The sequence below is a fragment of the Affinirhizobium helianthi genome (genome assembly GCF_042680945.1).
In the GTDB taxonomy this organism is placed as follows: Bacteria; Pseudomonadota; Alphaproteobacteria; order Rhizobiales; family Rhizobiaceae; genus Neorhizobium; species Neorhizobium helianthi.
In genome coordinates this window covers 1-56,304 of sequence record NZ_JBHUEQ010000003.1, presented here as the reverse complement: position 1 = coordinate 56,304, position 56,304 = coordinate 1, and the positions used below count along the sequence as shown (strand labels likewise).

Here is a 56,304-nt window from a genome sequence, read left to right as displayed (position 1 = left end):
CCTCGCCTTCCGGCACGTGGAAGCCCTCAGTATAAAGCTTGAAGTGGTGGATCAGGGCTTCCATCGAGCGCTTCATCTCGCCACGCTTCGGCGGAACGACCTTACCATCCACAGAGGATACCGGTCCTGTCTTCGCATCACCGAGCAGGCGCTCAACGCACTGCTTCATGATCTTGCAGGACTGCTCCATCTCGAACATGCGGATCAGATAACGGTCATAACAGTCGCCGTTCTTGCCAATGGCGATGTCGAAGTCGAGGTCGGCATAGCACTCGTAAGGCTGCGACTTGCGCAAATCCCACTTGGCGCCAGAACCACGCACCATCACGCCCGAGAAACCCCAGGCCCAGGCATCTGCCAGCGACACGACGCCGATATCGACGTTACGCTGCTTGAAGATGCGGTTATCGGTGATCAGACCGTGAATGTCCTGCAATGCGCGAGGAAACTCGTCACACCACTTTCCGATGTCTTCCACCAGTTCAACCGGCAGATCCTGGTGGACGCCACCCGGACGGAAATAGGCCGCGTGCATACGTGCGCCAGAGGCGCGCTCGTAGAACACCATGAGCTTCTCGCGCTCTTCGAACCCCCAGAGCGGAGGTGTAAGCGCGCCAACATCCATGGCCTGCGTGGTCACGTTCAACAGGTGAGACAGGATGCGACCGATCTCAGAAAAGAGCACCCGGATCAACTGTCCACGGATAGGAACTTCTATGCCCAGCAGCTTCTCGACCGCGAGACAGTAGGCGTGCTCCTGGTTCATCGGAGCAACATAGTCCAAGCGATCGAAATAGGGCAGCGCCTGAAGATAGGTCTTTGCCTCGATCAGCTTTTCCGTTCCACGGTGCAGAAGGCCGATATGCGGATCCACGCGCTCGACGATTTCGCCGTCGAGCTCGAGAACAAGTCGCAAAACGCCGTGCGCCGCCGGATGCTGCGGTCCGAAATTGATGTTGAAATTGCGGACATTATGTTCAGTCATTGCTGCCTGCTCCATGCTGCGCTGCCATCACGGCGCCAGCGGGAAAAACTCGATTCGTCACGCGGCGCCCGCAGCGCCGCCTGCCTTCACGCCTTGGCCTTCTCGTCGCCCGGCAGCACGTAATCCGTGCCCTCCCAGGGGCTGAGAAAATCGAAACTACGGAATTCCTGACGCAGCTGCACCGGCTCGTAGACCACGCGCTTGGCACTGTCGTCGTAACGCACTTCCACGAAGCCCGTCAGCGGAAAATCCTTGCGTAGCGGGTGCCCTTCGAAACCATAGTCCGTGAGGATACGGCGCAGATCTGGATGCCCGGTAAACAGAATGCCATAAAGATCCCAGGCCTCACGCTCAAACCAGTCAGCGCCAGGATAAACGGAACAGGCCGATGGCACCGCCTCATCTTCAGCCGTCTGGACCTTCACGCGGATCCGCATGTTTTTCGTCGGCGAAAGCAGATGATACACAACGTCGAAACGACGCTCCCGCTGTGGCCAATCCACGCCGCAGATATCGATCATGTTGACAAAGCCCGACTGGGGATCGTCCCGCAGGAAAGTCAACAAGGCGATAACAGTCTCCGCAGTCGCATTCAGCGTCAGCTCGCCATAGGCGATGGCAGCCGACTGAAACAGGCCGGACTGCTTTTCGCCAAGATAGGCAACATATTCATTCAGGGCTTCACTCATAGCCAGTCCTCGCCCTTAGCGTTCGATCGTTCCGGTCCGGCGGATCTTTTTCTGCAGCAAAAGCACACCGTAAAGAAGTGCTTCCGCCGTGGGGGGACAGCCCGGAACATAGATATCGACTGGTACGACGCGATCGCAACCACGGACCACCGAATAGGAATAATGATAGTAGCCACCACCATTGGCACAGGAGCCCATGGAGATGACATAACGCGGCTCAGGCATCTGGTCATAGACCTTACGCAGAGCAGGCGCCATCTTGTTGGTCAGCGTGCCGGCAACGATCATCACATCAGACTGACGCGGGCTTGCGCGCGGCGCGAAACCAAAGCGCTCAACGTCATAACGCGGCATGGAAAGCTGCATCATTTCAACGGCGCAACAAGCCAGACCGAAGGTCATCCACATCAAGGATCCAGTACGGGCCCAGTTGATCAACTCATCGGTCGAGGTGACGAGAAAACCCTTATCGGCGAGCTCATTATTGATCTCGCCGAAGAATGCGTCATCACTGCCAACCGGCTTGCCGGTGCGCGGATCAATGATCCCCTTTGGCTGCGGCGCGATGAGGGTGCCGCTATTGTCGACTACTCCCATTCCAGCGCTCCTTTCTTCCACTCATAGATAAAGCCGATGGTCAGGACGCCGAGGAAGACCATCATCGACCAGAACCCGAACCAGCCGATCTCGCCGAACGAAACAGCCCAAGGGAACAGGAAGGCAACTTCCAGATCGAAGATGATAAAAAGGATCGACACGAGATAGAAGCGGATGTCGAACTTCATGCGAGCGTCATCGAAGGCATTAAATCCGCACTCATAGGCGGACAACTTCTCCGAGTCAGGCGCCTTATAGGCAACGGCGAACGGCGCAATAAGAAGCGCCAAGCCGATCACGAGGGCAATACCTATAAAGATCGCGATCGGGACATAGGAACTGAGAAGTTCAGTCATTGTATTCCATCCCTGCTTGCCAAGCAGTACCGGGCGGCACAAAAGCGAATGCGCGGCAAGCGAACGTGCATTGCAACAAGCCGTGACTAGCGCAGCCGGAACGCGGGCGCAAGACTTTTGAATGATCGATCCCGCACCAAAATATCTTTATGCCCAAAGCATACACAATCCGTGTAGTCCCTGGCTAGCTGGCGGGCATCCAATTGATGGCTTCTAGGTTAAGCCGTTAGCGTCAAGATGGGTGCAGATTGCAAGCAAAACAAGCCGCAACGGAAACAAGGCGAACAAAACTTGCAACTTCGTCTGCCCGCTGACAAAGCGGCGAAACAGATGAGGCGCCCTGAACGCGACTGCGACCAGATGTCGCAATCCTGCTCTATACTTAACCACATAGGAAGAGAGATAAATGGCGCGAGTGACGGGGCTCGAACCCGCGACCTCCGGCGTGACAGGCCGGCACTCTAACCGACTGAGCTACACCCGCGCATTGTTTCATTGGCCTGGAATGGCGCGAGTGACGGGGCTCGAACCCGCGACCTCCGGCGTGACAGGCCGGCACTCTAACCGACTGAGCTACACCCGCATTCTTCCAAACAGGGAGAAACTTCCCCTCACCGACCGGCAGCGCCATGTCGATGTGCGGCTCTCTAAGGGGTTCGTTTGGAGGTGTCAAGCAGCTTTCAAGACAAAAGCGTGACGAAGAAATCTTTCTTTTCCACAACCTCCCCAAAGCCGGGACCAGCCTGTGGATGGATAAAAAAATCTCAGCGCAAGAACCCCCGGTTTTGCGGGGGTTTCGAAGTTCCGACCACGCCCGGTGGAAAAAAATCGAAAAAAACTGCAAATTCGCTCTTGCGGATTTCGATCGATCCGAATAGATCACGGCCATCGACGCGGCGGCAACGAACCGCCAGCAAGTCGGGCGATTAGCTCAGTTGGTAGAGCGCCTCGTTTACACCGAGGATGTCGGGAGTTCGAGTCTCTCATCGCCCACCATTTCCCCCTTTCTCTTATGCTCTTACTTCGGCAGCTTGTTTCTGCTTCTATCTGTGCGCTTGTGCCCGATACTGGGCATGCTTTGTCGGCCCCACATATGAGGCCGATCGAAGCAGATTACGTCTGATCAAAGTGCCTCTCAGAGCTGAAGTTCGTCGCGGAACTCGAGATACCAATCAACAAAAGCTCTCACGCCCGTCTCCAGGTCGATTTCCGGCTTCTCGCCTGTCAACGCTTGCAGCAGGAGAGGACTTGCAAAAGTGCGTGGAACATCGCCTTGCTGCATCGGCAGCATTGCGCGCTTGGCTTGGCGCCCCATAACCGTCTCAATGGCTGCAATGAAGTCGAGAACCGTTACGGGTTGCCCCCCACCGATATTCACCACCCTGTAGGGTCCCTGGTGAGAAAGCGTGTCGCTCACACCAGGCGCGGTCACGCGATTCGATTCATTTGGTGCGATTCGAGAGAGATTGATGATGCAGCTGATAAGATCGTCTACATAGGTAAAATCTCGGCTCATGCGGCCTTCGCCATACACTTCGATCTCGCGATCTTCGAGAATCGCCTTCACAAATTTGAACAGCGCCATATCGGGCCGGCCCCAAGGGCCATAGACGGTGAAGAAGCGAAAAGCGGTTATCGGCAACTTGTGAAGATGCGCATAAGTATGCGCCATCAACTCCATACCCTTCTTCGTGGCAGCGTAGAAGCTGAGTGGCTCATCCGTCTTGTCGGCTTCCTTGAAGGGGGTAGAATCGTTGGCACCGTAAACCGACGATGTGGAGGCAAGCATCAAATGCTGAACGCCAGCTTGCCGGGCGAGCTCCAGCACGTTCCAGGATCCGACGAGATTCGAATCAAGATAGGCTTTCGGATTTTCCAGGCTGTAACGCACGCCAGCCTGCGCTGCGAGGTGCACGACAATATCCGGATTGCCGTGCTCGAGGGTGGTTTCCAGAGCACGCCGATCTTCAAGCATGCCGATAACGGGACGAAATCCTTGAAACTGTGAGAGCGCGGCGTGCCGTGCTTCCTTCAGGCGGAGATTATAATAAGGGGTCAGGCCATCAAAACCCGTGACCTGATGCCCCTCCTCCAGGAGCCGGCGGGCCAGATGAAAGCCGATAAAGCCTGCTGTGCCGGTGAGAAGGTAATGCATGCCGAACGCTCCTTGTGAATGCGCGCGGATAAAAGACCAAACAACACCGTCACGCAACCACACAGGCTTGATGGCGCATGATTTCGCTGATTCTCTTGCTATGCTCGCAGTTCGCGCCTTGCAGCTGAGCGAGCCTCACGCAGAAGAAGTGAGAGCGAAGCGGCGAGAATCAGCAATGCGCCAAGCAGCAGGGAGCCGCTGGGCGCAAAACCGAACACAACCCAACCCGCAAGCACATTCAGCGGCAATTTCAGATCGTCGAAGGGTTGGACATAGGCCGCATCCGCGGCTCTGTATGCAAGGCTGAGAAAATGCTGTCCGATGGCAGTCAGCAGGCCGGCCGCCAGTAGAAGCCATAGCTCCTGCCCTGCGGGCAATGCCAATCCGGCGCCAAGAGCAAGTGCTGCGTTGATGGGTGTGAGCAGTACCAGCAGCCAGACCGTGATGGCTTCAGGCGGCTCATGGTGTGCCAGGTTCTTCATAATGAGAGATGAGCCGCCCCACAGAAGGGCCGCGAGGACTGGCAATAATGCGGAGAGCGAGAACGCATCGTTCCAGGGCTGCAGGATGACCATCGCGCCAATGAAACCCGCCAGCGTTGCGAGCCATCGATGCATCCCCACTCGCTCACCCAGAAACAGTCTCGCACCAATGATGACAAAGAAGGGCGAGGTCATGACCAGGGCTATCGCTTGCCAGATCGGCACCGTCACCAGGCCATAGGCCCAGGCCTGCACGCCGAGCGCCGCCAGCGCAACCCGGATGACATGCCGCATCGGGTAGCGACTGCGCATCGCCTTGAAGCCCAGTCGGGCGAGCAGTGGCAGCGAGAAGATCGTTGCGAAGGCATATTGCCAGAAAGCCATGGAAGAGGCCGGGAAATGCATCACCATGGCCAACCATTGGGTTGCCACGTTGATTGCCGCGAAAACAACGCCAGCAAGCACCATGAACAGTGCGCCACGCACCGCCGGCGACCACATCACGCTCTGCCTGTCTGCCATCCTCTTCCCCGCCCTCTTGATGTCACTCTTGCGGAAGGAGAAGCCACGCCCAACTCCGCTTTCACCTTATGAAAAAAGCCCGACTGACGCCGGGCTTCGCAGCATTGGTATGTATTCACGCTTGTCAGCGTGCCAGACCTTAGCTGTTTACAGCGTCCTTCAGGCCCTTGCCGGCCGAGAACTTTGGAACGTTGCGAGCCGGAATATCGACTTCAGCGCCCGTGGAGGGGTTACGACCCTTCGAAGCTTCACGGCGGGAGACGGAGAAGCTGCCGAAGCCAGCGAGACGAACATCGCCACCGTTTTTCAATTCAGCCTGCACAGCTTCCAGAACTGCGTCGACAGCAGAAGCGGCGTCGGCCTTGGAAAGACCGGCCTTCTCAGCAACGGCGGATACCAATTCGTTCTTGTTCATGTTTCCACCCCTTTCAATGGTTTCACACAAATGGACCTGTCGGGGCGATCGATTCATGATGCCCTTCGCCCACCCAAAAGCTCCGGGATTGCCTGAAAAACAAGGGCCTCCAAGACATTTTCACAAAAAAGGCCGGCATATAGCCGGCCTTTTTCCACAGAGAGTGCGATTTTCGCACACAGGTTTGGCTTAGTGCGCCAAAGACGGGTTGGAATCCTCGCTTCCCTCAGCAGTCGCGATGACAGGTGTTTCCACCGTTCCGTCCCATTCGATCGGCTCCGGCTTGCGCAGCAGGGCGTGGTCAAGCACCTCACCCATGCGGGAAACCGGAATGATCTCCATGTTATTCTTCACGTTATCCGGAATATCAGCCAGATCCTTGGCGTTTTCTTCCGGAATGAGGACCTTCTTGATGCCGCCGCGAAGCGCCGCAAGAAGCTTTTCCTTCAGGCCACCAATCGGCAAGACACGTCCACGCAAGGTCACCTCGCCGGTCATGGCCACGTCCTTGGAGACCGGGATACCAGTCATGATCGACACAATGGCCGTTGCCATGGCGATACCTGCAGAGGGGCCATCCTTCGGAGTGGCGCCTTCCGGCACGTGGACGTGAATGTCCGACTTGTCGAAGCGCGGCGGTTCAATGCCGAAGTCAACGGCACGCGAACGAACGTAGGATGCGGCGGCCGAAATCGACTCCTTCATCACGTCCTTCAGGTTACCCGTAACGGTCATGCGGCCCTTGCCCGGCATCATGACACCTTCGATGGTCAGCAGTTCACCACCCACCTCAGTCCAGGCCAAGCCGGTAACAACACCGACCTGATCTTCGCGCTCTGCCTCACCATGACGGAAGCGCGGAACGCCCAGATAGTCCTGAACATTAGCGGCGGTCACTTCAACCGTCTTCGTCTTGCCCTTGATGATCTCCGTCACGGCCTTACGTGCCAGCTTCATCAGTTCGCGCTCGAAGTTACGAACACCAGCCTCACGCGTGTATTGCTGAATGATCGCCATCAGCGCATCGTCGCTGACGGAGAACTCCTCCGGCTTCAACGCATGTTCCTTGATGGCTTTCGGCAGCAGGTGCCGCTTGGCGATCTCGCGCTTCTCATCTTCGGTGTAGCCAGCGATCCGGATGATCTCCATGCGGTCCATCAAAGGCGCAGGGATGTTCAGCGTGTTCGCCGTCGTGATGAACATCACGTCAGACAGATCGTATTCCACCTCAAGATAGTGATCCATGAAGGTCGAATTCTGTGCCGGATCGAGAACTTCGAGCAGCGCAGAAGACGGATCGCCACGAAAATCCATGCCCATCTTGTCGATTTCATCGAGAAGGAAGAGCGGGTTGGACCGCTTCGCCTTCTTCATCGACTGAACGACCTTGCCCGGCATGGAGCCGATATAGGTGCGGCGGTGACCGCGAATTTCGGCCTCATCGCGCACGCCGCCAAGAGCCATGCGCACATATTCACGACCGGTTGCCTTCGCAATCGACTGAGCAAGCGAAGTCTTGCCGACGCCCGGAGGGCCAACGAGGCAAAGGATAGGACCCTTCATCTTCGTCGCACGCGCCTGCACGGCCAGATATTCGACAATACGCTCCTTGACCTTATCAAGGCCGAAGTGATCCTGATCCAGGATCTTCTCGGCATTGTTCAGATCGATCTTCACCTTGGACTTCTTGTTCCACGGAATGGACAGCAGCCAGTCCAGATAGTTGCGCACCACTGTCGCTTCCGCAGACATCGGGCTCATCTGGCGCAGCTTCTTCAGCTCCGCCTCGGCCTTTTCGCGCGCTTCCTTGGTCAGCTTGGTCTTGTTGATGCGATCCTCGATTTCGGCCATTTCGTCACGGCCGTCCTCACCATCGCCAAGCTCCTTCTGAATGGCCTTCATCTGCTCATTCAGATAGTATTCGCGCTGGGTCTTCTCCATCTGGCGCTTGACGCGCGAGCGGATGCGCTTCTCGACCTGGAGAACCGAAATCTCACCTTCCATGAAGCCAAGAGCCTTCTCCAGACGCAGCTTCACGCTCACCGTTTCCAGCATTTCCTGCTTTTCGGTGATCTTGATGGAGAGATGCGAAGCCACGGTATCGGCCAGCTTCGAGTAATCCTCGATCTGGCTTGCCGCGCCAACCACTTCCGGCGAGATCTTCTTGTTCAGCTTCACGTAGTTTTCGAACTCGGAAACAACGGAGCGGGCCAGCGCCTCAACCTCAACCGGATCTTCCTCCGGCTCGGAAAGCACGTTGGCATGGGCTTCGTAGAAGTCTTCGCGGTCAGTATATTCATCGATCTTCGCACGGGAGCGGCCTTCGACAAGAACCTTCACGGTCCCATCGGGCAGCTTCAGCAATTGAAGAACATTGGCAACCGTACCAACCTTGTGGATGGCGGAAGGCGCCGGATCGTCATCCCCGGCATTGATCTGGGTGACCAGCATGATCTGCTTGTCGGATCCCATGACCTCTTCCAGCGCGCGGATTGATTTCTCGCGCCCGACGAACAGAGGTACGATCATGTGGGGGAAAACCACGATGTCGCGCAAAGGCAGGACCGGATAGGTATTTCCGTCCTGTGTCGCAGACGCTGTATTCGTCATAATGATTCCTTTCACTCGCCCGTTTCCGGGGATCGTCCAGTTAAAGGCTGGACGCTTTCTTCCTCCCCAAAGTGGAGGTTCTGAACGCAGATTTCAAGCCTTGCACGGCTGTTCACCGGGCATATGCGGAGGTCATGCAAGGTTATGACGGGATACTTACGCGGAACTGATTTCCGTCAACCGAAAAGGGGACGAACAGAGCGCCTGCAACAATAGCGGCAGGCCGTTTCCGTCCCGAATCACGCGGCACAATGCCGGTGAGCCTGTCAGTCGCAAGCGAATCGCCTGCGCCTGAGGTGGAAAAGGGGCCGAACGGCCCCTCCCCTGAACGCTTCATCAGGCGGATACATTCGCCTTTTCATCCTGACGATCGGCATAGATGTAAAGCGGGCGGGCCGTACCGCGCACAACCTCTTCCGAGATGACAACTTCACGCACACCTTCAAGCGCCGGAAGTTCGAACATCGTGTCCAGAAGGATCTTTTCCATGATCGAGCGCAAGCCACGAGCGCCTGTCTTGCGAACGATTGCCTTACGAGCAATCTCACGCAGGGCATCTTCGTGGAAGGTCAGCTCCACATCTTCCATTTCGAACAAGCGCTGGTACTGCTTGACCAGAGCATTCTTCGGCTCGGACAGGATCTGGATCAAAGCGTCTTCGTCCAGGTCTTCCAGCGTTGCCAAAACAGGCAAACGACCGATGAATTCCGGGATCAGGCCGAACTTGACCAGATCTTCCGGCTCCAGTTCGCGAAGAACTTCACCGACGCGACGATCATCCGGTGCCTTGACGGTGGCGCTGAAGCCGATGGAGGTCTTCTCGCCACGGGCGGAGATGATCTTGTCGAGGCCAGCAAACGCACCACCGCAGATGAACAGGATGTTGGTGGTATCGACCTGCAGGAATTCCTGCTGTGGATGCTTGCGGCCACCCTGCGGCGGAACCGAAGCAACGGTACCTTCCATGATCTTCAGCAGGGCCTGCTGCACGCCTTCGCCAGAAACGTCGCGGGTGATCGACGGATTGTCAGACTTGCGGGAAATCTTGTCCACTTCGTCGATGTAGACGATGCCGCGCTGCGCACGCTCGACATTGTAATCGGCGGCCTGAAGCAGCTTGAGAATGATGTTCTCGACATCCTCACCCACATAGCCGGCTTCCGTCAAAGTGGTCGCATCGGCCATTGTGAAGGGTACGTCGATGATGCGGGCGAGCGTCTGCGCAAGATAGGTCTTGCCGCAACCGGTCGGGCCAACAAGCATGATGTTCGACTTGGCCAGCTCCACATCGCCGTTCTTGGAGGCATGGGCGAGGCGCTTGTAGTGGTTGTGCACCGCCACAGACAGGATCTTTTTCGCCTGCTGCTGACCGATGACATATTCATCCAGAACCTTGATGATATCCTGCGGCGTGGGAACGCCGTCACGGGACTTCACCATGGAACTCTTGTTCTCTTCGCGGATGATATCCATGCACAGTTCGACGCATTCATCGCAGATGAACACGGTGGGCCCCGCAATCAGTTTGCGGACCTCGTGCTGGCTCTTGCCGCAGAAGGAACAATACAACGTATTCTTGGAGTCGCCGCCGTTGCTGCCGCTGACTTTGCTCATATCACTTCCCTTCCAGCACACCGATCGCCTGTCATCCAGGCCCGGAGAGTTCCTATGCCGGTGGGGCAGCTTTCCTTCAGAATGCTGCACCCGACCCGTTCGCGGGGCACTCTACCGAACTGGGAACCGGGGTTCCCGGTCCGGTGGCAACGCAACCCCTTCCAGACCGCATGCTATGTCATAAAAAATCAACACAGCATTAATAAGCATTATTAGCGCGTTCCTCGGCAGTGGAAACCCCGTATTCGGTCATTTCGGGGCAATACTTACCGAAGCATTTCCTCAGCCTCAATCGGCTGAGCCGCCTTCCAGTTCCTGGCGCGAGGTCAGGATCTTGTCGACGACACCCCAGGCAAGCGCTTCCTCACCATCCATGAAATGGTCACGATCGAGAGTTTTTTCAACTTCCTCGTAGGTGCGGCCCGTATGCTTCACATAGACATCGTTCAGACGCTTTTTCATCTTCAATATGTCACGAGCATGGCGTTCGATATCGGAAGCCTGGCCCTGGAAGCCGCCGGAAGGCTGGTGAACCATGATGCGCGAGTTCGGCATGGCAAAGCGCATGCCCTTCTCACCGGCCGCCAGAAGCAGCGAACCCATGGATGCCGCCTGCCCGATGCAGAGCGTGGAAACCGCAGGCTTGATGAACTGCATGGTATCGTAGATCGACATGCCCGCGGTCACGACGCCACCCGGCGAATTGATGTAGAGCGCGATTTCCTTCTTCGGATTTTCCGCTTCCAGGAAGAGCAGCTGCGCGCAGACCAGGGAGGCCATGTGGTCCTCTACCGGACCCGTCAAAAAGATGATCCGCTCCTTCAGCAGCCGCGAGTAGATGTCGTAGGAGCGCTCCCCGCGGTTGGTCTGCTCGACAACCATCGGCACCAGGGCCATAGCGGTATCAACGGGATTTCTCATGGTGTTCCTTTGTCTCATCGGGCGCCCGATGGCGTTTCCGCCCCAGGAATCGTCTTGATTTTGTCTCATCCCTACATAGAGGGTGGATGCCGGGTACTTCAAGACGCCGCACCCGATATCCTTAACCGCATGTAGTTTTCATCATCTCAAACGTTAAATCGTTAGCAAATACCTTCCGTCGGCAACAACCTTTTAAACTCTCCGCCCCATAAACTGCCGTTCACAATCTCGGGCGGGACGTCGATCGTGGACACAAAAACGGCGCTGGTACTTTGGGCTACGGAAGCCATGACACTTGCGGCGCTCCTGGTGGCGTCCTGGCTTCATGATAGAAAACAGGTAGTTACAGGCCTATGGGGCTTGGGCTTTGCCTGCCATGGCGCGGGAATCGTTCTGGTAGGGCTGCGTAACACCATTCCGGATTTCGTCTCGATCGTGTTGAGCAATCTCATCATCCTGCTGGGGATTGGCCTGTGGGGCGCCGGAGTACTGCGCCATGACGGCAGGCGCGTGACGCCCGTGCTGCTGCTACCAAGTCTTCTCTGGATAACGCTGCTTTTGATTCCCTCAGTGTATGAGCAGTTCTGGGCGCGCGTGGTCCTCGTGCAAACCTGCTCCTCGCTGGCCTATCTCCTGCTCGCCTACTGCCTGATTACGGGCCAGAAACCCGCTTCGCGATCCCGGCGGCTGTTCGCGCTGGTCAGCGTTATCCAGGCCGGCTTCATGCTCAATATGGCAGTCCAGTCCGCCGTCCTTCGTCCAACCACCTTCATGGAAATGCCGAACGTGCTGATCTATTCGGTTGGCAATATCTTCTGCCTGGTCGCCGCCATAATGCTTGGCGCACGCATGCTGATGGCGCGTTCAGAGGAGCGGTTGCGCCACATTGCCCTGACCGACCCTCTGACTGGCGTATTGAACCGCCGCGGACTTCTCGATCAGTTCGACCGGGTGCGCCGGGAATCGAGCGGTCAACGCGGTCTTCTGGCCATCATCATCTTCGACCTCGACCACTTCAAGCAGATCAATGATCAATATGGGCATAGAGGCGGAGACGATGTCCTGACCCATTTCTGCCGCGTGGCCCAGTCATGCCTGATGCAGCGCGGCGTCTTCGGCAGGCTTGGCGGCGAGGAATTTGCCTGCCTTCTGGCTGTCAGCAGTGATGCAGAAGCGATCGGGACGACCGAAGCCATCCGCCTGACCCTCTTTTCCCAGCCCATAACGTCAGAGGATAACCGGCTCATCCGGGCATCGGTCAGCGCAGGTATCGCGGTTGCGCCGCGGCTTGAGGCAGATCTCGATTCCATGCTCTCACGGGCAGATCGCGCACTGTATGCGGCAAAGGCAGCAGGACGCAATCGCAGTGCCATCAACGATTCGAATTCCATTGTCATTGTGCCGGGCAGCGAGAAGTTCGAGACATCGACCGCACAGGTTCCACCGCCAGCGACCCTCAGATACTCTGCCTGAGCAGCGGCGGGCTTCCTTTTTCAGCCGAGATAATTTTGCACAGTTCCTGCAAAGCTGCGTCAGCGGCATTGTGTCCGGACTTCGTCAAAACAAGGAGATAGAGCATATCAGGTGTTTCCGTTTTAACCGGGAATGCTCTAGTCAGAAGTCATGACTGACTTTCTCCGCATTGACCCCTCGCATCGCCGTGTTTCCCTTGATGGACGCGACCCGGCTTTTTACAGTGACCCCAACCGTGCCTATGCTGCCCTGCATGCCACCTGTCCGACCTTCTATTGGGAAGAGCAGAAGCAATGGTTCTTCACAGGCTATGACCATGTGAACAGCCTGCTGCGCGATCGGCGCTTCGGGCGCCAGATCCTTCATATCGCAAGCCGTGAGGAGCTTGGCCTGCCGGAACCGGCAGCCCACACTGCCCATTTCGATCTCGCAGAGCGCTATTCGCTGCTGGAGATCGAGCCGCCACAACACACGCGCCTGCGCACTTTGGTGAACCGGGCCTTCGTTTCCCGTCACGTGGAAAAGATGAGCGGCGAGATTGAAGCCCTCGCGAACGCACTCATCGACCGTTTCGAGAAAGACGGCCAGACAGAACTTCTCTCCACATTTGCCGATATCATTCCCGTAACCATGATTGCGCGGATGATCGGCATTCCCGAAGAGATGGGCCCGCAGCTTCTCAAGTGGAGCCATGACTATGTCGGTATGTACATGTTCAAACGCTCCCGGGCGGATGAAGATGCGGCGGACCGTTCAGCACGGGAGTTCGCCGATTATGTACGAACAGTCATTGCAGAGCGGCGCGCCAATCCACGTGACGATCTTCTCAGCCACATGATCCATACCGAACACAAGGGACAGTTCCTGACCGAGGACGAACTGATCTCCACCACTATTGTGCTCCTGAATGCGGGGCATGAAGCAACCGTGCATCAGATCGGCAATTCGGTGCGGGTGATTCTGGAAAGCGGCCTCGATCCGAGTGTGATGTTCCGGGACGACACAGCGACAGAGCGAACAGTGGAGGAAACGCTGCGCATCTGTGCGCCGGTGCATATCTTCCAGCGTTGGGCGCTGGAGGAGGTTGAGATTGATGGCGTGCAGTTGAAGCGAGGCGACAAAGTGAGCCTCATCCTTGCGGCGGCCAATCTCGACCCGAAAAAATTCTCGGATCCGCTGGCGTTCAAGCCGGACCGGAACGAAGGTGCCAACCTCTCCTTCGGGGCCGGCATCCATTTCTGCATTGGCGCACCGCTGGCACGGCTGGAACTGAACATCGTCTTGCCGCTGCTTTTCAAGCGGCTACCGGGCCTAAAGATTGCCGAGACGCCGCGCGTGAAGGATGTCTACCACTTCCACGGTCTCGAACGTCTCGATCTCGCGTGGTGAGTGAGTGATCCGGAAAATCAAAGCCGGATCACATAGTCCTTGCGAGTCGTTTCAATCACTTCCCAGGTTCCCTTAAAGCCGGGTGTCAGGATCAACCTGTCGCCCGGTTTCAGATGAATGGCCGCACCACCCTCTTCAGTGACGATGGAGTATCCCTCCAGGATGGAAAAATACTCCCACTCGTCATAGACAATCTGCCACTTGCCGGGCGTTGCCTCCCAGATGCCCGCATAGAGGCCGCCCTCCCTTTCATCCAGATTCCATGTCCGAAATCTCGGATTTCCCGAGATAATCCGGTCGGGCGCGGGCGCGCCCTCCTCCGCTTCAATGGTGGTCAGATCGAAAGGGATGGCGAAGCTCATCAATGCACCTCAGATTCGAGCGAGTGACTGTTCGAGATCGGCGATGATGTCTTTTGCGTCCTCAATGCCAACGGAGAGGCGCACCACATCCGGGCCTGCGCCGGCGGCAGTCTGCTGCTCGGGCGTCAGCTGGCGGTGGGTGGTCGACGCCGGGTGGATGACCAGTGATCGCGTATCACCGATATTGGCGAGATGTGAGAAGAGCTTCAGTCCTTCCACGAAACCCTTGCCTGCCTCGTATCCTCCCTTCAGGCCGAAGGTGAAAACGGCACCCGCTCCATTGGGCGAATATTGCTGCTGAAGGGCATGGTTGGGGTCATCCTCAAGTCCGGCATAGGAAACCCATGACACCTTGTCATGAGACTTCAGCCATCGCGCCACTTCCAGAGCGTTATCGCAATGGCGCTGCATGCGCAGCGGCAGTGTCTCGATGCCGGTCAGAATCATGAAGGCATTGAATGGAGAAATCGCGGGGCCGAGGTCTCGAAGACCCAGAACGCGGGCTGCAATGGCGAAGGCAAAGTTGCCGAAAGTCTGGTGCAGCACGAGGCCGGCATATTCCGGGCGAGGTTCAGACAGCATGGGATAACGGCCGGATGCGGACCAATCGAAGGTTCCGCCATCCACCAGAATGCCGCCCATGGAGTTGCCATGGCCGCCAAGGAACTTGGTCAGGGAATGGATGACGATATCGGCGCCGTGTTCGAGCGGGCGAACGAGGTAAGGGCTGGCCATCGTGTTATCGACGATGAGCGGCAGACCGTGGCGCTGTGCCACTTCGGAAATGGCAGCGATATCGACAAAGGTTCCGCCTGGATTGGCAAGGCTTTCAATGAAGATTGCCTGCGTATTGTCATCGACCTGCGCGGAGAAGCTTTCCGGATCGGCGGGATCTGCCCAACGCACTTCCCAGCCAAAATTCTTGAAGGCATGGCCGAACTGGTTGATCGACCCGCCATAGAGGCGCTTTGCCGCCACGAAGTTTGCGCCCGGCTTCATGATGGTATGGAAAACCAGCATCTGCGCTGCGTGGCCTGAGGCAACGGCGAGAGCTGCCGTGCCGCCCTCCAATGCTGCCACTTTCTCTTCCAGAACCGCCTGGGTGGGGTTCATGATGCGGGTGTAGATATTCCCGAACTGCTGAAGACCGAAAAGCGCCGCCGCGTGGTCAGCATCGTTAAAGACGAAGGACGTCGTTTGGTAGATGGGTGTGGCACGCGCACCCGTGGCGGGATCGGGTTTCGACCCGGCATGGATGGCAAGTGTCGAGAAACCCGGATTATCGGCGGTCATGAAGTCCTCCCCTACGATTCACTGATGTCCACATGGATTACCATTGCGGAACTGGCGAGACTATATCGCCATGCACGCCGATCAAACAAACCGAGAATTTGGGCAATCCGCTTGCGGCAAAGGAATAGTTTTGCCGTGAAAGGACGCGATCTGAAAAGTGCGACCTCTGCGGGCAAAGTTGATCCTGATCAACGTCTTCCTGCCGCAGCGACCCTAATTTCCTATTGCCCGATATCAGGAGATAGGAACATGGCATCACAGGTATCGCATGGCAGCCTCGCTGCACGTCTCTCACATCTCTACGGCAACATTCGCAATTGCTTCAGCCAGCAGGACGAGCTGAGGCAACTCGACCCCGAAATGCAGGCGCGTATTGCCTCCGATCTCGCGCTGTCTCCATCCCGCCTCCTGCATCTCAGCGACACGGCGGCAGACGCCGCTACGGAAATGGAAGCGCTGATGCGGGCACTTCGCATCGATCCGCCGGAGGTAAGGCTTGCCTCACCCGGCCAGTTTCGCGACATGCAGGTGAATTGCGCCCTGTGCGAAAACAAGGATGCCTGTCGTCGGGACCTCGCCAGCGGGGCGATTACCGAGCACTACGTCGACTATTGCTCCAATAGCGAAGAACTCAGCGCATTGCGCGCGCAGCCACGTTTTCTTGCGGACTAGTGGAATGAATGTGACATTTGATACCCATTTGCGGCGATCATCGATGATCAAATGTCACAATCAAACCGCTTGGGCGGCGACCAAGCGTCAATGATGCCCGAGAAGCCGCGGGTATTCGATGGCAGGACAGCGGTCCTGAACAACCTTGATACCCGCCTCCTCTGCCCTGGCAGCAGCGGCATCGTCGCGCACGCCGAGCTGTGTCCAGATCACGTCTGGCCGTTGAGCCATACGCAAAGCCTCCTCCACAACCTCGCCCAGAAATTCCGAGGCGCGGAAAACATCGACCATGTCGACCTTTTCCTCGATGTCGGTGAGGTGACCATAGACTTTTTGCCCATGAATCGACTTGCCAGCCTGCCCCGGATTGACCGGTATGACGTGATAGCCTTTCGACAGGAGAAAGCCCATGACGCCATTGCTGGGCCGGACGGGATTGGGAGAGGCACCCACCAGGGCAATTGTTTTGACACCTTTGAGAATGTCCGCAACATAAGCGTCAGGATAATGCGAGTGATCCATGACGTCGTACTCCTTCAAACTTTAGGTGCAGCCGAAGAACCTCTTGGACTGAAAACAGTTTACGCTATCTAGGTTCCTGTAGCTTTAAAGGAAATCCTCAAATGCGTATTCAACCTGGATTGCTTGCCGCAGCTGCCCTGTTCTCACTGGCTATAACCGGCCCGGCAATGGCCATTTCACGCTACAATTCCACCGCCATGACCTGCGAGGCTGTGCAAAGAACCATTGCTCGCGAGGGCGCTGTCATCTTTCGCTACAAGGGTCGTACCGGAGCAACCCTCTATGACCGCTACGTGGCAGATGAACGCTTCTGCGCGGGCGGCGAGTTTGCCAAATCTGGCACGATACCCACACGCGACATCGGCAATTGCCCGGTTCGTCATTGTGAGATGCGCCCTTCGCCGGAAGATTGCAGCGGCATCACAGACGAAGGCTGTTTCGGCTGGCGGTAAGCTTTCACAATACCACCTGTCCATCAAAGATGATATTTTTTGTGTGGTATCAGAAAACCACATAATTAGGATATTGATTTCATTTGCGTATTTTTCCAGAGGTTAAATCCGAGCAGCTTGACCCATTTACCCTCCCCACGTATAAGCCGCCGCAAGATACACGCACACTTCGTGCGCGTTTCTTTTTGGTTCGAAAACGGGCCAAACCAAGCAACAAGAAACGCCCGAGATGAGGCTTGCCTCGCTACGGGATCACCAAGAAGAGAGCACATATGTCTACCTTCGTACAGAAGCCCGCTGAGGTGGAGAAGAAGTGGGTGCTGATCGACGCCGAAGGTCTCGTCGTCGGCCGTCTCGCTACCATCATCGCAACCCGCCTTCGCGGCAAGCATAAGGCAACCTACACGCCTCACGTTGACGACGGCGACAACGTCATCGTTATCAACGCTGACAAGGTTGTTTTCACCGGCAAGAAGTACACCGACAAGAAGTACTACTGGCACACCGGCTACCCAGGTGGCATCAAGGAGCGTACCGCACGCGCCATCATCGAAGGCCGCTTCCCGGAGCGCGTTCTCGAGAAGGCTGTCGAGCGCATGATCCCGCGCGGCCCGCTTGGCCGTCGCCAGATGAAGAACCTGCGCGTATACGCTGGCTCCAACCATCCGCACGAAGCACAGCAGCCCGTCACTCTCGACGTGGCCGCGCTTAGCAACAAGAACACAAGGAGCGCCTAAGTATGGCTGACCTTTCTTCCCTGAAGGACCTCGGCACCGCTGCTCAGGCTTCCGCTCCTGTTCACGAGCGCAAGGTTGATGCCCAAGGCCGTTCCTACGCAACCGGCAAGCGCAAGAACGCGGTCGCCCGCGTTTGGGTCAAGGCTGGTTCCGGCAAGATCATCGTCAATGGCAAGGACTATTCGGCATACTTCGCCCGTCCGGTCCTCCAGATGATCCTGCAGCAGCCGATCGTCGCAGCTGCCCGTAACGGCCAGTTCGACATCGTTGCAACTGTTGCTGGCGGTGGTCTTTCCGGTCAGGCCGGTGCCGTTCGTCACGGCATCTCCAAGGCCCTCACCTACTTCGAACCGGGCCTGCGCTCCGTTCTGAAGAAGGGCGGCTTCCTGACTCGCGATAGCCGCGTTGTCGAGCGTAAGAAGTACGGCAAGGCCAAGGCCCGCCGTTCGTTCCAGTTCTCCAAGCGTTAATCGCTGGATACCGGAAACGGAATTGGAAAAGGCGGTACTTCGGTGCCGCCTTTTTTCTTGTCCACGCTTTGGATTTTCTGTCATGGTCGGCTCAATGAGCACCTTACCAGCACCGCCCTATTACGTTGTTTGCTTCTCATCCCGGCGCAAATCCGGAGATGATGGTTATAGTGCGATGGCTAATGCGATGGTCGAGCTGGCACAAAAGCAACCTGGCTTTCTAGGCATTGAAAGCGTGCGGGGCGATGACGGCTTTGGTATCACCAACTCTTTCTGGACAGATGAAGCGAGCATCAAGGCGTGGAAAGCGGTCGTTTCGCATCAAGCGGCACAGCGACTTGGCCGTGAGCGGTGGTACGAAGATTATCGCGTGATCGTCGCAAAAGTGGAACGCGCCTATGGCATTGACAGGGCAGATTGAGGGAAAGCGACATGGCCTCCAAATCTATTGATAACGCCTTCACCGCAAGCTCCAACCGGGGCGCAGCAACCGACCCGACCTATGCTGGCGCGCTTTCCTTCATGCGCCGCAGATACTCCAAGACCCTCAAGGGTGCGGATGCCGTGGTGCTGGGCATTCCCTTCGATGCAGCCGTCTCCAACAGGCCAGGCGCCCGGTTTGGGCCGCAAGCCATTCGGCGCGCCTCGGCTATTTTCGATAACGATCCGCAATATCCTTTCGCCCGCGATCTGTTCGAGCAAATGGCAGTGATCGATTATGGCGACGTGCTGCTCGACTACGGAAACCACCAGAAGACGCCTGCCCTGATCGAGAAGGAAGCCTCGAAAATCATCGCTTCCGGCGCTTATCTTATGGGTCTGGGCGGCGATCACTTCATCACCTGGCCGCTTCTCAAAGCCCACGCTGCCAAGCATGGGCCACTTGCGCTCGTCCACTTCGATGCGCATCAGGACACATGGGATGACGATGGCAAGCGGATCGATCACGGTTCATTCGTATGTCGCGCGGTCCGCGAGGGCATTATAGATGCCTCAAGCTCGATTCAGATCGGCATTCGCACGCAGGCACCACAGGATTTCGGCATCCGCATCCTTCACGGCTATGAGGTGGAGGACATGAATGCGCAATCCATCGCCGATACGATCCTCTCCCATGTCGGCAGCAAGGCCTGCTACCTCACCTTCGACATTGATTGCCTCGACCCGGCATTTGCACCAGGCACGGGTACGCCGGTTGCGGGCGGCCCCTCCTCCGCCAAGATGCTTTCCGTCCTGCGCAAACTCGGCAAGCTGGATATACGCGGCTCGGATGTGGTCGAGGTAGCGCCCGCCTATGACCATGCCGATATCACCGCCATTGCCGGTGCGACAGTCGCCATGTATATGCTGGGACTGCGGGCAGAGCGACTGGCAAACGCCCGTTAAGAAATTGAATCAGGAAGCGGGTAAACTGATTCCGCTTTCTCTCCTAAACCCCTGAATTCGGGAATAAAGATATGAGCGCGAAAATCTTCATCGATGGCGAACACGGAACCACGGGCCTGCAAATCCGCACCCGAATGGCCGGCCGCCGCGATGTGGAGCTTCTGTCTATTCCCGAAGCGGAACGCCGTAATGCAGCGATGCGCGAAGACCTGCTGAATAGCGCGGATATCGCCATCCTTTGCCTGCCGGATGATGCCTCGCGTGAGGCTGTCTCCATGGTCTCCGGCAACAACAAGGTACGCATTATCGACACCTCCACGGCCTTCCGTGTTGCGGATGATTGGGCCTACGGATTTGCCGAGATGGACAAGGCGCAGTCGGACAAGATCCGCTCTGCACGCATGGTCGCCAATCCGGGCTGCTATCCGACCGGTGCCATTGCTCTTATTCGTCCCTTGCGCGCGGCGGGTCTCCTGCCGAATGGCTATCCCGTGAGTGTCAACGCGGTGTCCGGTTATACGGGTGGCGGCAAGCAGATGATCGCCCAAATGGAAGACCAGTCACGCGAAGACGCCATTAGCGCCAATAACTTTCTCTATGGGCTCACGCTTAAGCACAAGCATGTGCCGGAGATGAAGGCACACGGCCTGCTGGATCGCTCACCGCTGTTCTCCCCCTCCGTCGGTCGCTTCCCGCAGGGCATGATCGTTCAGGTGCCCCTCTTCCTTGAGGACATGGCATCCGGCACGACGCTGGAAAGCATTCATGCCGCCCTCGTCTCGCACTATGCCGGTCAGGAAATCGTAACGGTGGTGCCGCTGGAAGAAAGCAGCAAGCTCGGTCGCATCGATGCCGAAGAGCTTACGGGCAAGGATACGATGAAGCTTTTCGTGTTCGGAACACCGGGCGGTGCTCACGTCAATCTGGTGGCCTTGCTCGACAATCTCGGCAAGGGCGCATCAGGTGCCGCCGTCCAGAACATGGATTTGATGCTGTCAGCATAAGGATAGGCGGGAATGCTCGATCACATTGGATTGTCTGTTGCAGACCTGAAGCGTTCCCGCCACTTCTACGATTCTGTCATGCCCGCCATCGGCGCATCCTGCGTGATGGTCGTCACGCTGGAAGAGAGTAACGGCACCTATGAGGGTGCCGGCTATGGCCGCAACGGCAAGCCTTCATTCTGGATTGGTTCCGGCGGGCAAACCAAGGGTTCGCTGCACATCGCCTTCGCCGTCCACTCGCGTGCCGAAGTGGATGCATTTTACGCTGCGGCGCTTGCCGCTGGCGGTCGGGACAATGGCGCGCCGGGGCTGCGTCCACATTACCATCCCGACTATTACGCCGCCTTCATTCTCGATCCAGACGGCCACAATATTGAAGCCGTCTGCCACGAAGCGGAATGATCAAGCCGCTTCTGCGGCCTGATCTCGTTTGAATTCCCCGTAAAATCCGCGCCAGTGTGCGATGGCGTAAGCCAGCACCACCAGACCGCCTGCCTGATGCAAAAGCCCCATTTCGATAGGCACATGCAGCAAAAGGGTGACGATTCCGATTGCAGCCTGCAGGCACACGACACCAAACAGGATCATCGCCCCCTTTGCGTGCGTTGTGCCAGGCGCCAGCCGCACGGATTTCACCATATGGATCAGGGTGAGCAGCAACAAAAGATAGGCACCGCAGCGATGAACGAACTGCACTGTCTTCGGATTCTCGAAGAGGTTTATCCACCAAGGCTGCTGAATGAAGAGATCGCCGGGGATGAGGGCTCCATCCATCAAGGGCCAGGTATTGTAGGTAAAACCTGCATCGAGGCCCGCCACCAGAGCGCCAAGATAGATCTGGAACAAAGCCAGGAATGCCAGCCCCGCAGACGCAAGGTGAGAATGCGCCGTCGGTGGACTGTCGACCCTTTGCGGTGTCAGCCCGCGCATGATCCACACGCAGGCGGCAAAGATCATACAGGCAATCGTCAGATGTGTTGCGAGGCGATATTGCGACACATCCACACGCACAGAGAGGCCGGATGACACCATCCACCAGCCGACAAAGCCCTGCAAACCGCCAAGCGCCAGCAGGCCGACCAAAGGCAGGCGCAGGCGCTTCTCCACCCGGCCGCTCAACCAGAAGAACAGCAGCGGCAGACCGAAGACGAGACCAATGGCACGGGCAAGCAGCCGATGCGCCCACTCCCACCAAAAGATCGTCTTGAACTCATCCAGCGTCATGCCATGATTGAGCTGCGTATATTGCGGTATGCGCTGGTAGAGCTGAAATTCCTCTTCCCATTCCGCAACCGAAAGCGGGGGTATGACGCCATGAATTGGCTTCCACTCCGTAATGGAAAGCCCGGAATTGGTCAGCCTCGTGGCTCCTCCGACAAGCACGAGACAGAAAAGAACGCCAATCACGATCTTCAACCACCAGCGCAAGGCGGTGCGGTTGGTTTCCAGTCGGCGTGTCGTATCCGTGGATGCCAAGGGGATTGCCGGTGACGTCGCCATATCTTCTCCTGACATTCGTCAACATTGCCTTTTGTCGTTGATTTGCCCCACTCGCCGGTGCAAAACAAGTCCTACACCTTTGCGGCATGCCGTCGCGCCTGAAGCGCATCAACAAAGCGAGATTGGAATACGATGCCTGTTCGATTGAAGAAGTTCATCGGCACGATCCTGATCATCATCCTCGTTTCCGTCTATGCGGTCTTGGCCACCACGATTGCAACGCTGACGCTTTCGCAATCTGCCTGGTATGTGCATCTGCTCTATTTCCTGCTGACCGGCGTCCTCTGGGTTCTTCCGGCCATGCTCATCATCCGCTGGATGGCCGGGCCCAAAAAGATCTCTTAACCATGCTTTTCGAAGCTTTGGCGTGTTTTGCTTCGGCTAACTGCTTCTTTGCAATGTGAGTCCAAACTTGGCACACCATGAAGCAAACAGTGGCAGCCATGAACCAGCAACCGTCACAAGCGGCTCGCGGAAGCGAGCATACCCTTTTGCAAATCGAAATCCATGAGGATCCATCCAGCCTTCTGCAGCGCTGGAATGAGCTTGCGCAGCTTCCCGGAAACTCGTTGCATCAAAGCTCGGCCTGGTGTTTGGCCTGGTACCGGAGCCTCGGTGAAAAGCCGCTGATCGTGCATGGCCGGGATAGTAATCGCACCTGCTTTATCCTACCTCTCATCGTTTCGCACCTCGGACCGGTTCGCATTGCCCGTTTTCCTGCAGGCCACTTCAACAATTTCAATAGCGGAATGATGGCCGAGGGCTTCCAGCCGAGTTCAGAAGAAACCGCGGCGCTGCTGGAAAGCCTTAAAAAGGCAATGGGCAGCCATGCCGATGTGTTGATCCTCGATGCCGTATCGCTGGAATGGCAGCACAAGCGCCATCCCTTCCACGCCTTCCCATCCATCGTCCATACGAACACCTCCTTCCAGCTGCCGCTTTTCAGGAGTTTCGAGCAGACGCTGGCGCAGGTGAATGCCAAGCGCAGACGCAAAAAATTCCGCGTTCAGGTTCGCCGGATTGAGGAAGCGGGTGGATACGAGGTTCATACACCCTCGTCGATTACCGAGCAGCACGCCTTGCTCGATCTGTTTTTCAAGCAGAAACACGAGCGCTTTCAGGCCGCAGGACTTCCCGATGTCTTCCAGTCGTCCGCCGTGCGCAACTTCTTTCACGCCTTGATCGATTCACCCCAAACCGAGACTGAATACGCGCTCAGGCTCAGTGCGCTCAAGCTGAAGGCCGGGGGCGATGGCGAGGTTGCCGCCATTTGCGGGCTATCACGCGCTCAAGGCCATGTGATCTGCCAGTTCGGTTCGATCGATGAGCGACGGGTGCCGGATGCAAGCCCCGGAGAACTGCTATTCTGGCATATGATTGAAGATGCATGTGCCAGCGGCGCCGAGATTTTCGATTTCGGCATGGGCGATCAGGCCTATAAGCGCAGCTGGTGTCCTGTCGAAACCACGCATCACGATCTTATCGTGCCGCTCACTGCCAAGGGCCGACTGGCATCCCTGGCGCATCGCGGTTTCATTCGGCTAAAAACCGGCATCAAGCAAAACAAGGGCCTGTACAGGCTGGTGCAGAAGCTTCGCGCCAAAAGCACCACACCCGATCAGGCGGCGTGACGGCCGGTATCTCGCGGTTTGCCGGATAGATCCGTCGTCATGGCGATAACATTCGGGTATCCCGCTGCCCGGTAGATCGCCAGCTGTTCGGCAACCGTCTCTTCCTGCGCATCGCCGAGCGAGATCAGGATCTGCGCATCATTTTGCTGGCTAAGACGTGCAAGGCTGCGAGGATCGGCCTGTCCGCATTCGACCAGTACGATATCATAGGCACTTGCAAGAGCATCGAAGATCATCGTCAGGCGGTCAGCGCTGCGCATGGCCTTCACAGCATCTGCTGCACCTTGGGGAATGATATGGGCATCAGACAGGCGATCCGGATGAATCGATTCGCCGAAAGCCGTTGTTCCACATAGAAGATCCGTGATGCCCGGCAGCTGCGCATTGCCGCACATAAGGCGCGACGGACAAGCAGAACCTGTCATGTCGATGACCGCCACGCTTCGTCCAAGCTCAGCCATTTCGCGGGCAAGCAGCACGGTAGCCGTGGACCCTTCATCGCCCGTAGGCGACACCGTGATCGCGAGGGGAACGCCGCTGCGCGCGAAGAGATCACGAACCATCTCCAGGCTAAGCCCACCAAGCTGCTCCGGCTCAACGTGGACATCGGAGGAAGACGCCTCCTCATTCGCGGAAGCACTCGCCAAGGCCTGTTCAGCCTTGGCCGCCTTCTCGGCTACATCGCTCTCCTGGCTCTCAGCGGGCCGAACAGTCTCCGGCTCGTCTGCCTCGGCATTCACCGCCTCAGGCGCTGATGTAGCGGCATCGACAGGCTTTGCATGGGCCATGCCGAAAGGTCCTCGCTGACTGACCAGCGGAAGATCGTCCTGCTCTGCCGTCTCAGAGGTGAGAGGTTTGACCGGTGTGTTTTCCTCGCTCTTCGGCAATCTCAGCTTTGCCAGGCGATCTCGAATATCGGCGCCCGTGATGGCGATGCGAGAGCCGCCCTCGTCGTCCCGCTTGTCCTTCAGAAGAGACAAGCGTGTTCTGTTCTTTGACTGCACGAGCGGTTGCGTACCCGCCTCCTCCTGATCGGCTAGCACCGACCGGGATTCGGGCATGGTTGAAGCAGCGGACGATCTGACCGGAATCGTCTGCGGCTGCTCGTAGCCAAGAACGCCGGACGGCCGTAGACCACGACCGCTAAACAAGGCAACAATGATGATGCCAAGCGTTTGCAGAACGAGTACGGCCAGCGACACCACGATGGTGATTGGCAAAACCTTGGGGAAATAGGGCTCAGAGGGCTCCATCGCGGTTGAGACGATGCGGGCATCTGCAGGAGTTGAAACGCGATCCGCACGCGATGCCGCCTCGCGGTAACGCGCGAGATAGCTTTCCAGCAATTGGCGCTGTGCCGCCGCCTCTCTCTCCAGCGCCCGAAGGCCGACTTCCTCTTCGCCGGCCCGGGCAGAGTCGGCTTTCATCTTGTTCATTTGCGCATTCAACTGATCTTCGCGAAGGCGGGCGACCTGCGCTTCGCTTTCGGCTGCAGCCAGGATCTTGCGCGTCTCCGTCTGGATCTGTTGACGAATTCCGGCCAGTTGCGCGCGGAGCCCCTTCAGGCGCGGATGCGCCTCCATAAGGGAAATCTGAAGGTCGGCAATCTGCGCCTGCAGGTTGGCTTCCGTCTCCTTCAATCGCTGGATCATGGGCGAAGCCATGACATCCGCCAGCGTATCGTAGCCGGATCCGGCGTTCAGGGCGCGGCGGACATTTTCCGCGCGCGCTTCCGCCGTGGCACGTTCCGTGCGCACGCGGGCAAGTTCGGTCGATACATCGTTCAGCTGACGTTCGGAAAAGCTTGTATTGTCCGAGGAACGAAAGAGACCGGCAGAACTGCGATAGTCGGCAACTTTCTTTTCTGCTTCCTGCACCTTCACGCGCAGGCTCTCGATTTCAGGTTCCAGCCACCGCGTCGTTTCGGTGTGGTTATCCAGCTTGGCACCGCTCTGCATGGTCAGATAGACATCAGCCATCTTGTTTGGCACAGCTGCCGCAAGGGCCGGGTCGTGCGACGAGAACTCAATCGCGATGACGCGAGACCCCTCAACCGGATAGACCTGCAATTTTTCCTTGAAGGATTTCAGAACCCGCTCTTCCGAAGCCAGATCCATGGGGTTGGACTTCATGCCCAGTGCGACAAGCGGGTTCGGCAGAAGGGAATGCGCGTCAGGATCGAACTCCTTCAGTTCATTCAGCTTCATATCCTGAATGACCTGCTTGATAAGGTCGGCTGACTGAATGATCTGCGCCTGGCTGACGATATTGTATTGATCGAGAAGCGGATCGGCACCATTCTGGGTTTCGCGCCCCGCCACAGAGTTTTCGCGCGTTTCAATCAGGAGCCTGGTTTCCGCCTTGTAATCCGGCTTCATCGAACCGGCGATCACGAAGGCAATACCTCCGGCGAGAATGGTTGTTGCCAAAATCCGCAGACGGCGCTCCCAAACGGCGCTCATCAACTGGCCAAGATCAATATCCGCATCCTGATTACCGGTGACGCCAGACATACGCGTACTCCAAACATACTGTGCGCGGGAGCGTAAAGGATCATAGTAAGCGGGCCGTTAACGCAAAACAGCGCAATTGCGCTTTTGTCCCGCAATGAAAATGAGACAGCGCGACGCTTTCTTTACCCGCCATTAACCCTACCGCACGATAAAGAAACAATCACATTCAAAGGCGGAGTTCGGCGCGGATGTCGCTCGCACGATACAAACCTGTCACGGCTTTGGCGCTGGCCCTCTCGGCGCTTGTCGGCCTGTCCGGGTGTACATCCTATGCGCCTGCGCCCAAGGCATTCCATGAGGCAACCATCCAGCCCTATCGTCTGGATAGCGGTGATCGCCTGCGCGTCACCGTTTTCGAGCAGCCCAGCCTTTCGAACACCTATACCGTCGATCAGGCCGGTTACATCTCCTTCCCGCTGATCGGTCAGGTTACGGCACGCGGGCAGACATTGACTGGTCTGTCCGGAGCCATCGCCAGCGAGCTGCGGCAGGGCTATCTGCGCGATCCTGACGTATCCATCGAGATCGATCGCTATCGTCCCGTCTTTGTCATGGGTGAAGTCGGTCGTCCGGGCCAATATTCCTATGTGCCCGGCATGACGGCACAGAACGCAATTGCAATTGCCGGCGGCTTTACGGCCCGAGGCAATCAGCAGAATGTAGATGTGACACGCAAGATCAATGGGCAGGTGTTTACGGGCAGAACCACGATTTCCGCGCCGGTTCTGGCGGGCGATACGATCTATGTCCGCGAACGGCTGTTCTGACCGTCCATGGCACCAGCGCGCCCGCTCCGCATCATTCACTGCTTTCGCTCGCCTGTTGGCGGAATATTCCGCCATGTGCGCGACCTCGTCGAGGAGCATTCGGCCCAGGGCCATGAGGTGGGAATTCTTTGCGACAGCTCGACCGGCGGGGCCTATGAGGACGCTCTTTTCGAGGCGCTGCGCCCCAATCTAGCTCTCGGCCTCATGCGTTTGCCCATTCGCAGAGCCATAACGCCTGGAGATTTCATCGCTCTCTATCAGAGCTACAAACATATCAAAAGTTTGCAACCGGATGTCCTGCACGGTCACGGCGCGAAAGGCGGCGTGATGGCAAGATTCATCGGTTCAACCTTGCGGGTGAACAGGTATTGCGTAGCCCGCCTCTATTCGCCGCATGGCGGCAGCCTGCATTACAATCGCTCCAGCCTCACAGGCCAGGCAGTATTAAGACTGGAGCGATTCCTGGAGCGGTTCTGCGATCAGCTGGTCTTCGTGTGCGACTATGAACGCCGGACCTACGAAGATCGCGTCGGCCTTCCGCAGGTTGCCAGCCGTGTGATCTACAACGGCATTCGCGATAGCGAGTTCGAAGCGATCCAATCGGTGCAGAACGCTGCCGACTTTCTCTACATCGGCATGATGCGGGACTTGAAGGGTCCGGATGTCTTCATCGATGCCTTTGAGAAGGCGGAGCAGCTTGCTGGCAGACCTTTGAGCGCCCTGATGGTTGGCGACGGCCCGGACAAGGAGCGCTATCGCACGATGCTGAAATCCCGGCGTCTCAGCGACCGGATTACCATGCACGACGCAATGCCTGCCCCCCGCGCCTTCGCACTTGCCGACATCGTCGTCGTGCCGTCACGCGCGGAAGCAATGCCCTATATCGTGCTGGAAGCCCTGGCAGCGGAAAAGCCGCTGATTGCCACCAAAGTGGGCGGCATTCCCGAGGTGCTGGGGCCAGAAAATGCCGCTCTCGCGAGGCCCGGAGATGCAGAAGACCTCGCACGCCTGATGGCCGATGCACGCACACAGGCGGACTGGAGCGAGCGTCATATGCCGAGGCCCGCATCATTTCAGCGGCGATTCTCCGCATCCAGCATGGCAACAGCCATGATCGAACTTTACGATGAGCTTACATGCTCCGGGAACTCAAAACTTTCTTAGCAACTTCCTGCTAAAGCTTCGCGATACGCAGAATGAGACAGCGCGACGCCCGCGCGTCTGCGATCAATGGGGTCCGTGTGCGATGAGCGAGCCGGCACATAGCCAAGAACTGGATATTGAAGCCCTTCGTCGCAAAGTCTCGGAAATCGAGAACAGGAAACCTGCGCCTTCGGAAGAGCCACAGGTTGGCCTGAACCCCTTCGCCCGGCAGATTGCAGAGCAATTCCGGGAAACCAGCACCACGCCCGCGCTGCTGATTGGCCAATACCGGTTGATGGAGGGGGTGCTTTTCCTGCTCGCCGCCTTCTGTGCGTCTCTCGTCGGTGAATGGGATCCTTCGTTTTCATTTGTGCATTACGGTCTCATCTGCCTCTCTGCAGCACTGCTGACCATTCTTTTTCTCCAGATCGCAGATACCTACCAGATCCCGTCTCTGCGCTCTCCCCGCCGCATGATCTGGCGCGTGCTCATCTGCTGGGGCATCGGCACCCTTTTTCTGACGGCCCTCTCGTGGATCGAAGGTTTCAGCATGCCGCTGGACGCTCTGCTGACGGATCTTGTCGGCGGAACATCTGCCCTGCTTGCCCTGCGCTATCTGATGTCGGTCGCCATCCGTCACTGGGCGCGCAACGGCATCATGGAACGACGCGCCGTCATTGTTGGCGGCGGACAGCCAGCCAAAGATCTTGTTCGCGCTCTGGAAGCGCAACCGGAAAACGACATTCGCATCTGCGGGATTTTCGATGATCGCGGCGGCGCTCGCTCTCCCGATGTCGTCGCCGGCTATCCCAAGCTTGGCACCTTTGCGGAACTGGTGGAGTTTGCCCGCCTGGCTCGTATCGACATGCTGATCATCGCGCTGCCTGCTTCGGCTGAACAGCGCATTCTCCAGCTGCTGCGCAAACTCTGGGTCTTGCCAGTCGATATCCGGCTGGCCGCCCATGCTCAGCAATTGCGTTTCCGCCCGCGTGCCTACAGTCACGTCGGCACCGTTCCCATGCTCGATATATTCGACAAGCCGCTGCGCGACTGGGATTCCGTTTCGAAACGCGCCTTCGATATCTTCTTCTCGCTGGTCGCTCTTGCACTGGCCTGGCCCATCATGATCGCCTGCGCCATTGCGGTGAAGGCAACCTCAAAAGGCCCGGTCCTCTTTGTGCAGAAGCGCCACGGGTTCAACAACGAAGTCATTAATGTCCTGAAGTTTCGCTCCATGTATACGGAACTCAGCGACCCGACCGCAAAGAAGGCCGTCACCAAGAACGATCCGCGCGTCACGCCGGTGGGACGGTTTCTGCGCAAATCCTCGCTCGACGAATTGCCGCAGCTCTTCAATGTGCTGCGCGGCGAACTCTCTCTGGTCGGCCCACGCCCCCACGCGGTTCATGCGCAAACGGGCGACCGAAAATATGTGGATGTGGTGGAAAGCTATTTTGCACGTCATCGCGTCAAACCCGGTGTTACCGGCTGGGCACAGATAAACGGATTGCGTGGGGAGCTGGATAGCGACGAGAAGATCAGGGCGCGCACGGCCCATGACCTTCACTACATCGAGAACTGGTCTCTGCTGCTGGATCTGAAAATCCTGTTCCTCACGCCAATACGCCTTCTCAACACGGAGAACGCCTATTGAGCGCGGTTACCCCCGATAGCGCGTCACGCCCCTTCAACGCGCAAGCGGCGGCGTTGCGCCTCTTTGGCTCGGCCATGGTCGCTTTCGGCGTCTTCCTCTCCGGCTTCGTGATGAGAGAACCTGCGCCTTACGAGGTGTTCATGGCAGGACAGATTGCCATCTGGTTCCTGCTTGGGCTAAAAATATCTCGCTCGGTTGCCCCGCTGCTCATTCTCTTTCTGCTCTACAACATTGGCGGCATCCTCTCGATCACCGTGATGAAGGACACGACCGGCGCACCTCTTTACATTGCCGTCTCTACCTTTCTTGCGCTGAGTTCCGTCTTTTATGCAGCTATCATTGAAGACGGGCATCAGCGATTGAAGTTAATTTTCCGCGCCTGGGTCGGCGCGGCGGTCCTGACCTCAATGCTCGGCATCCTTGGATATTTTCACGCCTTTCCCGGCTCGGAAATCTTCACACGCTATGACCGCGCCATGGGAGCGTTTCAGGATCCCAACGTCTTTGGACCTTATCTCGTCGCCCCGACACTTTATCTGATCTACAGGCTGTTGAGCACGCGCCTCTCCCGCGCCGTATTGTACGTGCCCGGAATCCTGATACTCGCGCTTGGGATTTTCCTGTCCTTTTCCCGCGCCGCCTGGGGATTATTTGCCTTCGCCACCCTGTCTCTCATCGTGGTCATGCTGTTGAAGGAGCGCACGACCGCGTTCCGCATGAAAATCTTCACGCTGGGCATCGCCGCCATTCTTCTTTTGATGGTCGCTGTGGCAGGCGCGATGCAATCGAAGAAAGTGTCCGATCTCTTCATGAACCGCGCCAAGCTGGTGCAGGATTATGATGGCGCGCGGCTCGGTCGCTTCGAACGGCACAAAATCGGTTTCCTCTTGTCGATGGAGCATCCGCTCGGCCTTGGCCCCATGGTTCTTGGAAAGATGTTTGGCGAGGATGAGCACAATATCTGGCTGAAGTCCCTGACGACCTATGGCTGGCTCGGTTTCGCCAGCTACCTCATACTCATGTGGTCCACGCTTTTGATCGGATTTCGTTACGTATTGCGAGAGCGACCATGGCAACCGTTTCTGATGATAGCCTGGCTGACGCTGGCAGGCCACGCGCTGATCGGCAATGTCATCGATCTGGACCACTGGCGCCACGTTTACATGCTGTTCGGTATCATCTGGGGATGCTTTGCGCTCGAACAGCGGTGGATACGCGAAACGCGAAGCGCCACGAACTGAGGCTCTTGATTTCAGCGCCACCAGCGCCAGTTCATGTCCATGTTGACCGCAGAACACATCCGCGCGGCCCGGGCCGCTTTGAACCTTTCCGTCCAACAGCTCGCAGATGCCTCAGGACTGACGCCCGAGGAGATAGATGCCGCTGAAACAGGCGCCTTGAACGGTGATCTGGCTGTTATGGAACGACTGAGGGCCGCCTTCGCCGGTTTGGGCATTGTTCTGCTCAAACACGGGGAAGATGATCCTGGTGCGGGGCCGGGTTTGAGATGGCGCGATCGCCGCCATGACGAAGGAATACGACCGGAAAATCTGAGCTCCGCGAACGACGGCTGATTCGCAGAGAATTTTTGATCTGACTCTGGAACATGTTGCAAAGTTCGGCGTTTTCCGCCGCCTTACAACAGAACGGAGTTCTCATGGCTCGATCAAATAGCCTCTATTTCATCATTGGTGCGCTTGTCGTCGTCGTCGCAGGCCTGGGTGCCTACGTGATCCACGAGCAGACGAAGCCAAAAGGCGTGGAGATGAGCATCACCAGCGATGGCCTGAAAGTTGAGGAAAACTAAATCGTGCCCCACGCACATTCCGCCGAGATAACCGCGGAACAAAACTGACTGGTTGTCGTTTACGATGGAAATTCCGGGGAAAGCGATGACCACCCATTTCGACCAGAACGCCGCACCATCCAAGCCCTTGAAGAAAGTGTGGAATGTCAGCGAGTTTGCGAGGCGCTATCGCCTCGATCCGCGTGAGGAAAACCGCCTCATCAAACTGCTCGGACCTTTTGCATCGGAGCAGGAATTGCTGATGAACGCGACACGCCAGCCTCTCTTCCGGTGAAGAGATATAAAAAACTCCATCAAGCACTTGCGCCCGCTGCGGCAAGTCAGTATGGAGGTCTTGGCTTCGAAAGAAGCAGGTCGGGGCGTAGCGCAGCCCGGTAGCGCACTTGACTGGGGGTCAAGGGGTCGCTGGTTCAAGTCCAGTCGCCCCGACCATTTATCCCCTTGAAATCTCAGTCAGATCCAGTTTCAGCAGCTTTGCTCTCACCGTGCTACGCACGGCACTCAGCTTCGAGCCGAAGTGCTCAGGCACCTCCAGCAAACCCATCCCGACACCGCACCACCAACAGCGCAGGCAGCCAGAAACAAGGCAACCTCTGAAATTCTGGCGTTGGGTGCCAGATTGACTTGAATTAGCACACAAGAGATGAGGCAAAGGCCTGCCCCTACCCCCATGCTCGGCAGTCGGGACAGCGCGCGTCGCTGGAACAGGAAAATCAAGGTCGTCGCGGTGCAAAATAGAATTTGAGGCGGCACCAAAAATACAGCCAAGGCCACCAGATAGATGTCCAGCTCGGAAAGCCGCAACAAAGCAAACCACCGCCCCGCACTGTTCAAGGCCAGCCCCGCAGTCACGACAGCGCCCGCTGCAAAAAGTCCCAGAATCGGCGTCGCCAGGAAGGCAACCAAGGCTGATCTGAATGCGGCTGTTCCGAGAGGTGGGCTAAAAACAATCATTGCCAACTTTTAAAAATTTAGAGCTTCGTTTTCTGAAAAGATGGGATAAACTTTAACCTCACAGGGGGGGCTGTCGTTTTATGGCGATACCGGGACAGATATTCGTTTTCGGCCTTGTTATTTTCACCATCTGCGTGCCGCTAGCGGCCAAGAAGGCTGAGGCATTGACCCGCCATCAACAGATGCAGACCCTCAACAAAATCCGGGCATAACAACCACTTTATTGTGCAAACAGCAAAGTGAGGGACGTGTCAGCGCACCTGATCCAGCAGGCGCTTGCACTCCAGGAGGTCAAACAGCGCCTCCTGCAACAAGGCGCGGTCTTCCTTTCCAATGGAACTCTTGCCAATTGAGACTTCCAGATCGTCATCGCTGGAACTGCCAAAGCCAAAGAACCTCCCGCTTGGCTTTGTTTTTGGCCGACCGAGTACCTGATCCTCTTCGGCTACGCTACCAACCTTCGGCTCCGCGCCGCGATCGCTATTGGCGGCCATAATGGCTTCCATCGTTGCCATATCTCCGGCGGCAATGGCTGTGACGAATTTATTGCCGTTGGATTTGAGCAGCTTCTGCACGCCCTTGATCGTATAGCCATGATCGTAGAGCAGGTGACGAATGCCCTTCAGCAGATCGACATCTTCCGGGCGATAGTAGCGTCGCCCGCCGCCACGCTTCATCGGCTTGATTTGAGGAAAGCGTGTCTCCCAGAATCGGAGAACGTGCTGCGGCAGGTCCAGATCATCGGCGACCTCACTGATGGTGCGGAATGCATCAGGGCTCTTATCCACGTCGCCAACTCCCTTGTCCATTAAGACACAATCGACCTTGCCTATTGGCAAGGCAAAAGCGATCCAGCTTCACCCGGCCCCCACGGGCCACGGCTGAATCAGTGCTTCTGCTCACATGATACACATGTATTCAACGCCTTGTGACGGAGAATTCAAGCTGCAAGTCTGCACATGAACAGACTTTGACGGAAAGCCCGCTTTCCGACCGGCCCATAGGCCTAGAGCAAAACGGCCCGCTTCCGGGCCGCTCTTGCACGGCTTTGAAAAACCGATGCTGAAATATCAACTCGCCGGATTTGCGGGCTTTTGCTTCGCTTTTCGCGCGAGATGAGACTTCAAAATGCGCTGCTTCAGCACATTCGAAGCCTTGAAAGTCATGACACGTCGAGGTGAAATGGGCACCTCTTCACCGGTCTTGGGATTACGACCTATACGCTCATTTTTCGAGCGAACCTGAAACGTTGCGAAGGAGGACAGCTTGACCGTTTCGCCGCGGACAATCGCGTTGCAGATCTCATCGATAACCGTTTCCACCAATTCAGCAGATTCAGTTCTCGAAAGACCGACCTTGCGAAACACCGACTCTGCCAAATCTGCCCGTGTTACTGTTTTACCGGCCATGACCCTCGCCCATTTCGGTGATGTATTGATCAATTTTTTCAAACACTATGTTTGTTAAAGCGCAGGGTCAAGCGCTTGTAAACATGAGATTACCAGCGGAGCATGACAGCGCCCCAGGTGAAGCCTCCACCCATCGCTTCCAACATCACCAGATCACCGTTTTTGATGCGTCCATCGCCAGCCGCGACAGCAAGCGCGAGCGGGATCGAAGCCGCTGATGTATTGCCATGCAGATCGACCGTCACCACAACCTTTTCGAGTGGAATTCCAAGCTTCTTTGCAGAACCATCGATAATGCGTCGATTCGCCTGGTGCGGCACCAGCCAGTTCAGATCGTCCGCCGTGGTGCCGGTTGCCTCGAATGCAGCCTCGATCACATCCGTGATCATGCCCACTGCGTGTTTGAAGACCTCCCGGCCTTCCATGCGAAGATGACCCACCGTCCCGGTGCTGGAGGGGCCGCCATCGACGTAGAGCTTGTCCTTGTGGGAGCCGTCCGAACGCAGGTGCGCTGTCAGTACACCTCTGTCCGAGATGGTACCTTCACCTTCCTGCGCTTCCAACACCAATGCACCAGCGCCGTCGCCGAAAAGCACGCAGGTGGTCCGGTCGTTCCAGTCCAGAATGCGGGAAAAGGTTTCAGCCCCGATGACGAGAGCCCGTTTTGCCAGGCCGGCGCGCAAGTGGGCATCAGCCGTGGCCATGGCATAAACAAAGCCGGTGCAAACGGCCTGCACATCGAAGGCATAACCCTTGGTCATGCCGAGGCGGTTCTGGATATTGACCGCAGTGGCCGGAAAGGTGTTATCCGGCGTCGAGGTTGCCACGATTACCAGATCGATATCGTCGGGCGTCAGCCCGGCGCGGTCCAGCGCGGCGCGCGCCGCAGCTTCACCCAGAGAGGCCGTGGTTTCTCCCTCTCCCGCAATATAGCGTTGACGTATGCCGGTGCGCTGGACGATCCATTCGTCCGAAGTTTCAACCAGGCTCTCAAGTTCCTTGTTCGGCACAACGCGCTTTGGCAGCGCCGACCCGAAACCGCGTACGACAGAACGAATCATGCGAATCGATATCCTTTGTTCACGCCGCTTCTTCCGGTCCTGCGGGCGGCAGGCGGCGGGCGTGATATGTTTTCAAATCCTGCGCAATCTTCTCGTTGAGAGCGTTGCGTACCATGTCATAGCCAACGTCGATCGCCGCAGCGTAACCTTCGGCATCTGTCCCGCCATGGCTCTTGATAACAATGCCATTCAACCCGAGGAAGACGCCGCCGTTCACTTTACGCGGATCCATCTTGTCCCGCAGCATATCAAAGGCACCCTTTGCCAGCAGATAGCCAAGTTTCGAAAGCAGCGTGCGTGACATTGCAGAGCGCAGCAGTTGGGCCATCTGTTTGGCCGTGCCTTCCGCCGTTTTCAAGGCAATATTGCCGGTAAAACCTTCGGTGACCACAACATCGACCACGCCGCGGCCAATATCGTCACCTTCCACATAGCCATGATAGGAGACGGTGGAAAGATTGGCCTCCCGCAGCATGCGCCCGGCTTCCCTCACCTCTTCCTGCCCCTTCACCTCTTCCACGCCCACATTCAGCAGGCCGACGGTGGGACGCTCGATTTCAAAAAGCGAACGCGCCATGGCACCGCCCATAAGGGCGAAATCCAGAAGTTGCTGTGCATCCGCGCCAATCGTTGCGCCAACATCGAGCACAATGCTTTCGCCGCGCAGGGTCGGCCATATACCGGCAATGGCAGGACGCTCGATGTTTTCCATCGTGCGCAGACAGAATTTTGCCATGGCCATCAATGCCCCTGTGTTCCCGGCAGAAACGGCGGCATCCGCCTCGCCCGTCTTGACGGCTTCGATAGCGCGCCACATGCTGGAGACATAACGGCCACGCCGCAATGCGGCGCTGGGCTTTTCATCCATTGTCACGGCCACCTCGCAGTGGTGGAAAACGGACTTTTCCTTGAGCTTCGGATGCTTCGCCAAAATCGGCGCGCATTCCTGCTCCTGCCCGAAGATCACGAAGGTGATATCCGGGTGACGCTCGAGAGCCTTGGCCGCGCCTGGAATGACGACGGCGGGACCGAAATCGCCGCCCATGGCATCGAGAGAAATTCTGATCACGCGTTTCTGGTCCTTCTATCGCCAGCCGGGCGTTGTCGCGGCCAAAAAATCCGCTTCCTTCGCCCCATACAACTCATTAGCAAGCGAATGCAAACCCTATTCCTTGTTTTTCCAGTCCTTCAGCACCGCGAAGGGATTGGGTTTGCCGTCCCCGGCGGAGGCATCGGACTCAATATGATCCTGAAACTCCACATCGCTTTTGCGTGGATAAGGATCGATTGCGAGAGCCACCATTTCCGCAACCGTCGCGCCGGCATCGATGGTATCGCCTTCGAATGTCTCGGGAATATCCGGACCGTCGGGATCCAGAACCAGCTCCGCATTTTCGCCGGTCATGAAGCGCGCGAGCTTGGATCCCTCGGGCACAAAGATTTGCTCGAAATCCTCGGAGATCACGCTGGCAACAGGCTCAAGCGTAACCACACAGGCCTGCTGCAGCCGTGCCGTGACATGGCCTTTCAGGCGCACGCCATCCTTTTTCCAGCGCGCAATCTGAAGTTCTGCGGAAAGCTCATCAACGGCAAGCACCTGCCAAAGTTCGGCCAGAGCCTCACGCTCCCGCTCATCTGCCGATAGGCGCACGGTGACTGCATTGGCCGAGATATGGCCGACCTTCACCGGATAGGAGAACGGAGCTTTCGTTTCTGCTTCACCTCTGGTTTTCACTGTAGATCCTCATTGGTCGGCGCCGGCAGCATCAGCGTGCCATGCGCAATTTCATCTTCCGTCACGGCGGACAAGTCGCCTTCAGTCCGCAAGGCCCACCGGGCCAGGCCCAGCATGGCTGGCGCCGCTTCCTCGCCGGGATGGATGTTGCGGCGAAGCGCCTCTGCCAGTGCGACGAGATCGGCGCTGCCGAGTGCGTCGCCATAGGACTGCACGCGACCGTAGAACATGCCCGCGAGCTTTTTCATGCGCTTGGGAACCGACTGGTCGCCAATACCGAGTTCACGAATGGAGTGATCGATATCCTGAAAGAAAGCGTCGATGATCTCCTGCGCCAGCTCCTGTCCGCTAACCCCGGATTTTCCGGTGCGGCGAAAGAACAGAATCATGACGAGGCACAGCATCTCGAACCGGCCCATCACCGTGTCCGGCACGTCCATATCCGAATAAAAGAAAGGAATGCGCGCCGTCGATGTCAAGGTCTCGTACTGACGATCGACAATGGCGCGATTGCTCTTATTCTTCCGAAAGAAGTTGAAGATCATCAGATGAAACACTCGCTCATGTTGGGCGCGATCATGCGGTCTTTACTGTCCAAAGGCGCGACTGAATGCGCCAGCCTTGTTGCAAGCAAACAAAAGGTGGTTTACCGAAGCAGGCACGAATTGCAATGCCGATCCGCCTTGCCCTGAATTTGCGTTAATAAATGCAGGAAGTCGTCGATTGCCGTTGCAGGCTTCGCGGAATAGCCACAATGCTATCGCAGCAGGGATGCTGTCGCTCGACCGGCAAGAAGACATGAGGACAAGGTGTTGAAGAAGCGCGTATTTGGGTCAAACCTGAATTTGAAAAGCACAGTGGCCGTGGTGACCGTCGCAGTCGCGCTTGGCGTTTCCGGCTGCACCAGCATGGATATCGGTCAAACGATCTATAATGGCTATGTTCTGGACAAGGACTCCCTGGATCTGATCCCGGAAGGCTCGAGCCGTGAGCAGGTTCTGCTCAGCATGGGCACGCCTTCCACCACAGCCACGTTCGACGGCGAAGTCTTTTACTATATTTCTCAGAAGCGTCACCGCGCAGCAGCCTTCATGAAGCCCAAGCTCGTGGAGCAGACGGTGGTTGCCATTTACTTCAACAAGGAAGGCACTGTGGCCCGCCGTGCGATCTACACGCTGAAGGATGGCAAGGTGTTTGACAATATCAGCCGTACCACCCCCACAGGCGGCCGCGACCTCACCTTCCTGCAGCAGCTTCTCAGCGGCGGCGCAGGCGCAGCCAGCAGCGGAGCCAACACCTTCAAGAACATGCTGAGCCGCTAACCGCTCGTATCAGTCATTTGAAAAACCCGCGAAGCCTCAAGGCTCGCGGGTTTTTTCGTGTCGTTTTGTCCGTCTATCAGGCAGCCAGAATGGCCAGCAGCAGGAGAGCCACGATATTGGTGATCTTGATCGCCGGGTTTACGGCAGGGCCAGCTGTATCCTTATAGGGATCTCCCACGGTATCGCCCGTAACGGATGCCTTGTGCGCATCCGAGCCCTTCATGTGGCGTGTACCGTCCTTGTCCACGAAGCCGTCTTCAAAGCTCTTCTTGGCATTGTCCCAGGCGCCGCCGCCGGATGTCATGGAAATGGCAACGAAGAGGCCATTGATGATGACGCCGAGGAGAGAAGCACCCAGTGCCGCAAATGCGGATGCCTTGGACCCGGAAATCAGAAGGACACCGAAATAGACGACCACCGGCGCAAGCACCGGCAGAAGCGATGGCAGGATCATTTCGCGAATTGCCGCCCGCGTCAGCATGTCAACTGCGCGCCCGTAATCCGGCTTATCAAGCCCCTGCATGATGCCCGGCTTCTCACGGAACTGCCGACGGACCTCCTCGACAACCGCACTGCCTGCCTTGCCAACGGCGGTCATGGCCATCCCCCCGAACAGGTAAGGAATGAGACCGCCAAAAATCAATCCCGCCACAACGTAAGGGTTGGCAAGACTGAAGGATATTTCGCCCACATCGGCAAAGTAAGGATATTGCTGCCCGTTGGCGGCAAAGTAGCTCAGGTCATTGGCATAGGCTGCAAAGAGAACCAGCGCGCCGAGACCTGCCGAACCGATTGCATAGCCCTTGGTGATAGCCTTGGTGGTGTTTCCAACGGCGTCCAGCGCGTCTGTGGATTTGCGCACCTCCGGCGGCAGCCCCGCCATTTCAGCAATGCCGCCAGCATTATCCGTTACGGGACCGAAGGCATCGAGCGCGACGATCATGCCTGCAAGGCCGAGCATGGCGGTGACAGCGATACCCGTGCCGAACAGGCCGGCCAACTGATAGGTGGTGATGATGCCGCCGACGATGACAATGGCCGGAAGCGCCGTCGATTCCAGTGAGACTGCCAGCCCCTGGATGACGTTGGTGCCATGCCCGGTCACCGAGGCCTGAGCAATGGAGTTGACCGGACGCTTGTTGGTGCCGGTGTAGTATTCCGTAATCACCACGATCAGCGCCGTGACGACCAGACCGAGAATGCCGCAAAAGAAGAGGTTTGCGCCGGTGATCTCCTGGCCCGCCACGGTGCCGATCGTTCCCCAGCCGACGGTCATCATGGTGGCAATGGCAAGCCCGACGATGGAGAGCGCGCCCGTTGCGATCAGCCCCTTGTAAAGCGCGCCCATGATGGACCCGTTCGCGCCGAGCTTGACGAAGAATGTGCCGATGATCGAGGTGATGATGCAGACCGCGCAGATGGCAAGGGGATAGGTCATGACGGAGCCAAGCACTGGCGCGCCGGCAAAGAAGATGGCACCGAGAACCATGGTGGCCACAACCGAAACCGCGTAGGTCTCAAACAGGTCTGCGGCCATACCTGCGCAATCGCCGACATTGTCGCCCACATTGTCAGCAATAGTGGCCGGGTTGCGCGGATCGTCTTCCGGAATACCCGCCTCAACCTTGCCGACGAGATCGCCGCCGACATCTGCGCCTTTTGTAAAGATGCCGCCGCCAAGACGGGCGAAAATGGAAATAAGAGAGGCACCGAAGCCAAGCGCCACGAGAGCATCGATCACTTCGCGAGAGCCAACCGCATGGCCCAGAACGGAAACCAGCAGCCAGAAGTAGATCGAGACACCGAGCAAAGCCAGGCCAGCCACCAGCATGCCGGTGATTGCGCCGGACTTGAAGGCAATATCGAGACCCGCTGCCAGGCTATGGGACGAGGCTTGCGCTGTGCGGACATTGGCGCGCACCGAAACATGCATGCCGATAAAGCCCGCCGCGCCGGACAGAACCGCACCGATAATGAAGCCGATTGCCGCGAGCCCGGACAGGAGCGCCCATGTTCCGACGGCGACAACAGCGCCAACAATGGCAATGGTCATATATTGGCGCGTCAGATAGGCTTGCGCACCTTCACGAATATAGCCTGCGATTTCCTGCATGCGGGCATTGCCCTGATCTGCTGCCAGAACCGATCTGGTTGCCCAAATGGCGTAGGCTACCGATAAGAACCCGCAGACGATCACTCCCAGTATCACTGTCATACGAATTTCCTCTCCCAAAACGCCGGCTGCAACATCGCACCGGCTGGATCGGCAGACCGTCCCCTCTCCCCAAGAACAGTACAGGCCGATCGCTTGCGAGATTGCGGGCGTTAACGAATGTCGTCAAGGAAATATGCGCACACGGCAAAGAACCGGGGCATCCGCTCCATTTTCATACAGCGGCGTCTGTTTTCCGGCGCAGCATGAGCATGATGATGAGCACGAGGCAAAGGATCGCAACCGGCCAGATGAACAGGTTCATGAAGCTCCAGCCGTAGGAGGTGAAGACCTTGCCGGAAGAGAAGGAGGAAAGCGCGACAATGCCGAACAGGAAAATGTCGTGGAAGCCCTGCACCTTGTCTGCCTCCTGCGGGCGATAGGTGGAAGCCACAATGGCCGTTGAGCCAATGAAGCCGAAGTTCCAGCCAATACCCAGCAGAACCAGAGCTCCCCAGAAGTTCCACAGCTCAATACCCATATGCGCTACGACGGCGCAGGCCATCAAGGTGACAAGCCCGAGCGCCACCACGCGCTCTGCCCCGATTCGGCTGATGATCATCCCCGTGAAGAAGCTGGGGCCGAACATGGCAATGACGTGCCATTGTATGCCAAGCGTCGCAAGTTCGGTGGGAAAGCCGCAGCCGATCACCATGGCGAGGGGCGCACCTGTCATGACGAAGGTCATCAGGGCATAGCTGCCGATACCGCAGATCATGCCGGTTGCGAAGCGCTGATTGGCAATGATTTCGCGTAGCGGGCGTGCAGGCGCATTTGTCTCGTTCGCCTTCACCGGCTCCGGCAACTTGAGGAAAAAGAGAATGCCCAGCGCCAGGATGCTGAGCGGCAAGAGCGCGAGGAACGTGCCCGCAAACGTGATGGGTGAGAAGACATCCTTCGCCCAGATCGCCAATTGCGGACCGATAATGGCCGAAACAATGCCTGCGCCCAGAATCCAGGAGATCGCCTTGGGCTTGAAATGGGAGGGCGAGGCATCGGCTGCAGCAAAGCGTATCTTCTGGGTGAAGCCGCCGCTCATGCCAATCAGCAAAAGCGCAACCGCAAAGAGCCAGAAATTGCCCTGGAACAGCGCAACTGTCGCAAGTCCGCCACCGGCGGCGCCAAGAAGCGCGCCCACCATGAACGCCGATTGCCGGCCCAGAAAGCGAGACAGAATGGCAATGCCGACTGCCCCGAGAGCCGTGCCGACATTGAAGCCCGTTACCGGTGCAGTCGCCAGCGATTTATCCGCGCCGAGCAACTGGTAACCCGCAAGCGAGCCGACGGAAATGGCAAGCGGCGCGGCAGAACCCATGACTGCCTGTGCACAGGCAAGGAGAAACACATTCCGCTTCGCGGCACTCATCTGCCTATCCAGTGCCGTGCCGCCAGCGTTATCCATGTGTCCCTGCCGTTACTTCTTTTCTGCTCTGATCTGCTTGGCGATCCGGTCGAGCACCGCATTGACGATCTTCGGCTCTTCGCCATCGAAGAACGCCTGTGCGATCTCCACATATTCGGTCACGATCACCGGGATCGGCACATCCTTGCGCTCCAGAACCTCAAAGGTTCCTGCGCGCAGGATCGCACGAAGCGTTGAATCCAGGCGCGATAGCGGCCAGCCCTCCTGCAGGGACGCACGCACCAGCGGGTCGATTTTCTGCTGATCGCGGACCACGCCGGAAACGATGGAACGAAACCAGGACGGGTCAGCCTTCAAATAGGTATCGCCATCCAGTTCCTGACCAAGCCGATGCTGCTCATATTCAGCAACAACTTCCAGAACGCCCGTTCCGCCAATATCCATCTGATAAAGGGCCTGAACAGCAGCCAAACGCGCAGCCCCGCGCTGGTTCGCGGGTTTCACCGGATGCAAGGGATCTTTGGACATGGATCAGGCGCCCAGTTTTTCGCGCAGCTCGATCATGGTCAGCGCCGCGCGGGCAGCAAAACCGCCCTTGTCCTTGTCGGTCTTGCGCGCGCGCGCCCAGGCCTGCTCGTCGTTCTCGACGGTCAGTATGCCGTTACCAATTGCCAGAGATTCCGACACGGCAAGATCCATCAGCGCGCGTGAGGATTCGTTTGCAACGATATCGAAGTGATAGGTTTCGCCACGGATCACCATGCCGAGCGCAATGAAGCCATCATAATTGACGCCACCCTGCTCTGCCGCATCCAGTGCCATTGCGATGGCGGGCGGAATTTCCAGTGCACCCGGAACAGTCACAACGTCATAGGTTGCGCCTGCTGCATCCAGGGCGGATTTCGCGCCATCCAGAAGTGCATCGGCAAAGTCGTCATAAAATCGTGCTTCCACGATCAACAGGTGAGGCTTCAAAGAATCGGTCATGGGTCGTCCTGGTCGCAATGCTGCGATTTAAGATGTTGGGAGTTGGGGCGGTCAAACCATGCCGCGCGCAGAATGGCAAGCGATTTTCGTGGATACAGCCATGCAAGACGGTAGCGGCTCGCGCCATTCACGCCGGACAATTGGCGGTTATGGCGATAAGCCGAAGGCTATTTCGTCTCATACGCCGCTGGGAACTCCGCGAGGCGAGCAGCATAACGCGCCATTGTATCGACCTCGAAATTGACGAAGTCTCCCGCCTTTCGCTCACCCCAGGTGGTTACCTCAAGTGTATGGCGGATCAAGAGAATATCGAAATCCGTTCCATCCACGGCATTGACCGTAAGAGATGTGCCATCCAGCGCCACAGAACCCTTCGGCGCAACAAAGCGGGCAAACTGTCGAGGTGCGCGCAGGCGAATACGCACCGCCTCCCCCTCTGCAGTAACAGACAAAATTTCCGCTTTCCCATCGACATGGCCGGAGACGATATGGCCACCCAGTTCATCGCCGATTTTCAGCGCACGCTCGAGATTAACCCGCGTTCCGACCGTCCAGGAGGAAATTGTGGTGAGCCGCAGCGCCTCTTCCCAGGCTTCAACCTCATACCAGCGCTCATTGCTGCCGCTTTCCGGCAACTTGGTAACCGTCAGGCAGACGCCTGCATGGGCAATGGAGGCTCCGATATCGATGGTTGCCGGATCATAGCCGGTTGCCACGCGAATGCGCACCCCTTCGGCCAGCGGCGTCAAAGCTGCGACATTGCCAACATCCGTCACGATACCGGTGAACATTCGAACTTCCTCTCATATTCGCAACAGCGATCTGCACCAAAGCTTAACCGCCGAACCAGATTGAACTCGGCAGGAATATCGTCTTGCGCGACAGGCGTTTCAATGCCGCCCTCACCGATCGCATCCGGCCCTTCGAACAGAACGATGCGATCGACCAGACCGGCACCCAGAAACGCTTTGGCCACTTCCGCCCCTCCCTCAACCAGAAGAGAGGAAAGACCGCGGCGCGCGAGCTCCGACAGAAGTGACGCCAGATCAGGTAGATCGACAATCTCCACGCCAGCGGCCTTGAGCGCTTCCGCACCTTCGGCAAAGCGATCTCCAACCACCATGACAGGCACCTGACGCGCCGTGCGCACCAGCTTGCTATCCAGTGGAAGCCGCAATTTCCGATCCAGAATAATGCGAAGAGGCGAGCGATGCTCAAGGCCCGGCAAACGCACCGTCAGTTCAGGATCATCCGCAAGCGCCGTGCCAATGCCCACAAGAATGGCATCCATCTCCACCCGCATGGCATGAACCTGCGCGCGCGAAAGCGGTCCGGTGATCGCCACCTGCCCCGCTCCGGTTTTGCCGATCATGCCATCAGCCGAAACAGCAAGCTTAAGAGTCACATAGGGCCGGGCCTTGACCTGACGCATGAGGTAAGCGCGCAGGGCATCTCGCGCCTCATCTTCCAAAACACCCGTGACAACTTCAATGCCAGCCTCTTCAAGGATGGCGAGCCCACGACCGGAGACGCGAGGGTCCGGGTCCTTGAGGCTCACAACAACACGAGAGATACCGGCGGCAACCAAGGCGTTGGCGCAAGGCGGCGTGCGCCCATAATGCGAGCAGGGTTCGAGCGTGACATAGGCGGTTGCGCCACGCGCCCCATCGCCAGCCATGGCAAGCGCCTGAGTTTCCGCATGCGGCCTTCCGCCAACAGCAGTGACGGCCTTGCCGAGAACCTGGCCGTTCCTGACGATCAGGCAGCCAACGGAAGGGTTTGTTTCAGTGAGGCCAGTATTTTGACGGGAAAGCTCAATCGCCTCAGCCATGAAGCGCTGATCGTCCGTGGGCGAAACCACGGCTCAGGACTCCACAGTGGAATCGCGCCCGATTTTGGCGGTGATTTCCGAAATGACCTTTTCGAAGTCTTCGGCATGGGAGAAATCACGATAAACCGATGCGTAGCGCACGAAGGCCACATCATCCAGGCTCTTCAACGCTTCAAGAACCTGCAGACCGATCTGCTCGGAATTGATTTCGCTCTCGCCTGAACTTTCCAGACGGCGCACAATGCCAGAGACCGCACGTTCGATCCTGTCATTATCGACAGGCCGCTTTCTCAGGGCAATCTGGAAGGAACGCACAAGCTTGTTGCGATCGAAAGGAACTTTGCGGCCTGTCTTCTTCACCACCATCAGCTCGCGCAATTGCACACGCTCGAAAGTGGTGAAGCGACCGCCGCAATCCGGGCAGATGCGCCGCCGACGTATGGAGGTGAAATCCTCCGCCGGGCGCGAGTCCTTGACCTGTGTGTCTTCGGAACCGCAATAGGGGCAGCGCATCTGATCCTTAGCCTCTTACATGTAGGGATACATGGGGAAGCGGTTTGTGAGCGAAACAACCTTTTCGCGCACGGCAGCTTCCACCACTGCATTGCCCTCGTCGGAATTAGCAACCTTCAGACCATCGAGCACTTCGACAATCAGATTACCGATTTCCGTGAATTCCGCTTCCTTGAAGCCGCGTGTCGTGCCAGCCGGGGTGCCGAGGCGGACGCCGGAGGTAACGAAAGGCTTCTCAGGGTCGAACGGAATTCCGTTCTTGTTGCAGGTGATGTATGCACGACCGAGAGCGGCTTCCGCACGCTTGCCGGTCGCGTTCTTCTTACGAAGATCCACGAGCATCAAATGGTTATCGGTGCCGCCGGATACAATATCCAGATTATGGTTGATCAGGGTCTGTGCGAGCGCTTTCGCGTTCTTCACGACCTGCGCCGCATAGTCCTTGAATTCCGGCTGCAACGCTTCACCGAAGGCAACCGCCTTCGCCGCGATAACGTGCATCAGCGGGCCACCCTGCAAGCCGGGGAAGACAGCCGAATTGAACTTCTTCGCCAGATCCTCGTCATTGGTCAGGATCATGCCACCGCGCGGACCGCGGAGCGACTTGTGCGTTGTCGTCGTGGCCACATGGCAGTGCGGGAACGGAGACGGATGAACGCCACCAGCCACGAGGCCGGCAATGTGGGCCATGTCCACCATCAGGTAGGCACCGACGGAATCGGCAATCTCGCGGAAGCGCTTCCAGTCCCAGATGCGGGAATAGGCCGTGCCACCAGCGATGATGAGCTTTGGCTTGAACTCTTCCGCCTTGCGGGCGACTTCGTCCATGTCGAGCTGATGATCTTCCTCGCGAACACCGTAGGATACGACATTGAACCACTTGCCGGACATGTTGACCGGCGAACCGTGCGTCAGGTGACCGCCCGAGTTCAGATCGAGACCCATGAAGGTATCACCCGGCTGCAGCAGAGCCAGGAAAACCGCCTGGTTCATCTGCGAACCGGAATTCGGCTGAACGTTGGCGAAGTTCACGCCAAACAGCTTCTTCGCGCGCTCGATCGCCAGTTCCTCAGCGATATCGACAAACTGGCAGCCGCCGTAATAGCGCTTGCCCGGATAGCCTTCCGCATACTTGTTGGTCATGATGGAACCCTGCGCTTCCAGAACAGCGCGAGAGACGATGTTTTCCGATGCGATCAGCTCGATCTCGTGACGTTGGCGACCCAGCTCCTTCTCGATCGCGCCATAGATTTCCGGATCGGATTCGGCCAGCGAACGGGAGAAGAATGCATCTCTATGCGACATGACGGGGCTCCTGCAAAAATTGATGCGATGGGGTCTTAGCGATACTGCCGCACAAGGGCAATATGTCTTGCGCATTTGGCATCAGAACAAGATGTGACTAAAGCGCGAGGCGCGACGTGAAACATGTCATTTGCGAACATCGCCAACGCAAAAGCGGGCCAATTGGCCCGCTTTATGGTTTCCTTGTTCAGCCGCTCCTTATTGCTGCGGCAACATGTCCTCATCAATTGCACCGGCAGATTGCTCCATGCCCGTCTTGGTGCCCAGTGCCACTTCCGTCGCGCCATCGCGCTGGTAGATGTCATCGCGGAACTGCACCACGCCATCTTTGGCAGACCAGGCCGTGATGTAGACGAAGTAGACCGGCACTTCCTGCGCAAGCTTGATCGGCGTGTTTTCACCCGTTGCGATCACGCGCTCGATTTCCTGGCGGCTCCACGGCGGCGTGTCGCGCAGAAGCCAGCTAACGAGATCGCGCACGTTCTGAACGCGCACGCAGCCAGAGGATTCAAACCGCATAAGCTTGTTGAACAGGCCCTGCTGCGGCGTGTCGTGCATATACTCGCCGTGCTTGTTGTGGAAGTTGATCTTGGTGGACGCCATGGCGTTGATCTTGCCGGGGTCCTGACGGAACATCAGGTTCGGCGCCTTTGGCGCGTTCCAGTCAACCGTTTCCGGCGCAACTTCCTGGCCCCTGCCATCGAAGAGACGGATATTGTTGCGCTTCAGATAGGTTGGGTCCTTACGCATCAGCGGCACGATGTCCTTCTCGACGATCGAGCGCGGCGCAGTCCAGTAAGGGTTCAGAATGACTTCGTAGATCTTGGAGTTGACCAGATGTGTCGGGCGATCGATACGACCGACAATGGCGGTGTTGCGCAGAACAACGCGATCTGCCTCGACCGCCTCGATATAGGCAGCCGGGATATTGACCATGACATGCCGCAGCCCGAGGTCGCCGGACATGGACTGAACGCGCACAAGGTTCGTCTGCAACTGCATCAGGCGCGTATCGGCCGGAACATTCATCGCCTTCAGCGTGAACTCTCCCAGAACGCCATCCGCCGGCAGGCCATGCCGAACCTGGAAGCGCTTCACGGCACCTTCAACATAGGAATCGAAGGAGGTCGACATGCCCGCAGACTGCGGCAGATCACCCGCAATCATCAGGCGCTGGCGCAGCTGCTGAACCGCAGGATCGGCATTGCCGATGCGCAAGCCCGCCTGCCCCGGCGTGACCTGCGGCCAGCCGCCATTGGCAACGATGGACTGGTACTGCCCGATGGCCTGCTGGATATAGGCAGGCGACTGGGAACCGAGAACCGGGTTGTTGGACACCACGTTGACCGTCGCACGCGAAGCGGCATTGGAATCGAACTGGTCGTCCCATGTGCCGCGCCGAGGCGAGGAAATGATATCCTGAAGCGCGTCCTGCGCCAGAACCGGAGCCGCAATCGAAGCGGCACCCAAGGAAACGGCTGATCGCAACAGCGATCTGCGGGACATAAATTCGAATTCGCTCTTCTTCGACATCATCCGATCCATCTGATCCGAGGCACTATCCAGCATGCCATACGCGGATATGGTTAACAAAGCGTCGTGGAGGCTGTCCTCCAGGGCCGCTCCGCCTTCGCGAGTAACGCACACCGCAAGCAGAATTCGTGCCACAACCTGTATTGGCGGTCACATAGCAATATGGCCAATTCTTGTCAGGAGAAATTTGGTCACAGCTGCGTGTGAAAACGTGACCGAATGCAAAAAGATCCAGATGCGAAAATAGCGAAAACCGGATGGCAGGGAAGGCATCCGGCTTCGCTATATCTGGAGGTGTTAATCGGGTCTTGTCTCGCGCCGGCTGAACGCTTGTGGATCGGGTTCACTGGCCAGCAAGGAGAGAATTACATGCGGTAGGCGATGGTGTCGTTCCAGAAGCGATCAAGGCGCTGGAGCAGCTTGTTCATCTGCTGGAATTCCGATTCGCCGATGCCACCAACTTTTTCGATCGAGGCAATGTGGCGCTCGTAAAGCTTGCCCACAACTTCCGCGATTTCCTGTCCGGCCTTGGTCAGGCTGATGCGGACAGAGCGACGGTCGATACGCGAGCGCTGGTGGTTGATAAAACCGAGGTCCACCAGTTTTTTGACATTGTAAGAAACATTCGATCCGAGGTAATAGCCACGCGAACGCAGCTCACCAGCGGTCAGTTCAGAATTACCGATGTTGAAAAGCAGGAGCGCCTGAACGGCGTTGACATCGTCACGGCCCTGACGGTCGAACTCGTCCTTGATAACATCGAGAAGGCGGCGATGGAGACGTTCCACCAGATGAAGCGACTCCATGTAGAGGTCGCGGATGGCTTCTTCATGCGTATCGACTGAAGTGGCCGGAGCCTTGAGCTTGGTGTTCAACATGTCTGCCTCACTGTTTTGTTTGGCGGTGTCTGTTTTATTCCCGCCTTGTGAATGAGACTATCAAAGGCCCATAAAATTCGACTTAAAACATACGGCTAACACTTGGTTAACGGCAGTTCCCGAGTGGCCCGGAGGTCTGACATACCCTCGCCTTCTTGAGGGCGCACTCATAGAAATCAATGGGTTAAAGATATAATTTTAGAAAAAATCCGGCGAATTCTCTCAATATTCAGAGTTAACCAATCCTTACCCTCTCCTCGATTTTGCGCTTTTCCTCCAGCCAGAGGGCAATGCGAAAGAGGATATAGACAGCGGCAACGAGCCCATGCAGCAGGAGCATGATGAGGTTGCTGCCGAAGATTTCCGGCCACACCTGATACATCAGGAACTGGCTTCCCGCACCGATAGCCCACAGCACCGGCCCCCAGGAGGTCGCCATCCACAAGCCGATGGATGCCACCGGAAAAACCACCGCCAGGACGGAGCCCGCGACCCGCCACGGCAGGCTGAGAAGATCGAAGCGTGCGCGTCCGTCCAGGGAATAGCCCACCAGCATGGCCCAGTATTGCAATCCGAACCAGAGGCAAGCGAGGGCGATAATGCGCAGGAAGATCACGAAAAGGATCTCGGTAAGGCTGCGCTGAGGCGTATGCGGTGAATCATGTTCCATGCAGACAGGATAAACAGCTTGTGGGCTTGCCGCCAGACCGCGACCGCGTTGCCTCTCGCGTTCGACGGGCACGCATGGTAACCGGAACCATCAATGACAGATAAGAGGAGGTCTCCCATGTCCGACAAGACCCATCTCGTGGATGAAATCACCGGCCATCGTCGTATGCGGCGAAACCGCAAGGCAGACTGGACGCGTCGTCTGGTTCAGGAAAACCGGCTGACGGTGGATGATCTTATCTGGCCCATTTTCATCGTGCCGGGCACCAATATCGTCGATCCGATCAAGGCCATGCCCGGCGTCAACCGCATGAGCGTGGACAAGGCAGTGGAGGCCATCAAGGAAGCGGCCGATCTCGGCATTCCGGCCATCGCGCCATTCCCGGATGTGGAAATGGAAAAGCGCGATCCGACCGGCTCGGAGATCCTCCAGCGGGACAACCTCATCAATCTCTTCACAAGCGCGGCCAAGAAGGCCGTGCCCAACATTGGCATCATCACGGATGTCGCGCTCGATCCCTTCACCAGCCACGGTCACGACGGCATCATGCGCGATGGCATCATCGTCAATGACGAGACGGTCGATCAGGTGGCGAGAGCCGCCGTGCTTCAGGCGGATGCCGGAGCAGACATTATCGCTCCCTCAGAGATGATGGATGGGCGAATCGGTGCCATTCGCCGCGCACTGGATTCGGCGGGCCATCAGGATGTTGGCATCATGTCCTATGCCACGAAATTTTCATCCGGCTTCTACGGGCCCTACCGGGAAGCCATCAACACGGGCGGCCTGTTGAAGGGTGACAAGAACAGCTATTACATCAGCCCGGCCAATGCCACGGAAGCGCTTCGCGATGCGGCGCTCGACGTGGACGAAGGCGCAGACATGCTGATGGTCAAGCCCGGTCTCGCCTATCTGGACATCTGCTGGCGCATGAAGGAGGCTTTTGGCCTGCCCACTTTTGCCTATCAGGTTTCCGGTGAATATACCCAGATCAAGGCGGCGGCCATGAATGGCTGGATCGACGGGGACAGGATCATGATGGAGACCCTGCTTTGCTTCAAGCGCGCGGGCTGCGATGGAATCCTGACCTATTTCGCGATCGAGGTCGCCAGGAAGTTGGGGCGAAGCTAAATCCGGGTGGCTCCGGGGCCGCTGATATTGCAGCCACCTCTGAGGCTTCCCATATCTATCGCACCTAACTGAGGGAGACCCTTGATGTCCATGGATAACAGCCCCGTCGTTGCCGCACCGGAAGATTGGCGCGCCTATAGCGGCGTGCTGTCCCGCCGCGTGTTTGCCTTCATCATTGACTATATGCTCGTGCTGCTTCTGTGCATTCCCGCGGCTATTGTCGTGTTTTTCCTGGGCATCATCACGCTTGGCCTTGGTTTTGCGCTTTACCCCGCCCTGTTTGTGCTGACCGCGCTCGTTTATTTCGGATTGACGCTCGGCGGACGAAGCCAGGCAAGTCCGGGCATGCGGGCTGCGGGCATTGCCATGGTGCGCCTCGACGGACGCCGGATCGATTTCATGACCGCCGTGGTCCATATGGTCCTGTTCTGGATCCTCAACTCCATCCTCACGCCGCTGATCTTGCTGGCCGGCCTGTTTGTCGAACGCTCGCGCCTCGTGCACGATCTCCTGCTCGGCACGGTGGTTGTTCGGACAAATTAACATCAAATAAGGGAAACGTTTCACCGCCTCGGTTGACGTTTCCCCAACTTGCGCCATGCTATTGATTCATCGCATCCGGAAGGCACATCCGCCTGACGAGAGAGAGCAAAGGGCAAACTGCGCTGATGAATACACAGGCAACGCCATCTCCGCAGTTTTATCTGACGGCACCGGCGGCTTGCCCATATCTGCCGGGTGAGCTGGAGCGTAAGGTCTTCACCCATCTGGTTGGTCCGCGGGCCGCGGAAATGAATGATCTGCTGACCCAGGGCGGTTTCCGCCGCTCTCAGAACATCGCGTACAGACCGGCCTGCGAGGGATGCCGCGCCTGTGTCTCCGTACGTATTCTGGCCAATGCATTCGAGCCGAACCGCACCATGCGGAAGGTACTGGCCGCCAATAATGATCTCGTCGGCACCATGGCTTCACCGCAGCCATCCAGCGAACAATTCACACTGTTTCGACGCTATCTGGATGATCGTCACCAGAGCGGCGGCATGTCGGATATGTCGGCGCTCGACTATGCGATCATGGTGGAAGACACCCACGTCAACACCCGGCTGATCGAATACCGGAAACGTGTTCCCGGTCAGGGCATAGGCGACCAGCCGAAAGGCGAGTTGATTGCAGTGGCCCTGACCGATCTGATGAGCGACGGGCTGTCCATGGTCTATTCGTTCTTCAACCCGGACATGGAAAAACGCTCACTCGGCACCTTCATGATCCTCGACCACATTGCCCGCACGCGTCAGCTCGGTCTGCCGCATGTCTATCTCGGCTACTGGGTAAAGGGATCTGCCAAGATGCACTACAAGACGCGCTTTCAGCCGCAGGAACACCTGACGCCACGCGGCTGGGAACTGTTCACGCCCGAGCAGAATTCAGGTTCCGCTCCAGAGGCGTGACCCGCATCACAGGTACTGGCTCTAAAGGCGCATGCGTAAAGCATCACGGAAACCGGGTGAGGATCACCCGGCCCCCTACCCGCCAAATTTGCCGCTTCTCGGGAATCCCTTGGGAACGCTGCGACCCGCGCTGGCGCGGTCGCCCATCCATTCCAGAAGCTCGTCCTTGTTCTTGGAGAAGACGCGGCCTGCGCTGTCTTCCCAAGTGAGGCCATCGGCTAGCGCAAAGAACTTAACATCCGAAATGCCACCGTCCTTGTAGCGTTGCAGGCGCACACCCTTGCCTCTGCTCATTTCCGGGATCTGTGCCAGCGGGAACACCAGAAGCTTCCGGTTTTCTCCGACCACAGCCACGTGATCGCCAGACACAGGAACCACCAGCTTCGCCTCATCCGGCATGGCGACATTCATAACCTGCTTGCCCTTGCGGGTATTGGCCACAAGATCGGTTTCCGCCACGATGAAGCCATTGCCAACGGTGGACGACAGGAGCAGCTTGCGGGATGCATCATGCACGAAGGCGGTCAGCACGTCCTGATCGTTCTCCATATCCACCATGATGCGGATCGGCTCGCCATGTCCGCGGCCGCCGGGCAGCTTGTCGGCCCCCAGCGTATAGGCCTTGCCGCCCGTGGTCAGCAGCAGCAATTTGTCTGTTGTCTGCGCCGGGAACGCCAGTTTCAGTGCATCGCCTTCCTTGAAGGTCAGACCGGACGTATCCGAGATGTGCCCCTTGAGCGCACGAATCCAACCCTTCTGGGAGATGACCACCGTGATCGGTTCTTTCTCGATCATCGCCTGCTGAATGGCCTCGATATCGGCCGCCGGAGCATCGGCGAACTGCGTCAGGCGTGCGAAGGGCTTGCCCTTACCCTTGGCAAAGTTCTTCCGAACATCCTGAATTTCATGCTCGATAACCTTCCACTGCTTGGCATCCGAGGCCAGAAGTGAATCGATTTCAGCCTTTTCCTGCGTCAGCTCATCGAATTCCTTGCGAATTTCGAATTCCTCGAGCTTGCGCAAATTGCGCAAACGCATGTTCAGAATGGCTTCCGCCTGAATATCGGTCAGCGCCCACTTCGCGATCATCACCGGCTTCGGCTCATCCTCCTCGCGGATGATGCGGATAACTTCGTCCAGGTTCAGATAGGCGATCAAGAGGCCGCCCAGGATTTCCAGACGCCGCTCGATGGCCGCCAGACGGAACTGCGAACGACGGATCAACACCTCCTTGCGGTGTTGCAGCCACTCCAGCAGCACATCATTGAGCGCCATGACCTGCGGCACGCGGCCCATGGACAGAACGTTCATGTTCAGCGGGAAACGGCTTTCCAGCTCGGTCAGGCGGAACAGCGATTCCATCAGCAGCGTGGCATCGACCGTGCGGTTCTTGGGAACCAGCACCACGCGAATATCCTCTGCGGATTCATCGCGCACATCTTCCAGAAGCGGCAGCTTGCGGGCAATCAGCAGTTCGGCGATCTTTTCGATCAGGCGCGACTTCTGAACCTGAAACGGTATCTCGGTTACGACGATCTGATAGCCGCCACGGCCAAGATCTTCCGTTTCCCATTTGGCGCGAACGCGGAAGCCGCCTCGACCGGTCTTGTAGGCATCGATGATGGACTCGCGACCGTCAATGATAATGCCGCCGGTTGGGAAATCCGGGCCGGGGATGAACTCCACCAGCTTCTCGACCGTTGCGTCCGGGTGCTTGATCAGGTGAAGCGCTGCATCGCACAACTCATGCGCATTGTGCGGCGGGATCGAGGTTGCCATGCCGACAGCGATACCGGATGCGCCATTGGCCAGCAGGTTCGGAAAGGCGCCGGGCAGGACGACCGGCTCTTCATCTTCCTCGTTGTAGGTGGGGCGAAAATCCACGGCATCCTGATCGATACCTTCCAGCAGCAGCGCCGCGACATCCGTCATGCGTGCTTCGGTGTAACGATAGGCGGCGGCACTATCGCCGTCGATATTGCCGAAATTGCCCTGTCCGTCGACCACGGGATAGCGCTGGGAGAAATCCTGCGCCAGACGCACCAATGCGTCATAAACCGACTGGTCGCCATGCGGGTGGAACTTACCGATCACATCACCGACGATACGCGCGCATTTCTTGAACGCGGAATTTGGCCGGATACCCATTTCGCTCATGGCGTGGATAATGCGGCGGTGAACCGGCTTCAAACCATCGCGAACATCCGGCAGAGCGCGATGCATGATGGTGGAAAGCGCATAGGCGAGGTAACGCTCTTCGAGCGCCGCCTTAAGGTCCACCGGCAGGATGTTGTCGCCGCCTTCATCACCGGGCGGAGGTGTCAGATTTTTTCCCATGCCTCTTGACTACCGGAAAGCCTGATTCCCGGCAAGAAAAGCCCGGAAGCAGCCTGTGGATGACGCAAGATGCACACCACGCCTGCATAGGAGTGTGGCATCCAATCGGGTCGCGTCTCTGCCTAAATCTGAACTTATACGCGCAAGGCCCCATGGACCTTTTCGTGGCACTGCATATAACTTCACCCGGAAACAGTTTAGCAGGCCCAGCGGGCCGCTGGAGGATACTTTAGATGATGCACATTCGATCCACCCGGTTCCTTTTTGCTGGCACAGCCCTCTGGCTTGCGGCCTCTCCTGCCTTCGCCCTCGACGGCAATGATCTCGTGAAAAAGTTGACGGCCGGCTTCAATCTCCAGGAAGGCGACATTGCCGTTGGCTCCATTGATGTGAATGGCTCCACGGTTACCCTGAAGGGAATGAGTGTCGGAAAGGCAGGGGCAACGCCCGATGCACGCGTGAAGCTTGGCGATGTAACGCTCAACGGCGTCGAGGAAGACGATGCTGGCGGATACACCATCGAGAAGGCTTCGTTTCAGGACATCAATCTGACGGAAGATAAAACCACACTCACCGCAAAAGACATGTACCTGACGGGGCTTTATATCCCCGGCGATGTGAACGGCGACACGATCGATTCGCTTTTGACCTATGAAGAAGGTCACTCCGGGCCAATGACCGTTTCCGTGGAGGGTAAACAGGTCCTCGGCATTCGCGAAACGTCGTTTTCGATGGAGCGGACAGAAGACGATTCGACACTCAGCTTCGACGGAACAATCGATGGCGTTTCAGTCGATCTTACGACCATTGACGATCCGAAGTCCAAGGAAACCATTGAAAGCCTCGGGCTCACCAAGATCGATGGCAATATCAGCATGGTCGGCTCCTGGGAGATCGACTCCGGCACGATCAGCATGACGGAATATGCATTCGACTTTGCCAATATCGGGCGTCTGAACATCGAAGCCAGCGTGTCCGGCTATACGATGCAGTTTCTGAAATCTCTGCGTGAAACGACAAAGGCGATGGAGCAGACAGAAAACAAGGAAGCGGCACAGCAGGCGGCTGGCCTTGCCATGCTTGGCCTGCTTCAGCAGCTCAGCTTCAACAGTGCCAAGATCAGCTTCGATGATGATGGCATCACCAAGCGCTCCCTCAATTATGCTGGAAAGACACAGGGCGTGTCAGGCGAGCAGATGGCCATGATGCTCAAGGGCATGGCGCCCCTCATGATGGCTCAGTTGAACATGCCTGCTCTGCAGAACAGCGTATCGGCAGCAATCAACACCTTCCTCAATAATCCGCGCAACTTTACCATTGCCGCAGAACCGAAGGCACCCGTTCCGCTGCCAATGATCATTGGTGCAGCGCAGGCGGCTCCGAACACCCTGCCGGATATGTTGGGCGTTTCCGTTGCGGCCAACCGCTAGAGTATCCGTTTTGATCAAGCCATCTTTGGGACCCATTTTCGGTTGTTTTTCAGTAGAGCGTTTG

57 protein-coding genes and 4 tRNA genes (1 of these 61 only partly in view) are annotated in these 56,304 nt (G+C 57.5%); 25 read left to right on the top strand and 36 right to left on the bottom strand.

Annotated features, from left to right (window positions below; all coding sequences use genetic code 11):
• The 6 genes from ACFSE1_RS00860 to ACFSE1_RS00835 form a co-directional block, all read right to left on the bottom strand.
• Positions 1-985 carry the 5' portion of an NADH-quinone oxidoreductase subunit D gene (locus ACFSE1_RS00860; RefSeq protein WP_377395175.1) on the bottom strand. The gene continues 206 nt to the left of window position 1, outside the view, so 985 of the gene's 1,191 nt are visible here — the first part of the coding sequence; its start codon is at positions 983-985; its stop codon lies off the left edge, out of view.
• Between the two features lie 86 nt (positions 986-1,071).
• Complete coding sequence (locus ACFSE1_RS00855) at positions 1,072-1,674, bottom strand: NADH-quinone oxidoreductase subunit C (RefSeq protein WP_377395172.1); 603 nt, start codon at positions 1,672-1,674, stop codon at positions 1,072-1,074.
• A gap of 15 nt (positions 1,675-1,689) precedes the next feature.
• Positions 1,690-2,271 carry a NuoB/complex I 20 kDa subunit family protein gene (locus ACFSE1_RS00850; RefSeq protein WP_377395169.1) on the bottom strand — a complete coding sequence of 194 codons (582 nt, stop codon included), beginning with the start codon at positions 2,269-2,271 and terminating at the stop codon, positions 1,690-1,692.
• Complete coding sequence (locus ACFSE1_RS00845) at positions 2,262-2,627, bottom strand: NADH-quinone oxidoreductase subunit A (protein ID WP_210102857.1); 366 nt, start codon at positions 2,625-2,627, stop codon at positions 2,262-2,264. The genes ACFSE1_RS00850 and ACFSE1_RS00845 overlap by 10 nt, the downstream gene beginning before the upstream one ends.
• Before the next feature lie 407 nt (positions 2,628-3,034).
• A tRNA-Asp gene (locus ACFSE1_RS00840) sits at positions 3,035-3,111 on the bottom strand.
• A gap of 22 nt (positions 3,112-3,133) precedes the next feature.
• Positions 3,134-3,210 (bottom strand) — tRNA-Asp (locus ACFSE1_RS00835).
• A gap of 337 nt (positions 3,211-3,547) precedes the next feature.
• On the opposite strand from ACFSE1_RS00835, the gene ACFSE1_RS00830 reads away from it, so the two are divergent.
• Positions 3,548-3,623 (top strand) — tRNA-Val (locus tag ACFSE1_RS00830).
• Between the two features lie 139 nt (positions 3,624-3,762).
• On the opposite strand, the gene ACFSE1_RS00825 is transcribed toward ACFSE1_RS00830, so the two are convergent.
• The 6 genes from ACFSE1_RS00825 to clpP form a co-directional block, all read right to left on the bottom strand.
• Positions 3,763-4,782 (bottom strand): NAD-dependent epimerase/dehydratase family protein, encoded by a 1,020-nt coding sequence (locus tag ACFSE1_RS00825; RefSeq protein ID WP_377395166.1) that lies wholly within the window; start codon positions 4,780-4,782, stop codon positions 3,763-3,765.
• Positions 4,783-4,880: 98 nt separating this feature from the next.
• Positions 4,881-5,786 (bottom strand): DMT family transporter, encoded by a 906-nt coding sequence (locus ACFSE1_RS00820; RefSeq protein WP_377395162.1) that lies wholly within the window; start codon positions 5,784-5,786, stop codon positions 4,881-4,883.
• 139 nt (positions 5,787-5,925) lie between these two features.
• On the bottom strand, positions 5,926-6,201 hold the full coding sequence (gene hupB, locus ACFSE1_RS00815; RefSeq protein WP_377395159.1) for a DNA-binding protein HupB: 276 nt from the start codon (positions 6,199-6,201) through the stop codon (positions 5,926-5,928).
• A 189-nt stretch (positions 6,202-6,390) separates the two neighbouring features.
• Positions 6,391-8,811, bottom strand: coding sequence for an endopeptidase La (gene lon / locus ACFSE1_RS00810; RefSeq protein WP_377395156.1), 2,421 nt, complete (start codon positions 8,809-8,811; stop codon positions 6,391-6,393).
• Positions 8,812-9,147: 336 nt separating this feature from the next.
• On the bottom strand, positions 9,148-10,425 hold the full coding sequence (gene clpX / locus ACFSE1_RS00805; protein WP_377395153.1) for an ATP-dependent Clp protease ATP-binding subunit ClpX: 1,278 nt from the start codon (positions 10,423-10,425) through the stop codon (positions 9,148-9,150).
• Positions 10,426-10,713: 288 nt separating this feature from the next.
• Positions 10,714-11,346: an ATP-dependent Clp endopeptidase proteolytic subunit ClpP gene (gene clpP, locus ACFSE1_RS00800; RefSeq protein WP_377395150.1), complete on the bottom strand. Its 633-nt coding sequence runs from the start codon at positions 11,344-11,346 to the stop codon at positions 10,714-10,716.
• A gap of 246 nt (positions 11,347-11,592) precedes the next feature.
• Between clpP and ACFSE1_RS00795 the strand changes: the two genes are divergently transcribed.
• Together ACFSE1_RS00795 and ACFSE1_RS00790 are read left to right on the top strand one after the other, a co-directional pair.
• Entirely contained in the window at positions 11,593-12,819 is a 1,227-nt protein-coding gene (locus tag ACFSE1_RS00795) for a GGDEF domain-containing protein (protein WP_377395147.1), read from the top strand.
• Positions 12,820-12,969: 150 nt separating this feature from the next.
• Positions 12,970-14,208 carry a cytochrome P450 gene (locus ACFSE1_RS00790; protein WP_377395144.1) on the top strand — a complete coding sequence of 413 codons (1,239 nt, stop codon included), beginning with the start codon at positions 12,970-12,972 and terminating at the stop codon, positions 14,206-14,208.
• Positions 14,209-14,225: 17 nt separating this feature from the next.
• Here the strand turns inward: ACFSE1_RS00790 and ACFSE1_RS00785 are convergent, their stop codons facing one another.
• Both ACFSE1_RS00785 and ACFSE1_RS00780 read right to left on the bottom strand, forming a co-directional pair.
• Positions 14,226-14,570 (bottom strand): cupin domain-containing protein, encoded by a 345-nt coding sequence (locus tag ACFSE1_RS00785; protein WP_377395141.1) that lies wholly within the window; start codon positions 14,568-14,570, stop codon positions 14,226-14,228.
• Between the two features lie 9 nt (positions 14,571-14,579).
• On the bottom strand, positions 14,580-15,863 hold the full coding sequence (locus tag ACFSE1_RS00780; RefSeq protein ID WP_377395138.1) for an O-acetylhomoserine aminocarboxypropyltransferase: 1,284 nt from the start codon (positions 15,861-15,863) through the stop codon (positions 14,580-14,582).
• 249 nt (positions 15,864-16,112) lie between these two features.
• Between ACFSE1_RS00780 and ACFSE1_RS00775 the strand changes: the two genes are divergently transcribed.
• Positions 16,113-16,535 carry a DUF6455 family protein gene (locus ACFSE1_RS00775; protein ID WP_377395135.1) on the top strand — a complete coding sequence of 141 codons (423 nt, stop codon included), beginning with the start codon at positions 16,113-16,115 and terminating at the stop codon, positions 16,533-16,535.
• An 87-nt stretch (positions 16,536-16,622) separates the two neighbouring features.
• Here the strand turns inward: ACFSE1_RS00775 and ACFSE1_RS00770 are convergent, their stop codons facing one another.
• A complete protein-coding gene (locus ACFSE1_RS00770) occupies positions 16,623-17,057 on the bottom strand; it encodes a CoA-binding protein (protein ID WP_377395131.1) in 435 nt (144 codons plus the stop codon).
• 101 nt (positions 17,058-17,158) lie between these two features.
• On the opposite strand from ACFSE1_RS00770, the gene ACFSE1_RS00765 reads away from it, so the two are divergent.
• The 7 genes from ACFSE1_RS00765 to ACFSE1_RS00735 all read left to right on the top strand — a co-directional run bounded on the left by ACFSE1_RS00765 (position 17,159) and on the right by ACFSE1_RS00735 (position 21,508).
• Positions 17,159-17,509, top strand: a complete 351-nt coding sequence (locus ACFSE1_RS00765) for a hypothetical protein (RefSeq protein ID WP_377395129.1) — start codon at positions 17,159-17,161, stop codon at positions 17,507-17,509.
• Between the two features lie 272 nt (positions 17,510-17,781).
• On the top strand, positions 17,782-18,246 hold the full coding sequence (rplM, locus tag ACFSE1_RS00760) for a 50S ribosomal protein L13 (protein ID WP_377395126.1): 465 nt from the start codon (positions 17,782-17,784) through the stop codon (positions 18,244-18,246).
• Between the two features lie 2 nt (positions 18,247-18,248).
• Complete coding sequence (gene rpsI / locus ACFSE1_RS00755; RefSeq protein WP_377395123.1) at positions 18,249-18,716, top strand: 30S ribosomal protein S9; 468 nt, start codon at positions 18,249-18,251, stop codon at positions 18,714-18,716.
• An 82-nt stretch (positions 18,717-18,798) separates the two neighbouring features.
• Positions 18,799-19,137: an antibiotic biosynthesis monooxygenase family protein gene (locus tag ACFSE1_RS00750; protein WP_377396532.1), complete on the top strand. Its 339-nt coding sequence runs from the start codon at positions 18,799-18,801 to the stop codon at positions 19,135-19,137.
• Positions 19,138-19,148: 11 nt separating this feature from the next.
• Positions 19,149-20,102: an agmatinase gene (gene speB, locus ACFSE1_RS00745; RefSeq protein WP_377395120.1), complete on the top strand. Its 954-nt coding sequence runs from the start codon at positions 19,149-19,151 to the stop codon at positions 20,100-20,102.
• A 71-nt stretch (positions 20,103-20,173) separates the two neighbouring features.
• Entirely contained in the window at positions 20,174-21,106 is a 933-nt protein-coding gene (argC, locus tag ACFSE1_RS00740) for an N-acetyl-gamma-glutamyl-phosphate reductase (protein WP_377395117.1), read from the top strand.
• Between the two features lie 12 nt (positions 21,107-21,118).
• The gene (locus ACFSE1_RS00735; protein WP_377395114.1) at positions 21,119-21,508 is read left to right on the top strand and encodes a VOC family protein; all 390 of its coding nucleotides are present in this window, start codon (positions 21,119-21,121) and stop codon (positions 21,506-21,508) included.
• Here the strand turns inward: ACFSE1_RS00735 and ACFSE1_RS00730 are convergent, their stop codons facing one another.
• Entirely contained in the window at positions 21,509-22,606 is a 1,098-nt protein-coding gene (locus ACFSE1_RS00730; RefSeq protein ID WP_377395111.1) for a COX15/CtaA family protein, read from the bottom strand.
• Between the two features lie 132 nt (positions 22,607-22,738).
• Here ACFSE1_RS00730 and ACFSE1_RS00725 point away from each other — a divergent pair, with 132 nt between their 5' ends.
• Together ACFSE1_RS00725 and ACFSE1_RS00720 are read left to right on the top strand one after the other, a co-directional pair.
• Positions 22,739-22,951, top strand: a complete 213-nt coding sequence (locus ACFSE1_RS00725) for a DUF2842 domain-containing protein (RefSeq protein WP_377395108.1) — start codon at positions 22,739-22,741, stop codon at positions 22,949-22,951.
• Positions 22,952-23,049: 98 nt separating this feature from the next.
• On the top strand, positions 23,050-24,237 hold the full coding sequence (locus ACFSE1_RS00720) for a GNAT family N-acetyltransferase (protein ID WP_377395106.1): 1,188 nt from the start codon (positions 23,050-23,052) through the stop codon (positions 24,235-24,237).
• Here ACFSE1_RS00720 and ACFSE1_RS00715 read toward each other — a convergent pair.
• Positions 24,225-26,750, bottom strand: a complete 2,526-nt coding sequence (locus tag ACFSE1_RS00715; protein WP_377395103.1) for an exopolysaccharide transport family protein — start codon at positions 26,748-26,750, stop codon at positions 24,225-24,227. The two genes, ACFSE1_RS00720 and ACFSE1_RS00715, sit on opposite strands and share 13 nt — an antisense overlap.
• A 188-nt stretch (positions 26,751-26,938) precedes the next feature.
• Between ACFSE1_RS00715 and ACFSE1_RS00710 the strand changes: the two genes are divergently transcribed.
• The 7 genes from ACFSE1_RS00710 (at position 26,939) to ACFSE1_RS00680 (ending at position 32,553) form a co-directional block, all read left to right on the top strand.
• Positions 26,939-27,517 carry a polysaccharide biosynthesis/export family protein gene (locus ACFSE1_RS00710; RefSeq protein ID WP_377395100.1) on the top strand — a complete coding sequence of 193 codons (579 nt, stop codon included), beginning with the start codon at positions 26,939-26,941 and terminating at the stop codon, positions 27,515-27,517.
• 6 nt (positions 27,518-27,523) lie between these two features.
• A complete protein-coding gene (locus tag ACFSE1_RS00705; protein ID WP_377395097.1) occupies positions 27,524-28,681 on the top strand; it encodes a glycosyltransferase family 4 protein in 1,158 nt (385 codons plus the stop codon).
• An 82-nt stretch (positions 28,682-28,763) separates the two neighbouring features.
• Positions 28,764-30,314, top strand: a complete 1,551-nt coding sequence (locus ACFSE1_RS00700; protein ID WP_377395094.1) for an undecaprenyl-phosphate glucose phosphotransferase — start codon at positions 28,764-28,766, stop codon at positions 30,312-30,314.
• Positions 30,311-31,555, top strand: coding sequence for an O-antigen ligase family protein (locus ACFSE1_RS00695; protein WP_377395091.1), 1,245 nt, complete (start codon positions 30,311-30,313; stop codon positions 31,553-31,555). Before ACFSE1_RS00700 ends, ACFSE1_RS00695 begins: the two co-directional genes overlap by 4 nt.
• A gap of 416 nt (positions 31,556-31,971) precedes the next feature.
• On the top strand, positions 31,972-32,121 hold the full coding sequence (locus ACFSE1_RS00690; protein WP_377395088.1) for a hypothetical protein: 150 nt from the start codon (positions 31,972-31,974) through the stop codon (positions 32,119-32,121).
• A gap of 85 nt (positions 32,122-32,206) precedes the next feature.
• Positions 32,207-32,395, top strand: coding sequence for a hypothetical protein (locus tag ACFSE1_RS00685; RefSeq protein WP_377395085.1), 189 nt, complete (start codon positions 32,207-32,209; stop codon positions 32,393-32,395).
• A gap of 81 nt (positions 32,396-32,476) precedes the next feature.
• A tRNA-Pro gene (locus ACFSE1_RS00680) sits at positions 32,477-32,553 on the top strand.
• Between the two features lie 69 nt (positions 32,554-32,622).
• Here the strand turns inward: ACFSE1_RS00680 and ACFSE1_RS00675 are convergent.
• From ACFSE1_RS00675 to ACFSE1_RS00645, 7 genes are all read right to left on the bottom strand, one after another.
• Complete coding sequence (locus tag ACFSE1_RS00675) at positions 32,623-33,075, bottom strand: hypothetical protein (protein ID WP_377395082.1); 453 nt, start codon at positions 33,073-33,075, stop codon at positions 32,623-32,625.
• A 251-nt stretch (positions 33,076-33,326) separates the two neighbouring features.
• Positions 33,327-33,863 (bottom strand): MerR family transcriptional regulator, encoded by a 537-nt coding sequence (locus ACFSE1_RS00670; protein WP_377395079.1) that lies wholly within the window; start codon positions 33,861-33,863, stop codon positions 33,327-33,329.
• Between the two features lie 282 nt (positions 33,864-34,145).
• Positions 34,146-34,484 carry an integration host factor subunit alpha gene (locus tag ACFSE1_RS00665; RefSeq protein WP_377396530.1) on the bottom strand — a complete coding sequence of 113 codons (339 nt, stop codon included), beginning with the start codon at positions 34,482-34,484 and terminating at the stop codon, positions 34,146-34,148.
• 89 nt (positions 34,485-34,573) lie between these two features.
• Entirely contained in the window at positions 34,574-35,545 is a 972-nt protein-coding gene (locus ACFSE1_RS00660; RefSeq protein WP_377395076.1) for a beta-ketoacyl-ACP synthase III, read from the bottom strand.
• Between the two features lie 19 nt (positions 35,546-35,564).
• Positions 35,565-36,614, bottom strand: coding sequence for a phosphate acyltransferase PlsX (gene plsX / locus ACFSE1_RS00655; protein ID WP_377395073.1), 1,050 nt, complete (start codon positions 36,612-36,614; stop codon positions 35,565-35,567).
• A gap of 96 nt (positions 36,615-36,710) precedes the next feature.
• Positions 36,711-37,280, bottom strand: a complete 570-nt coding sequence (locus tag ACFSE1_RS00650) for a YceD family protein (protein ID WP_377395070.1) — start codon at positions 37,278-37,280, stop codon at positions 36,711-36,713.
• Entirely contained in the window at positions 37,277-37,825 is a 549-nt protein-coding gene (locus ACFSE1_RS00645) for a ubiquinol-cytochrome C chaperone family protein (RefSeq protein WP_377396528.1), read from the bottom strand. The genes ACFSE1_RS00650 and ACFSE1_RS00645 overlap by 4 nt, the downstream gene beginning before the upstream one ends.
• 267 nt (positions 37,826-38,092) lie before the next feature.
• On the opposite strand from ACFSE1_RS00645, the gene ACFSE1_RS00640 reads away from it, so the two are divergent.
• Positions 38,093-38,602, top strand: coding sequence for an outer membrane protein assembly factor BamE (locus ACFSE1_RS00640; RefSeq protein ID WP_377395067.1), 510 nt, complete (start codon positions 38,093-38,095; stop codon positions 38,600-38,602).
• Between the two features lie 76 nt (positions 38,603-38,678).
• Here the strand turns inward: ACFSE1_RS00640 and ACFSE1_RS00635 are convergent, their stop codons facing one another.
• The 11 genes from ACFSE1_RS00635 to ACFSE1_RS00585 form a co-directional block, all read right to left on the bottom strand.
• Complete coding sequence (locus ACFSE1_RS00635) at positions 38,679-40,817, bottom strand: sodium-translocating pyrophosphatase (protein WP_377395064.1); 2,139 nt, start codon at positions 40,815-40,817, stop codon at positions 38,679-38,681.
• Between the two features lie 172 nt (positions 40,818-40,989).
• Positions 40,990-42,216, bottom strand: a complete 1,227-nt coding sequence (locus ACFSE1_RS00630) for an MFS transporter (RefSeq protein WP_377395061.1) — start codon at positions 42,214-42,216, stop codon at positions 40,990-40,992.
• A 12-nt stretch (positions 42,217-42,228) separates the two neighbouring features.
• The gene (nusB, locus tag ACFSE1_RS00625; protein WP_377395058.1) at positions 42,229-42,705 is read right to left on the bottom strand and encodes a transcription antitermination factor NusB; all 477 of its coding nucleotides are present in this window, start codon (positions 42,703-42,705) and stop codon (positions 42,229-42,231) included.
• A gap of 3 nt (positions 42,706-42,708) precedes the next feature.
• A complete protein-coding gene (ribH, locus tag ACFSE1_RS00620; RefSeq protein ID WP_377395055.1) occupies positions 42,709-43,164 on the bottom strand; it encodes a 6,7-dimethyl-8-ribityllumazine synthase in 456 nt (151 codons plus the stop codon).
• Positions 43,165-43,331: 167 nt separating this feature from the next.
• Positions 43,332-43,955 carry a riboflavin synthase gene (locus ACFSE1_RS00615; RefSeq protein ID WP_377395052.1) on the bottom strand — a complete coding sequence of 208 codons (624 nt, stop codon included), beginning with the start codon at positions 43,953-43,955 and terminating at the stop codon, positions 43,332-43,334.
• Positions 43,937-45,025: a bifunctional diaminohydroxyphosphoribosylaminopyrimidine deaminase/5-amino-6-(5-phosphoribosylamino)uracil reductase RibD gene (gene ribD / locus ACFSE1_RS00610; protein WP_377395049.1), complete on the bottom strand. Its 1,089-nt coding sequence runs from the start codon at positions 45,023-45,025 to the stop codon at positions 43,937-43,939. The genes ACFSE1_RS00615 and ribD overlap by 19 nt, the downstream gene beginning before the upstream one ends.
• 3 nt (positions 45,026-45,028) lie before the next feature.
• Positions 45,029-45,508 carry a transcriptional regulator NrdR gene (gene nrdR, locus ACFSE1_RS00605; protein ID WP_377395046.1) on the bottom strand — a complete coding sequence of 160 codons (480 nt, stop codon included), beginning with the start codon at positions 45,506-45,508 and terminating at the stop codon, positions 45,029-45,031.
• A 15-nt stretch (positions 45,509-45,523) separates the two neighbouring features.
• Entirely contained in the window at positions 45,524-46,813 is a 1,290-nt protein-coding gene (gene glyA, locus ACFSE1_RS00600; protein ID WP_377395043.1) for a serine hydroxymethyltransferase, read from the bottom strand.
• 198 nt (positions 46,814-47,011) lie between these two features.
• A complete protein-coding gene (locus tag ACFSE1_RS00595) occupies positions 47,012-48,346 on the bottom strand; it encodes a L,D-transpeptidase family protein (protein WP_377395040.1) in 1,335 nt (444 codons plus the stop codon).
• A 365-nt stretch (positions 48,347-48,711) separates the two neighbouring features.
• The gene (gene ldtR, locus ACFSE1_RS00590) at positions 48,712-49,221 is read right to left on the bottom strand and encodes a transcriptional regulator LdtR (protein WP_377396526.1); all 510 of its coding nucleotides are present in this window, start codon (positions 49,219-49,221) and stop codon (positions 48,712-48,714) included.
• 238 nt (positions 49,222-49,459) lie between these two features.
• The gene (locus ACFSE1_RS00585) at positions 49,460-49,894 is read right to left on the bottom strand and encodes a DUF6163 family protein (protein ID WP_377396524.1); all 435 of its coding nucleotides are present in this window, start codon (positions 49,892-49,894) and stop codon (positions 49,460-49,462) included.
• Positions 49,895-50,011: 117 nt separating this feature from the next.
• Between ACFSE1_RS00585 and hemB the strand changes: the two genes are divergently transcribed.
• The 3 genes from hemB to ACFSE1_RS00570 all read left to right on the top strand — a co-directional run bounded on the left by hemB (position 50,012) and on the right by ACFSE1_RS00570 (position 52,473).
• A complete protein-coding gene (hemB, locus tag ACFSE1_RS00580; protein ID WP_377395037.1) occupies positions 50,012-51,025 on the top strand; it encodes a porphobilinogen synthase in 1,014 nt (337 codons plus the stop codon).
• An 84-nt stretch (positions 51,026-51,109) separates the two neighbouring features.
• Positions 51,110-51,568 (top strand): RDD family protein, encoded by a 459-nt coding sequence (locus ACFSE1_RS00575; protein ID WP_377395034.1) that lies wholly within the window; start codon positions 51,110-51,112, stop codon positions 51,566-51,568.
• Between the two features lie 125 nt (positions 51,569-51,693).
• A complete protein-coding gene (locus tag ACFSE1_RS00570) occupies positions 51,694-52,473 on the top strand; it encodes an arginyltransferase (RefSeq protein WP_377395031.1) in 780 nt (259 codons plus the stop codon).
• Between the two features lie 75 nt (positions 52,474-52,548).
• On the opposite strand, the gene parC is transcribed toward ACFSE1_RS00570, so the two are convergent.
• Positions 52,549-54,810 (bottom strand): DNA topoisomerase IV subunit A, encoded by a 2,262-nt coding sequence (gene parC, locus ACFSE1_RS00565; RefSeq protein WP_377395028.1) that lies wholly within the window; start codon positions 54,808-54,810, stop codon positions 52,549-52,551.
• A gap of 236 nt (positions 54,811-55,046) precedes the next feature.
• On the opposite strand from parC, the gene ACFSE1_RS00560 reads away from it, so the two are divergent.
• Positions 55,047-56,240, top strand: coding sequence for an AsmA family protein (locus tag ACFSE1_RS00560; protein ID WP_377396522.1), 1,194 nt, complete (start codon positions 55,047-55,049; stop codon positions 56,238-56,240).
• The last annotated feature ends 64 nt before the right edge of the window (positions 56,241-56,304 follow it).

Bases quoted from the DNA above. Each gene is read 5' to 3' on its own strand.
- ACFSE1_RS00635 (WP_377395064.1), bottom strand. From the start codon at position 40,817: ATGACAGTGATACTGGGAGTGATCGTCTGCGGGTTCTTATCGGTAGCC.
- ACFSE1_RS00855 (WP_377395172.1), bottom strand. From the start codon at position 1,674: ATGAGTGAAGCCCTGAATGAATATGTTGCCTATCTTGGCGAAAAGCAG.
- ACFSE1_RS00575 (WP_377395034.1), top strand. From the start codon at position 51,110: ATGTCCATGGATAACAGCCCCGTCGTTGCCGCACCGGAAGATTGGCGC.
- ACFSE1_RS00705 (WP_377395097.1), top strand. From the start codon at position 27,524: ATGGCACCAGCGCGCCCGCTCCGCATCATTCACTGCTTTCGCTCGCCT.
- ACFSE1_RS00585 (WP_377396524.1), bottom strand. From the start codon at position 49,894: ATGGAACATGATTCACCGCATACGCCTCAGCGCAGCCTTACCGAGATC.
- ACFSE1_RS00820 (WP_377395162.1), bottom strand. From the start codon at position 5,786: ATGGCAGACAGGCAGAGCGTGATGTGGTCGCCGGCGGTGCGTGGCGCA.
- ACFSE1_RS00665 (WP_377396530.1), bottom strand. From the start codon at position 34,484: ATGGCCGGTAAAACAGTAACACGGGCAGATTTGGCAGAGTCGGTGTTT.
- ACFSE1_RS00645 (WP_377396528.1), bottom strand. From the start codon at position 37,825: ATGATCTTCAACTTCTTTCGGAAGAATAAGAGCAATCGCGCCATTGTC.
- ACFSE1_RS00685 (WP_377395085.1), top strand. From the start codon at position 32,207: ATGACCACCCATTTCGACCAGAACGCCGCACCATCCAAGCCCTTGAAG.
- ACFSE1_RS00780 (WP_377395138.1), bottom strand. From the start codon at position 15,863: ATGACCGCCGATAATCCGGGTTTCTCGACACTTGCCATCCATGCCGGG.
- ACFSE1_RS00595 (WP_377395040.1), bottom strand. From the start codon at position 48,346: ATGTCGAAGAAGAGCGAATTCGAATTTATGTCCCGCAGATCGCTGTTG.
- ACFSE1_RS00710 (WP_377395100.1), top strand. From the start codon at position 26,939: ATGTCGCTCGCACGATACAAACCTGTCACGGCTTTGGCGCTGGCCCTC.
- ACFSE1_RS00660 (WP_377395076.1), bottom strand. From the start codon at position 35,545: ATGATTCGTTCTGTCGTACGCGGTTTCGGGTCGGCGCTGCCAAAGCGC.
- ACFSE1_RS00675 (WP_377395082.1), bottom strand. From the start codon at position 33,075: ATGATTGTTTTTAGCCCACCTCTCGGAACAGCCGCATTCAGATCAGCC.
- nrdR (WP_377395046.1), bottom strand. From the start codon at position 45,508: ATGCGCTGCCCCTATTGCGGTTCCGAAGACACACAGGTCAAGGACTCG.
- ACFSE1_RS00715 (WP_377395103.1), bottom strand. From the start codon at position 26,750: ATGTCTGGCGTCACCGGTAATCAGGATGCGGATATTGATCTTGGCCAG.
- argC (WP_377395117.1), top strand. From the start codon at position 20,174: ATGAGCGCGAAAATCTTCATCGATGGCGAACACGGAACCACGGGCCTG.
- clpX (WP_377395153.1), bottom strand. From the start codon at position 10,425: ATGAGCAAAGTCAGCGGCAGCAACGGCGGCGACTCCAAGAATACGTTG.
- ACFSE1_RS00765 (WP_377395129.1), top strand. From the start codon at position 17,159: ATGCGTATTCAACCTGGATTGCTTGCCGCAGCTGCCCTGTTCTCACTG.
- ACFSE1_RS00770 (WP_377395131.1), bottom strand. From the start codon at position 17,057: ATGGATCACTCGCATTATCCTGACGCTTATGTTGCGGACATTCTCAAA.
- lon (WP_377395156.1), bottom strand. From the start codon at position 8,811: ATGACGAATACAGCGTCTGCGACACAGGACGGAAATACCTATCCGGTC.
- nusB (WP_377395058.1), bottom strand. From the start codon at position 42,705: ATGTCCAAAGATCCCTTGCATCCGGTGAAACCCGCGAACCAGCGCGGG.
- speB (WP_377395120.1), top strand. From the start codon at position 19,149: ATGGCCTCCAAATCTATTGATAACGCCTTCACCGCAAGCTCCAACCGG.
- glyA (WP_377395043.1), bottom strand. From the start codon at position 46,813: ATGTCGCATAGAGATGCATTCTTCTCCCGTTCGCTGGCCGAATCCGAT.
- ACFSE1_RS00615 (WP_377395052.1), bottom strand. From the start codon at position 43,955: ATGTTCACCGGTATCGTGACGGATGTTGGCAATGTCGCAGCTTTGACG.
- ACFSE1_RS00690 (WP_377395088.1), top strand. From the start codon at position 31,972: ATGGCTCGATCAAATAGCCTCTATTTCATCATTGGTGCGCTTGTCGTC.
- ACFSE1_RS00630 (WP_377395061.1), bottom strand. From the start codon at position 42,216: ATGGATAACGCTGGCGGCACGGCACTGGATAGGCAGATGAGTGCCGCG.
- clpP (WP_377395150.1), bottom strand. From the start codon at position 11,346: ATGAGAAATCCCGTTGATACCGCTATGGCCCTGGTGCCGATGGTTGTC.
- ACFSE1_RS00725 (WP_377395108.1), top strand. From the start codon at position 22,739: ATGCCTGTTCGATTGAAGAAGTTCATCGGCACGATCCTGATCATCATC.
- ACFSE1_RS00560 (WP_377396522.1), top strand. From the start codon at position 55,047: ATGCACATTCGATCCACCCGGTTCCTTTTTGCTGGCACAGCCCTCTGG.
- ACFSE1_RS00735 (WP_377395114.1), top strand. From the start codon at position 21,119: ATGCTCGATCACATTGGATTGTCTGTTGCAGACCTGAAGCGTTCCCGC.
- ACFSE1_RS00790 (WP_377395144.1), top strand. From the start codon at position 12,970: ATGACTGACTTTCTCCGCATTGACCCCTCGCATCGCCGTGTTTCCCTT.
- ACFSE1_RS00775 (WP_377395135.1), top strand. From the start codon at position 16,113: ATGGCATCACAGGTATCGCATGGCAGCCTCGCTGCACGTCTCTCACAT.
- ACFSE1_RS00750 (WP_377396532.1), top strand. From the start codon at position 18,799: ATGGTCGGCTCAATGAGCACCTTACCAGCACCGCCCTATTACGTTGTT.
- ACFSE1_RS00570 (WP_377395031.1), top strand. From the start codon at position 51,694: ATGAATACACAGGCAACGCCATCTCCGCAGTTTTATCTGACGGCACCG.
- ACFSE1_RS00850 (WP_377395169.1), bottom strand. From the start codon at position 2,271: ATGGGAGTAGTCGACAATAGCGGCACCCTCATCGCGCCGCAGCCAAAG.
- ACFSE1_RS00700 (WP_377395094.1), top strand. From the start codon at position 28,764: ATGAGCGAGCCGGCACATAGCCAAGAACTGGATATTGAAGCCCTTCGT.
- parC (WP_377395028.1), bottom strand. From the start codon at position 54,810: ATGGGAAAAAATCTGACACCTCCGCCCGGTGATGAAGGCGGCGACAAC.
- ACFSE1_RS00730 (WP_377395111.1), bottom strand. From the start codon at position 22,606: ATGGCGACGTCACCGGCAATCCCCTTGGCATCCACGGATACGACACGC.
- hemB (WP_377395037.1), top strand. From the start codon at position 50,012: ATGTCCGACAAGACCCATCTCGTGGATGAAATCACCGGCCATCGTCGT.
- ACFSE1_RS00785 (WP_377395141.1), bottom strand. From the start codon at position 14,570: ATGAGCTTCGCCATCCCTTTCGATCTGACCACCATTGAAGCGGAGGAG.
- rpsI (WP_377395123.1), top strand. From the start codon at position 18,249: ATGGCTGACCTTTCTTCCCTGAAGGACCTCGGCACCGCTGCTCAGGCT.
- ACFSE1_RS00720 (WP_377395106.1), top strand. From the start codon at position 23,050: ATGAACCAGCAACCGTCACAAGCGGCTCGCGGAAGCGAGCATACCCTT.
- hupB (WP_377395159.1), bottom strand. From the start codon at position 6,201: ATGAACAAGAACGAATTGGTATCCGCCGTTGCTGAGAAGGCCGGTCTT.
- ribH (WP_377395055.1), bottom strand. From the start codon at position 43,164: ATGACCGATTCTTTGAAGCCTCACCTGTTGATCGTGGAAGCACGATTT.
- ACFSE1_RS00845 (WP_210102857.1), bottom strand. From the start codon at position 2,627: ATGACTGAACTTCTCAGTTCCTATGTCCCGATCGCGATCTTTATAGGT.
- rplM (WP_377395126.1), top strand. From the start codon at position 17,782: ATGTCTACCTTCGTACAGAAGCCCGCTGAGGTGGAGAAGAAGTGGGTG.
- ACFSE1_RS00825 (WP_377395166.1), bottom strand. From the start codon at position 4,782: ATGCATTACCTTCTCACCGGCACAGCAGGCTTTATCGGCTTTCATCTG.